This is a genomic window from Phaeobacter porticola, assembly GCF_001888185.1.
Lineage (GTDB): Bacteria > Pseudomonadota > Alphaproteobacteria > Rhodobacterales > Rhodobacteraceae > Phaeobacter > Phaeobacter porticola.
Genome location: NZ_CP016366.1, coordinates 54,284 through 109,736 on the forward strand (window position 1 = coordinate 54,284; position 55,453 = coordinate 109,736).

59 protein-coding genes and 2 pseudogenes (2 of these 61 cut by a window edge) are annotated in these 55,453 nt (G+C 56.9%); 28 read left to right on the forward strand and 33 right to left on the reverse strand.

Annotated elements, in window-relative coordinates; genetic code table 11:
* The 8 genes from PhaeoP97_RS18805 to PhaeoP97_RS18840 all read right to left on the reverse strand — a co-directional run.
* On the reverse strand, nt 1-380 hold the 5' portion of the coding sequence (locus tag PhaeoP97_RS18805) for an NnrS family protein (RefSeq protein WP_072506783.1). Its footprint begins 211 nt before the window's first position; only the first 380 of its 591 coding nucleotides appear in the window; its start codon is at nt 378-380; the stop codon falls past the left edge of the window.
* Entirely contained in the window at nt 380-541 is a 162-nt protein-coding gene (locus tag PhaeoP97_RS20715) for a DUF6522 family protein (RefSeq protein WP_237029056.1), read from the reverse strand. The genes PhaeoP97_RS18805 and PhaeoP97_RS20715 overlap by 1 nt, the downstream gene beginning before the upstream one ends.
* A 105-nt stretch (nt 542-646) precedes the next feature.
* On the reverse strand, nt 647-871 hold the full coding sequence (locus PhaeoP97_RS18815) for an NnrT protein (RefSeq protein WP_072506784.1): 225 nt from the start codon (nt 869-871) through the stop codon (nt 647-649).
* Nucleotides 868-1,050 carry a protein NnrT gene (locus tag PhaeoP97_RS18820; protein ID WP_072506785.1) on the reverse strand — a complete coding sequence of 61 codons (183 nt, stop codon included), beginning with the start codon at nt 1,048-1,050 and terminating at the stop codon, nt 868-870. Before PhaeoP97_RS18820 ends, PhaeoP97_RS18815 begins: the two co-directional genes overlap by 4 nt.
* 1 nt (nt 1,051) lies before the next feature.
* Complete coding sequence (locus tag PhaeoP97_RS18825) at nt 1,052-2,941, reverse strand: nitric oxide reductase activation protein NorD (RefSeq protein WP_083570461.1); 1,890 nt, start codon at nt 2,939-2,941, stop codon at nt 1,052-1,054.
* Nucleotides 2,942-2,946: 5 nt separating this feature from the next.
* Nucleotides 2,947-3,741 (reverse strand): CbbQ/NirQ/NorQ/GpvN family protein, encoded by a 795-nt coding sequence (locus tag PhaeoP97_RS18830; protein WP_072506787.1) that lies wholly within the window; start codon nt 3,739-3,741, stop codon nt 2,947-2,949.
* A 3-nt stretch (nt 3,742-3,744) separates the two neighbouring features.
* The gene (locus PhaeoP97_RS18835) at nt 3,745-5,094 is read right to left on the reverse strand and encodes a cbb3-type cytochrome c oxidase subunit I (RefSeq protein WP_072506788.1); all 1,350 of its coding nucleotides are present in this window, start codon (nt 5,092-5,094) and stop codon (nt 3,745-3,747) included.
* Between the two features lie 20 nt (nt 5,095-5,114).
* Nucleotides 5,115-5,567 carry a c-type cytochrome gene (locus PhaeoP97_RS18840; protein WP_072506789.1) on the reverse strand — a complete coding sequence of 151 codons (453 nt, stop codon included), beginning with the start codon at nt 5,565-5,567 and terminating at the stop codon, nt 5,115-5,117.
* 120 nt (nt 5,568-5,687) lie between these two features.
* On the opposite strand from PhaeoP97_RS18840, the gene PhaeoP97_RS18845 reads away from it, so the two are divergent.
* Complete coding sequence (locus PhaeoP97_RS18845) at nt 5,688-5,897, forward strand: DUF1858 domain-containing protein (RefSeq protein ID WP_072506790.1); 210 nt, start codon at nt 5,688-5,690, stop codon at nt 5,895-5,897.
* A gap of 6 nt (nt 5,898-5,903) precedes the next feature.
* Here the strand turns inward: PhaeoP97_RS18845 and PhaeoP97_RS18850 are convergent, their stop codons facing one another.
* Nucleotides 5,904-6,620 carry a Crp/Fnr family transcriptional regulator gene (locus tag PhaeoP97_RS18850; protein WP_096740489.1) on the reverse strand — a complete coding sequence of 239 codons (717 nt, stop codon included), beginning with the start codon at nt 6,618-6,620 and terminating at the stop codon, nt 5,904-5,906.
* Nucleotides 6,621-6,776: 156 nt separating this feature from the next.
* Between PhaeoP97_RS18850 and PhaeoP97_RS20815 the strand changes: the two genes are divergently transcribed.
* From PhaeoP97_RS20815 to PhaeoP97_RS18905, 11 genes and pseudogenes are all read left to right on the forward strand, one after another.
* Nucleotides 6,777-6,911: a hypothetical protein gene (locus PhaeoP97_RS20815; RefSeq protein WP_257786535.1), complete on the forward strand. Its 135-nt coding sequence runs from the start codon at nt 6,777-6,779 to the stop codon at nt 6,909-6,911.
* A gap of 445 nt (nt 6,912-7,356) precedes the next feature.
* Complete coding sequence (locus PhaeoP97_RS18860; protein ID WP_072506792.1) at nt 7,357-9,558, forward strand: NosR/NirI family protein; 2,202 nt, start codon at nt 7,357-7,359, stop codon at nt 9,556-9,558.
* Nucleotides 9,559-9,569: 11 nt separating this feature from the next.
* Nucleotides 9,570-11,507, forward strand: a complete 1,938-nt coding sequence (gene nosZ, locus PhaeoP97_RS18865; RefSeq protein WP_072506842.1) for a TAT-dependent nitrous-oxide reductase — start codon at nt 9,570-9,572, stop codon at nt 11,505-11,507.
* 3 nt (nt 11,508-11,510) lie between these two features.
* On the forward strand, nt 11,511-12,842 hold the full coding sequence (locus PhaeoP97_RS18870) for a nitrous oxide reductase family maturation protein NosD (RefSeq protein WP_072506793.1): 1,332 nt from the start codon (nt 11,511-11,513) through the stop codon (nt 12,840-12,842).
* Nucleotides 12,808-13,704: an ABC transporter ATP-binding protein gene (locus PhaeoP97_RS18875; protein ID WP_072506794.1), complete on the forward strand. Its 897-nt coding sequence runs from the start codon at nt 12,808-12,810 to the stop codon at nt 13,702-13,704. Before PhaeoP97_RS18870 ends, PhaeoP97_RS18875 begins: the two co-directional genes overlap by 35 nt.
* Nucleotides 13,704-14,525, forward strand: coding sequence for an ABC transporter permease (locus PhaeoP97_RS18880; protein WP_192849724.1), 822 nt, complete (start codon nt 13,704-13,706; stop codon nt 14,523-14,525). The genes PhaeoP97_RS18875 and PhaeoP97_RS18880 overlap by 1 nt, the downstream gene beginning before the upstream one ends.
* Nucleotides 14,522-15,088, forward strand: a complete 567-nt coding sequence (locus tag PhaeoP97_RS18885) for a nitrous oxide reductase accessory protein NosL (RefSeq protein ID WP_072506796.1) — start codon at nt 14,522-14,524, stop codon at nt 15,086-15,088. Before PhaeoP97_RS18880 ends, PhaeoP97_RS18885 begins: the two co-directional genes overlap by 4 nt.
* Before the next feature lie 4 nt (nt 15,089-15,092).
* Entirely contained in the window at nt 15,093-16,001 is a 909-nt protein-coding gene (locus PhaeoP97_RS18890; protein WP_072506797.1) for an FAD:protein FMN transferase, read from the forward strand.
* Nucleotides 16,002-16,253: 252 nt separating this feature from the next.
* A pseudogene (locus PhaeoP97_RS18895) lies at nt 16,254-17,571 on the forward strand (ISNCY family transposase).
* A gap of 15 nt (nt 17,572-17,586) precedes the next feature.
* Nucleotides 17,587-17,859, forward strand: coding sequence for a hypothetical protein (locus PhaeoP97_RS18900; RefSeq protein WP_072504604.1), 273 nt, complete (start codon nt 17,587-17,589; stop codon nt 17,857-17,859).
* 146 nt (nt 17,860-18,005) lie between these two features.
* Nucleotides 18,006-18,692, forward strand: a complete 687-nt coding sequence (locus PhaeoP97_RS18905) for a calcium-binding protein (RefSeq protein ID WP_072506798.1) — start codon at nt 18,006-18,008, stop codon at nt 18,690-18,692.
* A gap of 327 nt (nt 18,693-19,019) precedes the next feature.
* On the opposite strand, the gene PhaeoP97_RS18910 is transcribed toward PhaeoP97_RS18905, so the two are convergent.
* From PhaeoP97_RS18910 to PhaeoP97_RS18930, 5 genes are all read right to left on the reverse strand, one after another.
* Nucleotides 19,020-20,477 (reverse strand): amidase, encoded by a 1,458-nt coding sequence (locus PhaeoP97_RS18910; protein ID WP_237029050.1) that lies wholly within the window; start codon nt 20,475-20,477, stop codon nt 19,020-19,022.
* Between the two features lie 63 nt (nt 20,478-20,540).
* Nucleotides 20,541-21,611 (reverse strand): ABC transporter substrate-binding protein, encoded by a 1,071-nt coding sequence (locus tag PhaeoP97_RS18915; RefSeq protein ID WP_072506799.1) that lies wholly within the window; start codon nt 21,609-21,611, stop codon nt 20,541-20,543.
* Nucleotides 21,612-21,678: 67 nt separating this feature from the next.
* Nucleotides 21,679-23,127: an NAD-dependent succinate-semialdehyde dehydrogenase gene (locus tag PhaeoP97_RS18920; RefSeq protein ID WP_072506800.1), complete on the reverse strand. Its 1,449-nt coding sequence runs from the start codon at nt 23,125-23,127 to the stop codon at nt 21,679-21,681.
* A gap of 5 nt (nt 23,128-23,132) precedes the next feature.
* Complete coding sequence (locus PhaeoP97_RS18925; protein ID WP_072506801.1) at nt 23,133-24,218, reverse strand: ABC transporter ATP-binding protein; 1,086 nt, start codon at nt 24,216-24,218, stop codon at nt 23,133-23,135.
* Between the two features lie 36 nt (nt 24,219-24,254).
* The gene (locus PhaeoP97_RS18930; protein WP_072506844.1) at nt 24,255-25,634 is read right to left on the reverse strand and encodes an aminotransferase; all 1,380 of its coding nucleotides are present in this window, start codon (nt 25,632-25,634) and stop codon (nt 24,255-24,257) included.
* Between the two features lie 100 nt (nt 25,635-25,734).
* Between PhaeoP97_RS18930 and PhaeoP97_RS18935 the strand changes: the two genes are divergently transcribed.
* The 3 genes from PhaeoP97_RS18935 (at nt 25,735) to PhaeoP97_RS18945 (ending at nt 28,452) form a co-directional block, all read left to right on the forward strand.
* A complete protein-coding gene (locus PhaeoP97_RS18935; protein ID WP_072506845.1) occupies nt 25,735-26,619 on the forward strand; it encodes a transketolase in 885 nt (294 codons plus the stop codon).
* On the forward strand, nt 26,616-27,593 hold the full coding sequence (locus tag PhaeoP97_RS18940) for a transketolase family protein (protein WP_072506802.1): 978 nt from the start codon (nt 26,616-26,618) through the stop codon (nt 27,591-27,593). The genes PhaeoP97_RS18935 and PhaeoP97_RS18940 overlap by 4 nt, the downstream gene beginning before the upstream one ends.
* Nucleotides 27,594-27,759: 166 nt before the next feature.
* Nucleotides 27,760-28,452 carry a GntR family transcriptional regulator gene (locus PhaeoP97_RS18945; protein WP_072506803.1) on the forward strand — a complete coding sequence of 231 codons (693 nt, stop codon included), beginning with the start codon at nt 27,760-27,762 and terminating at the stop codon, nt 28,450-28,452.
* Between the two features lie 45 nt (nt 28,453-28,497).
* Here PhaeoP97_RS18945 and PhaeoP97_RS18950 read toward each other — a convergent pair whose 3' ends face one another.
* Genes PhaeoP97_RS18950 through PhaeoP97_RS18970 form a run of 5 tightly spaced genes read right to left on the reverse strand, consistent with a single transcriptional unit; the run spans nt 28,498 to nt 33,715 of the window.
* Nucleotides 28,498-29,235 (reverse strand): SDR family NAD(P)-dependent oxidoreductase, encoded by a 738-nt coding sequence (locus tag PhaeoP97_RS18950; RefSeq protein ID WP_083570458.1) that lies wholly within the window; start codon nt 29,233-29,235, stop codon nt 28,498-28,500.
* Nucleotides 29,232-30,542, reverse strand: coding sequence for an aspartate aminotransferase family protein (locus tag PhaeoP97_RS18955; RefSeq protein ID WP_072506804.1), 1,311 nt, complete (start codon nt 30,540-30,542; stop codon nt 29,232-29,234). Before PhaeoP97_RS18955 ends, PhaeoP97_RS18950 begins: the two co-directional genes overlap by 4 nt.
* A gap of 23 nt (nt 30,543-30,565) precedes the next feature.
* The gene (locus tag PhaeoP97_RS18960; protein ID WP_072506805.1) at nt 30,566-31,351 is read right to left on the reverse strand and encodes an ABC transporter permease; all 786 of its coding nucleotides are present in this window, start codon (nt 31,349-31,351) and stop codon (nt 30,566-30,568) included.
* Nucleotides 31,352-31,362: 11 nt separating this feature from the next.
* Nucleotides 31,363-32,628: an ABC transporter permease gene (locus PhaeoP97_RS18965; RefSeq protein WP_237029051.1), complete on the reverse strand. Its 1,266-nt coding sequence runs from the start codon at nt 32,626-32,628 to the stop codon at nt 31,363-31,365.
* A gap of 58 nt (nt 32,629-32,686) precedes the next feature.
* Nucleotides 32,687-33,715, reverse strand: a complete 1,029-nt coding sequence (locus tag PhaeoP97_RS18970) for an ABC transporter substrate-binding protein (protein WP_072506806.1) — start codon at nt 33,713-33,715, stop codon at nt 32,687-32,689.
* A 244-nt stretch (nt 33,716-33,959) separates the two neighbouring features.
* Between PhaeoP97_RS18970 and PhaeoP97_RS18975 the strand changes: the two genes are divergently transcribed.
* Complete coding sequence (locus PhaeoP97_RS18975; protein WP_072506848.1) at nt 33,960-34,160, forward strand: hypothetical protein; 201 nt, start codon at nt 33,960-33,962, stop codon at nt 34,158-34,160.
* Here PhaeoP97_RS18975 and PhaeoP97_RS18980 read toward each other — a convergent pair.
* Nucleotides 34,154-34,732, reverse strand: coding sequence for a hypothetical protein (locus PhaeoP97_RS18980; RefSeq protein ID WP_072506807.1), 579 nt, complete (start codon nt 34,730-34,732; stop codon nt 34,154-34,156). The two genes, PhaeoP97_RS18975 and PhaeoP97_RS18980, sit on opposite strands and share 7 nt — an antisense overlap.
* Nucleotides 34,733-34,864: 132 nt before the next feature.
* On the opposite strand from PhaeoP97_RS18980, the gene PhaeoP97_RS18985 reads away from it, so the two are divergent.
* The 9 genes and pseudogenes from PhaeoP97_RS18985 to PhaeoP97_RS19020 all read left to right on the forward strand — a co-directional run bounded on the left by PhaeoP97_RS18985 (nt 34,865) and on the right by PhaeoP97_RS19020 (nt 40,064).
* Nucleotides 34,865-35,179, forward strand: a complete 315-nt coding sequence (locus tag PhaeoP97_RS18985) for a hypothetical protein (RefSeq protein ID WP_072506808.1) — start codon at nt 34,865-34,867, stop codon at nt 35,177-35,179.
* Nucleotides 35,151-35,816 (forward strand): lytic transglycosylase domain-containing protein, encoded by a 666-nt coding sequence (locus PhaeoP97_RS18990; protein ID WP_083570459.1) that lies wholly within the window; start codon nt 35,151-35,153, stop codon nt 35,814-35,816. The genes PhaeoP97_RS18985 and PhaeoP97_RS18990 overlap by 29 nt, the downstream gene beginning before the upstream one ends.
* 16 nt (nt 35,817-35,832) lie before the next feature.
* Nucleotides 35,833-36,114 carry a TrbC/VirB2 family protein gene (locus PhaeoP97_RS18995; protein WP_072506810.1) on the forward strand — a complete coding sequence of 94 codons (282 nt, stop codon included), beginning with the start codon at nt 35,833-35,835 and terminating at the stop codon, nt 36,112-36,114.
* Nucleotides 36,115-36,129: 15 nt separating this feature from the next.
* Nucleotides 36,130-36,246, forward strand: a pseudogene (locus tag PhaeoP97_RS20820) (VirB3 family type IV secretion system protein); the annotation flags it as partial.
* 114 nt (nt 36,247-36,360) lie between these two features.
* Nucleotides 36,361-36,804 (forward strand): hypothetical protein, encoded by a 444-nt coding sequence (locus tag PhaeoP97_RS20565; RefSeq protein ID WP_217525901.1) that lies wholly within the window; start codon nt 36,361-36,363, stop codon nt 36,802-36,804.
* Nucleotides 36,805-36,843: 39 nt separating this feature from the next.
* Nucleotides 36,844-37,860, forward strand: coding sequence for a Mu transposase domain-containing protein (locus PhaeoP97_RS19005; RefSeq protein WP_237029020.1), 1,017 nt, complete (start codon nt 36,844-36,846; stop codon nt 37,858-37,860).
* The gene (gene istB / locus PhaeoP97_RS19010) at nt 37,857-38,588 is read left to right on the forward strand and encodes an IS21-like element helper ATPase IstB (protein ID WP_072503358.1); all 732 of its coding nucleotides are present in this window, start codon (nt 37,857-37,859) and stop codon (nt 38,586-38,588) included. Before PhaeoP97_RS19005 ends, istB begins: the two co-directional genes overlap by 4 nt.
* Before the next feature lie 597 nt (nt 38,589-39,185).
* Entirely contained in the window at nt 39,186-39,470 is a 285-nt protein-coding gene (locus tag PhaeoP97_RS19015) for a hypothetical protein (protein WP_072506811.1), read from the forward strand.
* Between the two features lie 174 nt (nt 39,471-39,644).
* Nucleotides 39,645-40,064 carry a hypothetical protein gene (locus tag PhaeoP97_RS19020; protein ID WP_072506812.1) on the forward strand — a complete coding sequence of 140 codons (420 nt, stop codon included), beginning with the start codon at nt 39,645-39,647 and terminating at the stop codon, nt 40,062-40,064.
* Nucleotides 40,065-40,250: 186 nt separating this feature from the next.
* Here PhaeoP97_RS19020 and PhaeoP97_RS19025 read toward each other — a convergent pair whose 3' ends face one another.
* A complete protein-coding gene (locus PhaeoP97_RS19025) occupies nt 40,251-40,601 on the reverse strand; it encodes a hypothetical protein (RefSeq protein ID WP_072506813.1) in 351 nt (116 codons plus the stop codon).
* Nucleotides 40,602-40,771: 170 nt separating this feature from the next.
* The gene (locus tag PhaeoP97_RS19030; protein ID WP_072506814.1) at nt 40,772-41,290 is read right to left on the reverse strand and encodes an SMI1/KNR4 family protein; all 519 of its coding nucleotides are present in this window, start codon (nt 41,288-41,290) and stop codon (nt 40,772-40,774) included.
* Nucleotides 41,291-41,851: 561 nt separating this feature from the next.
* On the opposite strand from PhaeoP97_RS19030, the gene PhaeoP97_RS19035 reads away from it, so the two are divergent.
* Nucleotides 41,852-42,430, forward strand: coding sequence for a hypothetical protein (locus PhaeoP97_RS19035; RefSeq protein WP_072506815.1), 579 nt, complete (start codon nt 41,852-41,854; stop codon nt 42,428-42,430).
* A gap of 605 nt (nt 42,431-43,035) precedes the next feature.
* Here PhaeoP97_RS19035 and PhaeoP97_RS19040 read toward each other — a convergent pair.
* On the reverse strand, nt 43,036-44,727 hold the full coding sequence (locus PhaeoP97_RS19040) for a DUF6892 domain-containing protein (RefSeq protein ID WP_157891278.1): 1,692 nt from the start codon (nt 44,725-44,727) through the stop codon (nt 43,036-43,038).
* A 115-nt stretch (nt 44,728-44,842) separates the two neighbouring features.
* On the opposite strand from PhaeoP97_RS19040, the gene PhaeoP97_RS20125 reads away from it, so the two are divergent.
* A complete protein-coding gene (locus PhaeoP97_RS20125) occupies nt 44,843-45,241 on the forward strand; it encodes a helix-turn-helix domain-containing protein (protein WP_083570460.1) in 399 nt (132 codons plus the stop codon).
* Between the two features lie 153 nt (nt 45,242-45,394).
* On the opposite strand, the gene PhaeoP97_RS19050 is transcribed toward PhaeoP97_RS20125, so the two are convergent.
* The 9 genes from PhaeoP97_RS19050 to PhaeoP97_RS19090 are packed head-to-tail and all read right to left on the reverse strand — an operon-like array spanning nt 45,395 to nt 54,450.
* The gene (locus PhaeoP97_RS19050) at nt 45,395-46,177 is read right to left on the reverse strand and encodes an aldolase/citrate lyase family protein (protein WP_072506817.1); all 783 of its coding nucleotides are present in this window, start codon (nt 46,175-46,177) and stop codon (nt 45,395-45,397) included.
* A gap of 12 nt (nt 46,178-46,189) precedes the next feature.
* Nucleotides 46,190-46,990, reverse strand: a complete 801-nt coding sequence (gene hpaH / locus PhaeoP97_RS19055; RefSeq protein ID WP_072506818.1) for a 2-oxo-hept-4-ene-1,7-dioate hydratase — start codon at nt 46,988-46,990, stop codon at nt 46,190-46,192.
* The gene (locus PhaeoP97_RS19060) at nt 46,987-47,841 is read right to left on the reverse strand and encodes a fumarylacetoacetate hydrolase family protein (RefSeq protein ID WP_072506819.1); all 855 of its coding nucleotides are present in this window, start codon (nt 47,839-47,841) and stop codon (nt 46,987-46,989) included. The genes hpaH and PhaeoP97_RS19060 overlap by 4 nt, the downstream gene beginning before the upstream one ends.
* Entirely contained in the window at nt 47,838-49,235 is a 1,398-nt protein-coding gene (locus PhaeoP97_RS19065; protein ID WP_072506820.1) for a pyridoxal phosphate-dependent decarboxylase family protein, read from the reverse strand. The genes PhaeoP97_RS19060 and PhaeoP97_RS19065 overlap by 4 nt, the downstream gene beginning before the upstream one ends.
* Nucleotides 49,236-49,238: 3 nt before the next feature.
* Nucleotides 49,239-50,705 (reverse strand): NAD-dependent succinate-semialdehyde dehydrogenase, encoded by a 1,467-nt coding sequence (locus PhaeoP97_RS19070; protein ID WP_420849026.1) that lies wholly within the window; start codon nt 50,703-50,705, stop codon nt 49,239-49,241.
* A complete protein-coding gene (gene hpaD, locus PhaeoP97_RS19075) occupies nt 50,705-51,688 on the reverse strand; it encodes a 3,4-dihydroxyphenylacetate 2,3-dioxygenase (protein ID WP_072506821.1) in 984 nt (327 codons plus the stop codon). Before hpaD (PhaeoP97_RS19075) ends, PhaeoP97_RS19070 begins: the two co-directional genes overlap by 1 nt.
* A 10-nt stretch (nt 51,689-51,698) precedes the next feature.
* Entirely contained in the window at nt 51,699-52,553 is an 855-nt protein-coding gene (gene hpaD, locus PhaeoP97_RS19080; RefSeq protein ID WP_072506822.1) for a 3,4-dihydroxyphenylacetate 2,3-dioxygenase, read from the reverse strand.
* Nucleotides 52,553-54,064: a 5-carboxymethyl-2-hydroxymuconate semialdehyde dehydrogenase gene (gene hpaE / locus PhaeoP97_RS19085; RefSeq protein WP_072506823.1), complete on the reverse strand. Its 1,512-nt coding sequence runs from the start codon at nt 54,062-54,064 to the stop codon at nt 52,553-52,555. Before hpaE ends, hpaD (PhaeoP97_RS19080) begins: the two co-directional genes overlap by 1 nt.
* Entirely contained in the window at nt 54,061-54,450 is a 390-nt protein-coding gene (locus tag PhaeoP97_RS19090) for a 5-carboxymethyl-2-hydroxymuconate Delta-isomerase (protein ID WP_072506824.1), read from the reverse strand. Before PhaeoP97_RS19090 ends, hpaE begins: the two co-directional genes overlap by 4 nt.
* Before the next feature lie 107 nt (nt 54,451-54,557).
* On the opposite strand from PhaeoP97_RS19090, the gene hpaR reads away from it, so the two are divergent.
* On the forward strand, nt 54,558-54,995 hold the full coding sequence (gene hpaR / locus PhaeoP97_RS19095; protein WP_072506825.1) for a homoprotocatechuate degradation operon regulator HpaR: 438 nt from the start codon (nt 54,558-54,560) through the stop codon (nt 54,993-54,995).
* Here hpaR and PhaeoP97_RS19100 read toward each other — a convergent pair.
* Nucleotides 54,992-55,453, reverse strand: partial view of a Tm-1-like ATP-binding domain-containing protein gene (locus PhaeoP97_RS19100; protein WP_072506826.1) — the 3' portion only. It continues 771 nt past the right edge of the window; the window shows 462 of its 1,233 coding nt (coding positions 772-1,233); the start codon falls outside the window, past its right edge; the stop codon is at nt 54,992-54,994. The genes hpaR and PhaeoP97_RS19100 overlap by 4 nt on opposite strands.

Consider the following 55,453-nt stretch of genomic DNA (forward strand, 5'->3'; position numbering starts at 1 on the left):
AAGGCGAGGTCGATTGCGGGGGCCAGAAGCGGCGGAAACTGCTGGGAGAACAGGATAGTCGCGCGCCCGACGCACCAAACCGCAAAAAGCCCCACCAACCGCCAGCCGACGATGGGCAAACGCCCGGTCCAGTTGGGCACGGCTGTCAGCAAGAAACCGGCAAGAACCGCGCCAAGATAGCCGAACAGGAATTCATGCGCATGCCATGAGCCGCGGTCGAACCGGGACGGCAGGTCGATCCCGCCCATCAGAACCGCCATCCACAGGCCCATGGCCACGATGACCCAAATCGCCCCGAAAAGGAAGAACGGACGGAAGCCAAAGCTGAAGATCGCAGGCCCTTTCCAGCTACGCATCTGTTCTGCGGATGACTGCGGCATTATGGTCGCGCCGATGTTACGCGGGACGTCGTCAGACCCGTCCCGTCTTTGCCACATGTCAGGCGTACCCAGCGATAGCGGTGAAAAAACGTCAGCCTGACTATGTCAGCGTCTTCGCCTTCACCTGTTTCGAAACATGAGGTGATTTCGCCCGCCCGCATCAGCAGCTGCACCTCTTCCAGGGGGCAGATCGAGCAACTTTCCAAGATCGAGGGCGTCAATTGCGAGCTGGTCGCTGCTCATGTCGATTTTCAATGCGCCGCTTCCTAGTCTGCCACATCCATCAGATGACGAATGTGTTTCGCAAAATACCATGTGGCAGGAATTCCAAGACCCGCGCCCAACAAGATTGATAGGTTGGTGGAGAGGATCGGGCCACCGATCCAGCTAAAGATCAGGGCTGCAAAGAACACGTTGACCGCAGCCGCAGCCGCCCCGAAAGGATAGAGCACCAAAGCGATCTTGCGCGTGGACCATCCCGCCCGTGTCATCTGCGCGCCACCAACCACTGTACGGCTACCATGCTCAGCACCAGCATGATGCAGGCCAATGCGTACCAGAACTCGGCCGTTGCCGACTGTGCCTGAGGAATCGGTCGCTCGAAGCTTTGCGCAAAGAGGCGCGAGCTTGCGATGACGAAGACCCCGGTGAGGGAAAGAAAGAAGCGCATATCAGGTCTCCTGTGTCAGTGTACGGTAGATGTCGGGCAGCGCGCGCAGCAGGCGTTCGGGGTTTGGCAAAAGAGCAAACCCTCCGCGCCCGAAAATGCGGGCGAACCAGTCCTGCCCATCCTCGTCGATCACCACGCCGTGCAGGCGTTGGCCTGCTGCGCGTGCCTCGCGCACCGCCATGTGGCTGTCTTCGATCCCGTGCTGGCCTTCGTAGTGGTCCAGATCGTTGGGTTTACCATCGGTCAGCACGATCAACAGCTTGCGTGCACTGGGTTCCTCTGCCAATTGCGCGCTGACATGGCGGATCGCGGCACCGAGGCGGGTATAATGACCGGGCTTGAGCGCGCCAATATTGGCGGTGATCACGGGTGACATCGGGTCGTCAAAGCCCTTGCAGCGGGTCACGAACACCCTGTCACGGCGGAGCGATGAGAAACCCCAGATACCGCAGCGGTCGCCTGCCGCGTCGATCCCTACGGCCAATGCCGCCATCGTGTCGCGGGCCACGTCGATGACGCAGGTATCGCCGATCGCCGCTTCGGTTGATCGGGAGGTGTCAATCAGGAAGGCAACCGAAACGTCGCGATTCATCTGCTGCGCGGCTTGCCAGATCCGGTCAGAACCGCGCCCGGTGGCGACCATGTCGGCCCGCGCGGTCAGGGCCGCATCAAGGTCCAGTTCTGCCCCGTCGATCTGGCGCGGTTGCAGCACGCGGCGCGGGCGCAGGGTTTCAAACTGGCGGCGGACTTCACGGACATATCGGTCATTTGGTGTATAGGTTTCCCCATCGGTTACGGCTGGCGCATCAAGCACTCGGCAGTGACCTTCCATGTAGCTGCGCGACCGATGGTTCCATTCAAGGTAGGTGTGCTTGCCCGCCAGCGCCTCGTGATCGGCATCGGCTGGCGACAGGTCAAGATGCAGGCGCAGCCGGGTGGCGATCTTGCTGTTCTGTTTCGAAAGGGTGATCCGGTCCTGATCGTCGGCGGCCTTCTGGGCGTTCTGGTCATCATCGTCATCGATGCTGCGATTAATATTCATGGATTCGACCCATGACAGGATCGATTCAAAGCGGTGGATGATGAAACTGTCTTTGCGGTTGTGCTGGTCCTGATCTTTGCGCTCTCCCAGCTTGCGGCTGCTTGGTGCAGCATGGGGCGCCGGTGCGGCTGGATCCGCCTCGTCATCGTTGGCAGCTTGCCGGCCCGAGCCGGGACGTTCAAAGCATAGCCAGATTGGGACAGGGGCGCATGGCATGTAATTGCGCGCGTCTGTATCAGTGGCATCAAGCGCGGATGAACTGCCCTTTAGCTGGTCGCGGACCGCCTGTTCCAGCGCGGCCTCTTGCGCGGGCCGACGCATAACGGGCCGCGCGTCTGCACAAAACGCGGCCATCGCGAGATAGCGGTCACGCAATCCGGGGCAGACCAAATAGGCCCTGTCTGCAGCCGCTGCATTCGCGCGAATCTGTGCGCAGTCCAGTGCGTGGCCGGTGGTGTTCAAATCGAGCCCGTCAACATCGGTTAAGGCGGCAAGTGCCGTCAGCCAGAAAAAGGCCGCGCGGTTGAGAACCTCATCGGGAAAAGCCTCCATGACAGGTGGCAACGCGAGCCGTTCCCCATCGAAGCGCGCGACCCATTCCCGATCACGCTCGGCCCCGAGTTTGCGGCGCATGAGTTGACGGTGCTGCACAAGGCTTGGCGCAGCCTCGGCCAGCTCAACGCCAGGCGCACCGCCGAGCGCGCGGAAGAGAACAGCAAGGCTGGGGCGTACCGAGGCTAGCGCGACGCTTGCTTTGGGGTGCGTGACACCGGCGCCGATCCCGCTGGCCATGTCGTGCCAGAGTTTTCCAACCGTTTCTTCGGGATCCATGAGGTCGCGCAGGTGCATGGCCGTCATCCGTAGATCGTGCTGACCAGATCACGCAGGGCTTGCTGCACGTCTGGCTCATCGCTTAGCGGCTCGACTATCGCCGCCTCAAGTGCCCGGGTCACGCCCATACCGCCAGCCATAAGAGTGGCGGCATAGATCAGCAAACGGGTCGAGACACCTTCCTCAAGGTCCATGCCGCTTAGATTGCGGATATTGCCTGCCAAGCGGACCAGCGGTGCGACACGGCCCGCTTCCAGCCTGCTTTCGGAGGCAACCACAGCAATCTCGGTTTCCGCATCGGGAAAGTCGAAGCTGATCGACAGAAAACGCTGCCGGGTTGACGGTTTCAGCCGCTTGAGAATATTTTGGTAGCCGGGGTTATAAGAGGCCACTAGCATGAACTCCTTGGGTGCCGCCAGCTCTTCGCCGGTGCGGTCGATCATCAGCGTGCGCCGCGTGTCCGTCAGCGGGTGCAGCACCACGGTTACGTCCTTGCGGGCCTCCACCACCTCGTCGAGGTAGCAAATGCCTCCCTCGCGCACGGCGTGGGTCAGGGGGCCATCGACCCAAACGGTTTCCCCGCCCTTGAGCAGATAGCGCCCGATCAAATCCGATGCCGACAGATCGTCATGGCAGGCGACGGTGTACAGTGGCTTGCCCAGACGCGCCGCCATATGCTCGACGAAACGTGTCTTGCCGCAACCGGTCGGCCCCTTCAGAAGAAGGGGCAAACCGTTGTCATGGGCCATCTCGAACAGGTCGCATTCGTGCCCCGTCGGTTGATAGAATGGCAGGGTTAACGTGTTTTGAATGTTCATGGCTTACTCTCCGGGAACTGGATTGGCCGGGCCGGGCGCAATGATCTCATCCCTGCGCACCACCAGCAGGGAATAGATGAACAAGAGCGCACCCGTCACCACACAGGCTCCAGCACCAAAGCGCATCATGTAGAAGATCGACAGGCTTTCCTGCACCTCCATGTAGTAGTCGCCGACCACACGCTGCATATGCGTCTGGATGGTACCCGCGAAGGTCAGCACGAAAGTCATGAAGGCCATGCCGCCCGTCATCAGCCAGAACGAGGCCATGTTGAGCACCTGATTATAAGGGGCACGTTCCCGTAGCATCGGCATCGCATAGCTGAAGATCGCAAGGTTCAGCGCAACATAGGCCCCGTAGAATGCAAGGTGCCCGTGGGCTGCGGTGATCTGCGTGCCGTGACTGTAGAAGTTGACACCGTGCAAGGTGTGCAAGAAACCCCATACACCCGCGCCAAAGAAGGCGACCGTGCTGGACCCAAGCGACCACAGAAGCGCTGCCTTGTTGGGATGGTTCTTGCGGCCCTTCCATACCATCACAAATGCAAAGCTCATCATCAGGAAGAACGGGATCACCTCGAAGGTCGAGAAGATCGAGCCAACCCACTGCCAGTAACCGGGCAAGCCGATCCAGTAGAAGTGATGGCCTGTGCCAAGGATGCCCGAAAAGAGCGCGGTGGCGACGATGACATAGAGCCATTTTTCAACGACTTCACGGTCTACGCCGGTCAGCTTTAAGAGGAGGAAGGCGAGGATCGCGGCCATCACCAACTCCCAGGTCGCCTCGACCCAAAGGTGTACGACGAACCACCAGTACATTTTGTCCAAGCTGAGATTGTCGGGGTTAATGAAGGCAAAAACCCACAACAGTGACAAGAGCCAAAGCCCCATCAGCAGCACGCCGGTGATCGCAGTTTTCCTGCCCGCCAGAACGGTCATCGAGATGTTGAGCAGGAAGATCAGTGCCGCCACAAGGATGCCGAATTTCACCCAGAGCGGTTGCTCCAGAAACTCGCGTCCCCCATGGATGCCGACAAGGTAGCTGCCGACTGCCCCTAAAGTGCCGATTAGCAAGATGATCAGTTGGATATAAGCCAGCTTGGTCGAGTAAATTTCGCGCTCGGATTCTTCGGGAATGAGGAAATAAGCCGCACCAAAGAAGCCCAAAAGCAGCCAGACGATCAGCGCATTTGTATGGATCATGCGGATCACGTTGAACGGCAAAAGTTCCGATAAGAAGTTGGGCGAGACATAAATCCAACCCGCGAGAAGCCCGCCGATCACCTGAATGCAGAACAGCGCCAGGGCCGCAAGGAAGTACCAATAGGCCACTTTTTGTGATTGATATTTCATGGTTTGTCCTTTCTCGCGGGTTACCCGGCCTCGGTAGGAGGCCAGCCCTGTGTGTCAGTCTGATCTGCCCATCGCAGAAACTCGGCCAGGCCGCGAATGTCCTCGTCGGTTAGTTCATAGCGGGGCATTTGACGGCGGCCTTCGGTGCCGCTGGGTTGCGCCTCGATCCAACCTTTGAGCGTCTCGAAAGCGTCTTCAGGGTCTTCCAGAACACCCCAGCGGGTCATCACATTGCCAACCTCGGGGGCGAAATACGCGCCTTCCCCATGCAGGCTGTGGCAATTGATGCAGGAGTTCTCCTCCCAGATATGCTTGCCGTGAACGACCGCCTCGCTCAGCTCCATTCCGGCGGTTGAGGTCTCAACGACGTATTTGTGGGAATGGACGGTCATCGCCACAAAGACCACGACGAAGAATATCGAGCCTCCGTAGAAGATATTCCGCGCCCGCGATTTGGTCAGAAATTCCGCCATTGGCCGGTCTCCTTAAATTCGGGATGACCAATTCCTAACGACAGGCGCTGTATGCAAGTTTGCGCCAGCGCAACGTTTGATTGAATTTCTGGGCTAGTCTCACTAGATCAGGAGAAAGCCATGCGACAGCCAAAATTGGATGACCCTGATCTGCCACTGGCCGATCTGATGACATATTGGCCGGACACGATACCGGTATTCCTGCGCCATAAGATGCTATGCGTCGGTTGTTTGATCAGCCCGTTCCATACCACTGTCGATGCCTGTGCGGAATACAGCCTCGATGAGAGGGAATTCTTGGCCGAGCTTCGGGGTGCGGTGGGTCTTTAACGCCTGCTAGGCTTGACTGATCTCCACCAACGCGTGCGGGTTTGTCACCGTAATACGTTTGCGTTTACTCTGAACCAGACCGCGCTTTTCCCACCCGCTCAGCAGACGACTGATGGTATGCAGTGTTGTCGCAGTCAATTCGGATAGGTCCTGCCGGGTGATAGGAAAGTCAATCTCGATTCCATCGGGTGTTTTCCGACCCGTTTGATTAATCAGGCGCAGCAGCGCATTGGCGACGCGTTGTTCAACCTGCTGGGTCGCCATTTCCACGACACGGTTGTGCATTTCTTCCAGCCGGTTGCCGACAGTCTTGTAGGTTTCCGTCGAAAAGCCTTCGTAGTCGGCAACAAAGCTATCCCAGAGGCGTGTGGGCCAACTGAGCACAATGGACTCAGTCGCAGTCATGGCGGTGGCTGGATAGGTGTCGCGGCCAAAAGCCTTCGCGATCCCCAAGAGTTGCCCCGCTGGGATATGAAGCGCGGTCACTTGTTCGCCAGTAGGCGTGATGCGCACCACCCGGACATACCCGTCAAGCAGCATGAAAAAGCGATCTGCGGGCGCGCCCTCATCAAATATCGCAACGCTTTCGTCGCATCGGCTTGACGTGGCCTGATCGAGGATCGCACGAATGTCGCGCCGTTCCAGTTTAGAAAACGGCGGCAAATACGTGAGCAGGCTTTCGTCTAGCCGTGGCAACGTTTTGCGGGGTGATGTCTCGTTCATACAATTCGTTGTCCACGATGTAGCCGGAAAAGACCATAGATGACCGTTGCTGGTTCATTCGGAAAACCCACAAGCAGTTTGTCCTAGCGCAAAGTTCCACCACGCCATTTCGCTAGGCTTCGGGCCAACACCTAACGCGATCTGAAAGGAAAGACGATGATCCGCACATTGGCAACCGGCCTCGCAATCGCAGTTATGATGGGCAGCGCAGCGTTTGCTGAAACCTATCGCGATCTCTTCGCGATAGATCAAATCACGTCGATCGATTTGGAGCTAGCTACCCTGCCATGAAGAATGTGTTCGCACTTGTTCTCGGCCTTTTGCTGACAGTGTCACTGGCATTGTACGGCTCTACCGGTATGGCAAACGTCGGGCCTAACGTAGTCTTCTCTATGGAAATCTGCGCAGACGGAGTTGCGAAAACGGTGTCGTTCGACGCCAATGGTAACCCTGTTGAGCAAACGCAGACCTGCTCCAAGTGCCTGACATGTTGTCTAGCTCTCGAAGTTCTGCCCCCCGGAATGTGGTCGCTTGTTCCATCGTTGAATCGTTTGGACATGGAGGCGGTGAACCCCGTCGCTCCAAACCCCATCAAAAACAAACGAAACCTCTATCCCGCGCCGCGTGGCCCTCCGGATGAGCAATTTCCCATGCCGAGTCTGATCACATTTGATTGGTCAGCCAGCCGCCGAATGCTGCGCAGCGACGGGCGACCTATTCCTAAGGACGCCGCCGCATGAATATTTTACCATCCTCCCTAAAATTAATGGCGATATGCGCAACGGTACTCTTGTTCGGGCTTCCTGTTGCAGCAGACACAGTCCTGTCCAAGCTGTTGCCGGACCTCGCTGCTGCCGAACTGGTCGAGGGTGCCGACACCTTTGGCGGTATTCATCCCGACATTCCGGTTGTTCAGGTTTTAAAGGCCGGCGAGCGGATCGGTTGGGCCTACATTACGTCGGATTTTGTCTCAACCACTGGCTATTCCGGTAAGCCCATTCACACGATGGTTGCAATTGATGATGCCGCCCAGGTCATTGGCGTGGAACTTGTCAAGCACTCCGAACCGATTGTGCTGATCGGCATTCCAGACGCTAAGGTAAAGGCGTTGGTGGCCAACTACCGAGGTCTTGACTTGGTAGCCGAAGCTGAATCTGGCGGCACTGCACACCAGCTCGATATCATTTCAGGTGCGACTGTGACGATCATGGTGATCGACGATTCAATCGTTCGCGCCGGTCTTAAAGTGGCGCGCCAGCTTGGGCTGGGTGGCCTCGTGGTGGCCGAAGCAAGCGCGGGGCCGCAGTTTGAGATCCACCCTGACGCGGAAGCGGCGTCAGAGTGGATGACGCTGGAAGGTGACGGTACATTACGACGCCTCTCGCTCGACGTGGGTCAGATCAATGTCGCCTTTGCAGCGATGGAAGACGAACGTGCAGGCAAACGCGCCCTGACCGAAGACCCCGAGACAACATTCATTGAGATGCAAGCAGCGCTTGTTTCACACCCTGCGATTGGGCGTGCCATCTTGGGGGATGATGTTGCCGCCAATGTGCAAAACTGGCTGGACGAAGGCGATCATGCGGTCGCGATCGTAGGCCGAGGTCTCTATTCCTTTAAGGGGTCGGGTTATGTGCGTGGTGGCATTTTTGATCGGATTGTACTCATTCAAGATGACGTATCGGTCCGCTTCCGTGACCGGATGCACAAGCGGATCAACACCATCGCCGCCGAGGGCGCGCCAGTTTTTGCCGAAGCAGACCTGTTCAAAATTCCAGCTGACAGTGGCTTTGACCCCACCAAGCCTTTCCGCATCCAGCTTTTGGTGCAGCGCGACGTTGGTGCAATTGAAAAAGTATTCACCACCTTTGATCTTGGCTACCAATTGCCGCCTCAGTACATTCGCGCCATCGCCCCTGCACCCGCCGCGGAAATTCCGGACCGGGTCGCCGCAGTCACATCACAGACTGAGCTGGATGCGCAGCAGGCACTCTGGAAGCGGATATGGCTGGGCAAGCAGATCGAGATTTTTGTCCTGGGAGCCATGTTGGCCGTCTTGACAGGGGTGTTCTTTTTCCAGTTTTTTGCAGTCCGCAATGAGCGTGCTTTCTACTGGTTCCGCATAGGGTTTTTGACGGTAACGCTGATTTACCTGGGTTGGATTTGTAATGCGCAGCTGTCGGTGGTGAACCTGATGGCGCTGTTCAGTTCGCTTGTTTCCGGCTTCAGCTGGCAGGCGTTTTTGTTAGACCCGCTGACCTTTATCCTGTGGTTCTCGGTGGCGGCTGCACTCTTGTTCTGGGGGCGGGGTGCCTATTGTGGTTGGCTGTGCCCTTTTGGTGCGCTTCAGGAATTGCTCAATCAAGTGGCGCGCAAACTGCGCATTCCGCAGTGGACCCTGCCATGGGGCCTGAATGAGCGTCTATGGCCCTTGAAATATATGATTTTTCTCGGTCTGTTTGGTGTCTCTTTGACCAGCATCGAACAGGCCGAACGGTTGGCTGAGGTTGAACCGTTCAAGACGGCGATCATCCTGAACTTTGTCCGCGCATGGCCATTCGTAGCTTATGCAGCCGCCCTGCTGATCGCTGGGCTGTTCGTCGAACGGTTTTTCTGCCGCTACCTATGCCCTTTGGGCGCGGCACTCGCCATTCCCGCACGTTTGCGGATGTTCGACTGGCTCAAGCGATACAAGGAATGTGGCAGCCCGTGTCAGACTTGCGCACATCAATGCCCCGTTCAGGCGATCCATCCAACAGGTGAGATTAACCCAAACGAGTGCATCAACTGCCTGCATTGTCAGGTGCTCTATCAATCAGAAACAACCTGTCCCGTTGTCATCAAGAAAATGAAACGACGGGCCAAAGACAGGGCCGGTCCAGACCTTGAACGGTTTGTCGACCATCCGAACCAAAAAATCAAAACCACAACCACATGAAAGGAAAAGACATGTCAGAGGAAAAGAAGCTACCAATCTCGCGCAGGGCCCTTATAGGCGCGACGGCAGGCGGCGCGGCCCTTGCCGGAACTTGGGGTGGTCGTGCCATGTTGACGGGCGGCGCGGTTGCAGGCGCAACTCTTGCCACAACCACCAGCGCACGTGCAGCCGCAGGTGCAGAAGTGGGACCCGGTCAGCTTGATGAGTTCTACGGGTTTTGGTCTTCGGGTCAGTGCGGCGAGATGCGCATTCTTGGCGTCCCGTCGATGCGTGAGTTGATGCGCGTGCCCGTTTTCAACATCTGTTCGGCCACCGGTTGGGGAATTTCGAATGAATCCAAAAAAATTCTAACCGAAGGGTTGTTGCCCAAGACGAAAGAATACCTTGCCGCCAACGGGCATGAATTCCCACCAAACGGCGACCTGCACCACCCGCATATGTCGTTCACCGAAGGCAAGTATGACGGTCGTTACCTGTTTATGAACGACAAGGCGAACACGCGCGTCGCGCGGGTACGCGGCGATGTGATGAAATGCGACAAGATTATCGAGATCCCTAATGCCAAGGCGATCCACGGCCTGCGTCCACAAAAATGGCCCCGCACAAACTATGTCTTCTGCAATGGCGAAGACGAAGTGCCGATGGTCAATGACGGGAAAATCCTTGATGAGCCCGAGAAGTATGTCAACTTCTACACTGCCATTAACGCTGACGAGATGACAGTCGCATGGCAAGTGATGGTGACCGGCAACCTCGACAACACCGACTGTGACTATGAAGGCAAATACGCGTTTTCGACCTCGTATAACTCGGAGATGGGGATGAACCTCGCCGACATGACCGAGGCAGATATGGACCACGTTGTCGTGTTCAATATTGCTGAGATCGAAAAGGGCATCGTCGCAGGTGATTTCGTCGAGCTGAACGGCGTCAAAGTGTTGGATGGGCGCAAGGGAACAAAGAACAAGTACACACGCTATATCCCAATCCCGAACAACCCACATGGCTGCAACATGGCGCCAGACAAGGTTCACCTCTGCATCGCGGGCAAGCTGTCGCCGACGGTTTCGGTGATTGACGTGCGCAAGCTGGAGGCCGTTTTCAATGACGAAGCCGAACCGCGTAGTGTCGTTGTTGCAGAGCCGGAGCTGGGCCTCGGGCCGCTTCACACATGCTTTGACGGCAAAGGTGGTGCTTACACAACATTGTTCCTCGATAGCCAGGTTGTGAAATGGAGCATTGCCGATGCGATCAAGCTTTATAACGGCGAAGATGTGGACCCGATCATTACCAAGAAAGATGTGCACTATCAGCCGGGTCACAATTCGACTGTGATGGGCGAAACTCTGGATGCGTCAGATAAATACTATCTGACGATGAACAAGTTCTCCAAGGACCGCTTCTTGAACGTGGGTCCACTCAAGCCGGAAAACGAGCAGTTATTCGCGATCAACGGGGATGAAATGACGCTGATCCACGACGGTCCAACTTTTGCCGAGCCACACGATTCCATTATCGTGGCTCCTTCCAAACTGAACCCTCTTTCGGTCTGGGATCGCAACGACCCGATGTGGGCGGATACACGCAAGCAAGCCGAGGTGGATGGCGTTGACCTTGATGACTGGCAGGAAGAGATCATCCGGGATGGCAACAAAGTGCGCGTTTATATGTCCAGCAACGCACCGTCATTTTCGATCGAAAGCTTTACTGTCCAGCAAGGTGATGAAGTCACGGTGATTGTGACAAACCTTGACGATATCGACGACCTGACCCACGGGTTTACAATGGGCAACCACGGGGTCGCGATGGAAATCGGGCCGCAGGCAACGTCGTCCGTCACGTTCAAGGCCACGCAACCCGGTGTATACTGGTACTACTGCCAGTGGTTCTGTCACGCGCTCCACATGGAGATGCGTGGACGGATGTTTGTTGAACCAAAGGCGAGCTGAGCCATGATCCGTGCCCTGACGATTTTACTGTCTACGCTGATCGCGCTGCCACTTTGGGCCGACGAGCGGCATGTGATTGCAGGTCAGGGCACGCTTGCCGCCGCCATCGCCGCGGCCAATCCCGGCGATGTGCTTGTTCTGCAACCGGGTTCGCACGCGGGCCCTGTTGTCATTGACCGCCCACTCACATTGACTGGCAGCCACAACGCCATCATCGATGGGCAGGGGAATGGCACTGTGGTCAGTATCGTCGCCTCGGATGTGACCATTTCGAATCTCACGGTGACGGGTTCGGGCCTGAACAGCCAGGACACGGATGCTGGCATAAAGATCCTCAAAAAGGCTGACCGCGCTGTTGTTGAAAACAACCGGGTGTTGGGCAATTTGCATGGCATCGACGTTCACGGAGGCCACGATGCACAAGTGCGCAATAATACAATCGAAGGCACACAGCAGCAAAGGATGAATGACCGCGGCAACGGAATTTATATCTGGAATTCGCCCGGCACCCTCATCGAGGGCAACTCGGTCCGGTGGGGCCGTGACGGGATATTTTCGAATACATCGCGAAAGGGCGTCTACCGGAACAACCTGTTCCGCGACCTGCGCTTTGCCGTGCATTATATGTATACGAATGATTCCGAGGTGTCGGGCAACGTGTCGATAGGAAATCATCTTGGCTATGCCATCATGTTCTCAAACAAAGTGGTTATTAAAGACAATCTGAGCCTGTCGGATCGCAGCCACGGTGTCATGCTGAACTTTGCCAATAACGCCGATGTTTCAGGCAATTTGGTGCGCGGCGGAGCAGATAGATGTACGTTCATCTACAACGCGCACAAAAACCTGATTTATGGCAACCGCTTTGAAGGCTGCAATATCGGCATCCACTTTACCGCGGGGTCTGAGCGCAATGTGTTCACAGGAAATGCGTTCCTGGGTAATCGGACGCAGGTAAAATATGTAGGTACGCGCGACATCGAGTGGAGCTTTGAGGGTCGGGGTAATTACTGGTCAGATCATGCAAGTTTTGATCTTGGCGGTGACGGCATAGCTGACAGCCCGTTCCGCCCCAACGACTTGATGGATCACATCCTTTGGTCCCAACCGGCGGCCGTCCTTTTGACCGGGGCGCCTGTAGTCCAACTGATCCGGTGGGGACAATCCAATTTTCCCGCCACACTGCCCGGTGGCGTCGTAGATAGTGCGCCGCTTATGACAGCGCCAACTGTGGAAATTCCTCAAAAGTACCTCGCGATGGAGGCCAAAGTGGCCAATCGTTGGAAGGAAAGAGAACCAGATGAATTCGACGTTAACGATCTCTCATCTCACTAAGACGTTTGGCGGGGTTAAGGCCCTTTCTGATGTGTCTTTGAATGTGGCCCCTGGTGAGAGGGTGGCGCTACTTGGTCATAATGGCGCAGGCAAGTCGACTCTGATGAAAATCATTCTGGGCTTGATCTCGGTCGACTGCGGCAAGATTTCAGTGTGCGGCTCAACGCCCGGGGGGGACGAGGCACGTGCTAAGGTCGCGTATCTGCCGGAAAATGCCACCTTTCATTCTGCCCTAACCGGATTGGAACACATCACTTATTACCTGCGCTTGCGCGGTGAGCCTGTTTCAGGGGCGATGGCGCTGCTCGACAAGGTTGGTCTGGTACAGGCCGCCAAGCGGCGGATTGGCACCTATTCCAAGGGCATGCGTCAACGGGTGGGGTTAGCGCAAGCGCTGATCGGACATCCCAGCCTCTTGGTGCTGGATGAGCCAACCAGCGGTCTGGACCCCGTTTCGCGGCGCGACTTTTACGAACTTTTGGATGGGCTGGCCGCTGAGGGTGCCGCGATTTTGTTGTCCAGCCACGCCTTAACTGAGGTCGAGGCGCGCACTGATCGGCTGTTGATATTGTCAGGCGGCAGAATGGTTGCCGAAGGGTCGCTGCACGATCTGCGCCGTGAGGCCGCCTTGCCTGTTTCGATGCACATCACAGCGGTAAATGGCTACGATACCGACATCCTTGCGGCCTTGCCAAATGCCATTCGTGTGGGTGGTGACCTTCATGTCACCTGCGCTCAGGACCAAAAGCTCCAAACGCTCGCCGATGTTGCTGCGCTGAAAGGCAAGGTCGCTGACATCGAAGTTATCCCACCCAGCCTTGAGGATATCTATAGCCATTTCAGTCGGAGGGACGGCCAGTGATTGCCAGAATTATTGCCACAGCCATCCACGAGGCCCATATCGCGCGACGCAACCGCTGGGTGCTGATCGCGGTGGTTTTGATGGTGGTCTTCTCGTTGGTCTTGTCGGCGGTGGGATCGGCCCCAAGCGGGGGACTTGGCGCGGATCGCCTTTCCATTACGGTGGCGTCGCTTACCTCGCTCTCGGTCTATTTGGTGCCACTGGTGGCACTGCTTATGTCTTTTGATGCAGTTGCAGGCGAAGTTGAACGCGGCACATTGCCTTTGCTGCTTACTTATCCCGTGGCGCGGTGGGAAATCCTTGGAGGTAAGCTGATTGCCCACACGAGCATTTTGGTGATCGCCCTTCTGGCTGGTTACGGTGTGGCGGCATTGATCGCGGTGGCGAACGATCCTGCCGCCGTTGCAGGGGTTGGTTCGCTCTGGCGTCTGACGTGGACTTCGACGCTACTGGGAGCCACATTTTTGGGGATCGGCTATGCGCTGTCATCATTGTCGCGGCGCGCGTCTGGTGCAGCCGGGCTGGCAATCGGGCTTTGGCTGGGGCTGGTTGTGCTCTATGATCTGGCGCTTTTAGCCGCTGTGGTAGCGGACGGCGGCGGCATCTTTACAAAGCAAATTTTCCCAACCGCATTGCTTGTCAATCCGGCTGATGCCTTCCGCCTGTTCAACCTGACCGCCTCGCAGGCCACGTCGACGGCATCAGGAGTTGGGGGGGCTGCGGCGTCTATCGCACTATGGCAATCGCTTTTGTCGATACTGCTCTGGCCAATCTTGGCCCTTGGTCTTGCCACGCGCGCCTTCAGAAAGGTCGATCCATGATCCGGTTGTTGAGTACCCTCACCCTGTTAACATTGAGTGCCTGCAAAGAAGAATTGGCTCAGGATACGACGCCTCTGCCGCTTACTGTCGACGCTGTGGGTCATTTTTGTCAGATGAATGTTCTTGAGCATGATGGCCCCAAGGCGCAAGCACACTTGGGCGGGCTGCCTCAAATGCCGCTGTTTTTCAGTCAGGTGCGTGACGTCGTGGCCTACATTCGGCTGCCCGAACAGACCCATGAGATTCTGACAATTTGGGTCAATGACATGGGCGCGCAAGGTGCCACATGGACGGATCCAGGCACGACAAACTGGATCGCTGCGGATGCCGCGTATTTTGTTGTGGGGAGCCGGGTCTTAGGCGGGATGGGCACCCCTGAAATTGTGCCCTTTGCTGATGTCACAAAAGCCAATTCATTCGCGGTGAAGAATGGTGGGCAGGTGATGAGATTAACGCAGATACCTGACGCTGCGGTGCTGACTCCCGTTGTTATCGACGGCGACAGCGATGACGCGGATTTCGAACAACGTTTGCGCAAACTGGCGCGCACATCAGGAGATTGATCCCATGACTACCCGTCGTCGTTTTCTCACCATCAGCGCTGCTGCCCTTGCATTTCCCTATCAGAGTGTGGCTACGCCTGTTTATACATGGCAGGGTATCGCTTTGGGTGCGCGCGCAACGTTACGATTGGCTCACCCTGACGCAAAAGCTATCTGCGCAAGAGTTGCGACCGAAATAGCGCGGCTTGAGGACATCTTTAGCCTGTACCGCCCCAATAGCAGGCTAATGCAATTGAACCGCACAGGCCGGTTGGATTTTCCGCCGTTTGAACTGCTTGAATGTCTTTCAATTGCAGGGACTGTACATCGTGCCAGTGAGGGAAGATTTGATCCGACGATCCAGCCGCTTTGGGCCTGCTACGCCGAAGCGTCCGCGCATGGGATGCTACCGGAGAAAGATGCGATCACCCGAGCCGGTTTGAAGATTGGTTGGGAACGTGCGCGCATTGATTCATCTGCTATTGTGCTTGAGCAGGAAATGGCGCTCACCCTCAATGGGATCGCACAGGGCTATATCGCGGATCGCGTGGCGGAAATGCTGGTGGATGAAGGCCTCAGAAATGTTCTGATTGATACAGGCGAGTTTCGCGCGCTTGGGACCCATCCCGAGGGGCGTGCCTGGCCCGTCACCTTAGCCGCAGGCGGCGAAGTACCCCTTGATGCGCGGGCACTTGCCACTTCCGCGCCTCTTGGCACAACCTTTGATGAACACGCGCGGGTGGGGCATATCCTCGATCCCCGAACGGGTCAGCCAACGCAAAGCAATTGGCAAGAGATATCTGTATCCGCTGCATCAGCAGCCGTTGCGGATGCGATTTCGACCGCAGCATGTCTGCTCGAAACCAAAGACGAAATCGATACATTCGTGGCTCAGTTTCGTGGCGCCCAAGTAGAAGATGCAACTGCCGATTGAATTTTGTGTCTTCAGGTGGATCAGCACCTTGCCTGCAAATGCATAAACCCGTCCGGGGTAAGGGGAAGCCTTCATATCATCCCGTTTGTGCAACAAAGCTGGGGATTACCGAAGCACCTTTAAGGTCGAGTTAGTTAATTTTACATAATCATCATTATCATATTTAGCGCTGTACGCGCAAAGCGATAATGTCACCCATGAGCAAAGCAGAAGTGTCACTCTCCTCGTAAAACGATGTGAGGATGAGCGGACATGGGATGGGTGGTGATGAGCGAGCGCGAGTTGAACCGCGTGGAAGTTTTGGCGCAGGTCGATGATGGCCGGCTGAGCGTCGACAATGCGGCGAACATGCTGGACCTGACACGTCGTCAGGTTTTCCGGCTGCTCAAGCGATACCGTCAGGATGGCGCAGCCGCGATCCGGCACAAATCGCGCGGCAAAATTCCAAACAATCAGATCCACAAAGCCAAACGCGACTATGCGTTGGGCCTGATCAAGGAACAGTATCCGGATTTCGGGCCGACCCTGGCGGCCGAGATGCTGGCCGAACATCATGGCTTCAAAGTCTCTCGCGAGACGCTTCGGAAGTGGATGGTTGAAGATGGCATCTGGCTTTCGCGCAAGCAGCGCCGCCAGTTCCACCAGCCGCGTCTACGCCGAGAATGTTTCGGCGAGCTGATCCAGATCGATGGGTCAGACCATCGTTGGTTTGAAGATCGCGCAGGTCCCTGCACCCTGCTCGTCTTCATTGATGATGCCACCAGTACCTTGATGGAGCTTCGGTTTCGAAGCACTGGAAAGCTATTTGCTCGAACACGGACGCCCCGTTGCATTCTACAGCGACAAACACACAGTGTTCCGCGTGGCCAAGGAAGACGCCAAGGCTGGCGCGGGTATGACCCAGTTTGGACGTGCTTTGAATCAGTTGAACGTCGAGATCTTGTGCGCCAATTCAAGTCAGGCCAAGGGGCGCGTTGAGCGCGCCAACCGGACCTTGCAAGATCGGCTCGTGAAAGAACTGCGGCTGGCTGATATTTCGGATTTGGAAGCTGGAAACGCCTATCTGCAAGGCTTCAAGGGCCGTTACAACACCCAGTTCGCCAAATCGCCGGCCAAGCCTGACAACCTGCACCGCGCGCTCAACGTCGAGCCGGACCGGCTGGATGAAGTGCTGTGTTGGCGCGAGAACAGGTACGTCGGTAAGCAGTTGACGTTTTCTTATGACCGCAAGCGGATCATGCTGGAAGAAAGTGATGTGACGCGCGGCCTTGTGGGCAAATACGTAGACACCTACGCCTTTGTCGACGGCCGGTTTGAGGTGCGCTCAAAAGGCCGATCCCTGCCCTACAAGATCTTCGACATGGACCAACGGGTCACTCATGCCGCCATCACCGACAACAAGCGCTTGGGTGCCGTGCTCGAGCACATCAAAGACATGCAAGATAAGGCCCCGCCAAAATATCCAGTCAGAACAAATTCTGAGAAGATGGGGTATAAGCCAAATGGCAAACGTCCCGGCAGACCTTCCAGCGCACGTGCCAAAAAGACGATTGTACAGGCGGCGGAATAGGCCCAGGTTTGCGGCATGGATACTGACGACGACCCAGAGATCATCTTCTCCGATTACACGCAATCCGTTGTCATCGACGGGCATCATTTCGATGTCGAGATATATAAGACCAGCATCCATCCCGGCTGGATCCTGTCCGTAGAGAACCAGTTCGGAACGTTGACCGTGTCGGACAATCCACCCTTTTTCGGCGACGTCCTCGCCTGGCGCGCCTTTGAGGAACTCGTCCGCGAGGAAGGTATCAAAGCCTTCTACAACAAGAAAGAGCGTCGCAAGCTTGGTCTATGACCAACCACCGCAAGGCTTATCAACCCTACGATATATGACGTCTCCGGGCTGCTAAGCCTTGCTACCGGCAGCGCATTTGGTGACACTTCTGCTTTGCGCAACCAGTGACATTTCTGAATGGTGTTTACAAGATTTTGTAGGTGGCAATGACCGACAGCGTTCACATCAGCCAGGCCTTCAACATGGTCAAGTCGATGTTCATACACGAAACTATCGAATCGGATGTGCAGATCGGCGATGACGGCAGCGATTTCCATTTCGGCGGCCGCGGCGAAGACCTCGTGCTGGGCCGGGGTGGCAATGACTTTGCCTGGCTCGGCGGTGGCGACGATGTGGCCCTGGGCGGATTGGGCAATGATGTGGTGATCGGCAATCGCGGGGACGATCTGATCTCTGGCGGCTCCGGCAACGACACGCTGCTGGGTGGGCATGGCGACGACCTGCTGGCTGATGGGGCCGGTAACGACAAGTCACGCGGCGGTAATGGCAACGATGTCCTTGTGGATGGCACCGGTTCGGACGTTTTGCATGGGGGCGCTGGTTCGGATGTCTTCCTGTTCACTCAGGCAGAGCTTTATGGCGGTGAAACAGGGGCGGACAACAACCGTTTCATCGGTGGCGGAGGCCACGACACGCTGGTGCTGCGGCTTGAGGAAGACGCGGACATACCGGATATCGAATTTGGCCGCGGCGGCAAGATCACCATTGATGATCTGGGCATCACGGCGCGTGGCATCGAAAAGATTGAGATCGTGCATGGTCTCGATCTGGCCGGCACAGAGTTGGAGAATCACACGCTGGCAGAGGAAGCAATGCTCTGGGGCTTCATCTAATAACAGAATCTGAACAAAACCCGCTATATTCTGATTAAATGCGGGGCAGGAAGTTGCCTGCCCCGAAACCCTGTAAGGCTTTGCCATCGGCTTCGGTTCGCACGTTTTGTCTTGGCATAGCTTCCGGGCTTGTCAGTTGCGCCCTCAACGGCAACACGCCCCTGGCTGAAACTGCGATTGCGTGCCGGGGCGAAATACCATATATACCAGCCTCATAGGCACCTGTAGTGCAGCCAGATTGAGTGCCGTCCTCCGAAGCCAAAGGTCGCAGGTTTGAATCCTGCCGGGTGTAAAGTTTTCACACTAAATTCAGTAGATTGTCTGACGTCAGCGCCTATGGGGGGTTCCCCCTTGTGATAGCATCTCTGGCCTTTTGTGTTTCCAGTCATTTGCCTGTTCGATTTTTCGGCTGATGGCCAGCAACGCGCCTTCTTGCCCGAATCCTGCTGTCAATTGCACCCCGACCGGCAGGCCTGCGCCATTCCAGAACGTGGGCAGGCTGACGGCGGGTTGGCCAGTCAGGTTTGCAATCAGGGTGAACCCGAGGAAAGTAAAGAACCGGTTCATCACAGTCTCGCCAGACATTTGTGCCCCATCAAAATGGCCCAGCGTCGGCGGTGGCGTGCCCAAGGTGGGGGAAAGAACCATGTCAAACTTTGCATCATGGGCACAGATCCGGCGCGATTGGGCGTGAAACCATGCGTGATCCTGCAAATATTGTGCCGCAGAAACCTGTGTTCCGCGCGCGTACAGGAATTGGTTAAACGGCTCGCATTCTGCAGCAACCGCATCGGCAGGGCGTCCGGTGGCGGCAGAGGCTGCCAAAATCCCACGCGTTCCAGCCAGTGACCAAAGCCGGGCATAACGGGTGCGGAACTCTTCCACAGGCAGGTCAATCTGTGTCTCGATCACCTCGTGCCCCAGATCTTGCAACAGCGCGGCCGCATCGTCCACCGCCGCCCGACAATCGGCATGGATCCGGGTGTCAAGACCGGTGTCGTAGCGCAATCCAATGCGCAACCGGCCGGGCACGCGCGCACTGGCGGCCAGAAAACTCTCGTCCGGGGGAGGTGCCGTATAAGGATCCCCAAGCGAGGGCCCAGCGGTGGCATCCAATAAGGCCGCGCTGTCACGCACCGACAGGCTCAGCACATGTTCGGCGACAATCCCCGACAGGCCTTCGCCCAGATCGGGGCCCAGCGAGTTGCGCCCGCGCGTGGGTTTCAAGCCAAACACCCCGCAACAGGACGCGGGAATTCGGATGGAGCCGGCACCGTCGCCGCCATGCGCCGCAGGGAGTATGCGGGCTGCGACCAAAGCACCGGCCCCGCCGCTGGACCCACCGGAAGAGTGATCAAGGGACCAGGGGTTGCGCGTTGGGCCGTGCAGGACAGGTTCGCAGGTGCCCAATGTGCCAAATTCGCAGGTGTTGCTGCGCCCGAGAATGCGCAAACCGGCACGGCGATAGCGCCGGATGATTTCTGAATCGTGATCCACCACATTGTTGGCAAGGGCCTGACAGGCACCGGTCGTGATCTGCCCCTCCACATGGGCGTAAAGATCCTTGATGAAAAAGGGAACGCCCGCAAAGGGCCCCTCACCCGGCGCCGCCGGCGGTGGCACATCATAGGTGGCAACAATCGCATTGATGGACGGGTTCACCCGGTCAATCCGCGCCAACACCTGATCTTGCAGCTCTTGTTCGGTGATCTGCTTGTCACGGATCAGCCGCGCCAGATCGGTCATATCGCACGCTTGGTATTCTTCATCGGTCAAAATCATCATTCGGGCCTTCCTGATCGTAAAAAGGATGCGCCCCCCGACGAGACAGAAGGGCGCATCAAGGTCTCAGCTGGCGGAGAGCCAGGTCTCAAACCGTTTCGACAATGTCTCCTGATTGTCGATCCAGAACTCCGAGCTGAGGGGGAGAGCCGATTGAAGATTGTCAGCGGCGGTGGGCAGTTGTCTCAGCATCTCGCCGGGCAAACTTTCCAATGCTGTTTTATTGGTGATCCCATAGAGGATTTTTTCCGGGAAACGCGCCTGTTGCTCTGGCTTGATCGCATGGGCGATGAATTGTTTTGCCAGATCCAGATGGGGGGTGCCTTTCACGATGGCCCAGAAATCCATCCCGTAAATCTGCCCGGCCCATTCCAAGGCAAAATCTTTGCCTTCCTGGTTGGCATTGCTGACACGGCCGTTAAATGCCGCGGAATAGGCCACATCCCCGGCGGCCAGCCGTTCAATAGGCTGCGCGCCTGTGGTCCACCAAACGATATGATCCTTGATCTCATCCAGTTTGGCAAAAGCGCGGTCCTGCCCGTCCGGTGTCGACAGCACCTGATACACCTGATCCGGGGCAACCCCATCGGCCATCAAGGCCAGCTCCAGCGTCATTTTTGGCGTCTTGCGCAGCCCCCGGCGGCCCGGCCAGGTGTCCACATCCCAAAACTCAGCCCAGGTTTCCGGGCCGTTTTCGATCTTGCTACGATCATAGGTGAAAACCATCGACCACACGAAATAGCCCACGCCGCATTCTGCCTGCGTTGCGGTTTCGACAAAATCACTCGGGTTGCCCAGTTCAGCCCAATCAAGGGGTTCGAACAGCCCTTCGTCACAGCCGGTCACCACATCATCCTGTTCCACCTGCATCACGTCAAACGACACGGTGTTGGTGCGCACCATGGCCTCCACCTTGGCCATGGCCCCGGAGTAGCTTTCTTCGTTCACAGTAACGCCAAACTCTTCGGCAAAGGGGGTGTAATACGCGTATCTCTGCGCGGTTTGCAGGCTGCCGCCCGCCCCGACCACATTCAGAGTTTTGTCTTGTGCCACTGCCGGTGTGGCCGCCAGCACTGCGGCCAGCAGAATGCCGATGGATGCACCGCAGGCGCGGTTTAAAGGTGTTTTTAAGGTCATGGTCTTCCTCCAGATTGGTGTATTATATATTATGATTTCTTCTATGATCTGCCTCGCGTATGTCCTGTCAGATCGACAGGCACAGGTATTTCAGTTCCAGGTAATCTTCGATGCCGTATTTGGATCCCTCCCGACCCAATCCCGACTGCTTGACCCCGCCAAACGGGGCCACCTCGGTCGAGATCAATCCGGTGTTGATGCCCACCATCCCGTATTCCAGCGCCTCAGACACCCGCCAGATCCGCGACATGTCGCGGCTGTACAGATAGGACGCCAAGCCGAATTCCGTGTCATTGGCATCGGCAATGACGTCGGCCTCGTCGGTGAAGCGAAAGACCGGGGCCACCGGACCAAAGGTTTCATCCCGCGCCACCGCCATATCCGCGGTCATGCCGGACATTACGGTGGGCTGGAAATAGGTGCCGCCCATCGCATGACGCGCGCCGCCTGTGACAAGGCTGGCCCCTTTGCTGATGGCATCCGCGATATGCGCCTCGACCTTGGTCACGGCAGCCGCGTTGATCAGCGGGCCAATGGCCACATCCGGATCCGTGCCCGGACCGACCTGAAACTCAGCCACCCGGTCCGCCAGTCGCGCAACAAAGGCGTCGTGGATACCAGACTGGGCATAGATACGGTTGGTGCAGACACAGGTCTGGCCGCCATTTCGGTATTTCGAGACCAAAGCCCCCTCAACCGCGGCTTCAAGATCGGCATCATCAAACACGATAAACGGGGCATTGCCGCCCAATTCCAGCGACAGCTTTTTGATCTGCCCGGCACATTGACGCATCAACACCTGCCCCACCCCAGTCGAGCCGGTAAAGGACAATTTGCGCATCTTGTCATTGTCACAAAATTCGCGCCCTGCCATGCGGCTGTCGGATGTGGGGACGATGTTCAATACCCCACGCGGCACCCCGGCCCGTGTGGCGAGCTCTGCAAGGGCCAGCGCGGACAGCGGTGTTTCCTTGGCAGGCTTCACCACCATCGTGCACCCCGCCGCCAAAGCAGGTGCTGCTTTGCGGGTGATCATCGCGTTTGGAAAGTTCCACGGCGTGATCGCCCCCACCACACCGACCGGCTGTTTCAACACCAAGAGCCGCTTGTCAGGGTGGTGTCCGGGGATCACATCACCATAGACTCGGCGGGCCTCTTCGGAAAACCAGCGAATGAAACTGGCCCCATACAGGATCTCGCCCTTCGCCTCGACCAGAGGTTTGCCCATTTCAGCCGTCAAAAGCGCGGCCAGATCATCGGCATGACGGATCACCAGATTATACCAACAAAGCAGGATATCGGCCCGCTCGGCGGCGGTACGTGCAGCCCAGTCTGACTGTGCGCGATCTGCCGCCTCAATCGCGGTGCGGATCATCGCAAGGTCACAATCGGTAACCTGCGCAAGGGCATCCCCCGTGGCCGGATCGTGCACCGCAAATTGTGTCTCACCTGCGCGCCACGCGCCATCAATCAGGGCATGTTGGCGCATCAGTTCAGGATCGGAAAGTACCAGCATATTGGTTATCCCGCTTCTGCAATCGGAAAGGCGCGCGCATAGCGGTCTGAAAACCGCACCCGCAGCTTATCACTGGTCACGTCATCAATGGCGCTGGCGGGCAGGCGCGCAGTGATTTCTTCACCCGATTGGGTGCGACAAATCACCGAAGCATGCGCGCCGTGATAAATGGTTTCAATCCGGTCGGCGGTGATGCCCACATCCCCCGTTTCCAACACGATCCTTTCAGGGCGCACCGACACCTGCGTCTGTTGGCCCGAGATCAGGCCACCGGCATTGTCGACCATGACCATGGTGCCGTCTGTCAACGCCACCTTTGCCATGCCGCCCGACACAGTCGATACGGTTCCGCGCAGCATATTGGTGTCGCCAAGAAAAGAGGCGACAAAGGCATTTTCCGGTGCTTCATACAGGGTGGTTGGGTCTGCGATCTGCTGGATTTGCCCATCATTATAGACCGCAATACGATCCGACATGGTCAGCGCCTCATCCTGATCATGGGTCACGAAAACAAAGGTCACACCCAGATTTTCATGCAGATGTTTCAGCTCGATCTGCATCTCTTCGCGCAGTTTTTTATCCAGCGCGCCAAGTGGTTCATCCATCAGCACAATTGCCGGGTTAAAAACCAGCGCACGAGCCAGCGCGACCCGCTGTTGTTGCCCCCCTGACAGTTGCGAAGGGCGACGGTCCGCAAAATGCGACAAATGCACCATGTCCAATGCAGCACGGGCCTGATCTGCGGCCTCGGATTTACCGGCCCCCCGCATGGCCAGGGGAAAGGCGACGTTTTCCAGAATGCTCATATGCGGAAACAGCGCGTAGTTCTGGAACACCATGCCAAAGTTACGCTTATGTGCCGGAATCGACGCAAGCTCGCGCTCTTCGTACAATATCTTGCCGGCGGTGGGGCACTCAAACCCCGCGAGCATCATCAATGTGGTGCTTTTCCCCGAGCCGGACGGGCCCAGCAGAGTGATAAACTCGCCTTTTTCAATCGACAGGTTCATATCGCGCACGGCGAAAACCTCTCCGTCATAGGTCTTGTCGATGTTGCGAAACTCGACAAAAGCGCCGGTATCTGTGGTCATATTTTCCTCCCGGTAAATCGGTATTTTTCGCGCGCTTCAGGCGGCGGTATGAAGGTCGGCACGCGTCGTCATAAGGGCGGCGCGCAAGCGAGTGATCATGAGGTCGAATTCGTCATCGCTTATGATGTACGGCGGACAAATTGCGATCGTGTCGCCCATGTTGCGAACAATCAGCCCCTCGCGCAGCGCGTTGTTTTCGAACCGACGACCTACGGCGAGTTCCGGCGCAAAGAAGGTGCGGCTGGCCTTGTCTGCGACCAGTTCAATCCCGGCAATAAAGCCTTCGACACGGACCTCGCCGATCATGTCGTCTGTCGCCAGCGCCTCCAGCGCGCGGGTCAGATCCTGCCCGCGCCGGGCGGTCAGTGCCGGGGCCTTCATCTCGTGGTATTGTTCCAGCGCAGCCAAAGCCACAGCCGAAGCTGTCGGGTGGCCGGAATAGGTAAACCCATGGCCAAACACGCCCAGCTGGTCGCTTTGGGCGGCGATTGCGTCATAAACAGCGCCAGACAGTGCAACCGCCCCCATCGGGATGTAGCCAGCGGTCAGCCCCTTGGCCATCGCGATCATATCCGGCTGGGCCCCAAAGGTTTGCGACCCGAACCAGTTGCCTGTTCGTCCAAACCCACAGATCACCTCGTCCATCAACAGAAGGATCCCATGGGATTGCAACAGGGCGCTCAACCGGCTGAAATAGCCTTTCGGCGGGGTCAGAACGCCCCCTGCCCCGATGATCGGCTCCGCAATCATTGCGGCAATTGACTCTGCCCCATGCGCGGCGATCACATCTTCGATCTCGGCGATCAAACGGTCGCAATAGGCCGCTTCGGTTTCGCCCTTTTCTGCCTCGCGGAAATGACTGGGGCGCGACACCCGCACAACGCCATCTGTGGCGGGAAGGTTGAACCCGTCTTTCATATGCGACAACCCGCCGACAACGGCCCCAAAGATCGTTGATCCATGAAACGCCCCCTCGCGAGAAATGATCTTGCGCCGGTTGGGCTGGCCTTTGGCCATGTGATAATACCAGGCCATTTTGACCATGCTATCAATCGCTTCGGACCCGGAGTTGACATAGAATATCCGGGCATCATCAAGCGGAACGATCTGCGCCAGCTGTTCAGACAGTTGTGCGCACACATCATTCGAGCGGTGGTTGAAGGTGTGATAGGCAGGCAATTTTTGCAGTTGTGCGTGCGCCGCCTCGGTCAGGCGCTGATTGCTGAACCCGAGGTTGGCGTACCACAGGCCGGACATCGATTCGAGATAGTCACGACCCTGAATGTCAGAGACAAAAACCCCGCGCCCACCCGTTAACATCAATGCACCCCGAGACTGGTGCGCAACGGCGTTGGTTTGCGAATGTAAGTGATAGCGGGCGTCAAGCGCATTAAGATGTGTGGCGTAATTGGTCACGAGAACAAGTTCCTTTTGATCCCTGCTGCATTCTGCGTTTGACATGATAATGTATAATATATTATATGATGTCAACGTTAATCCCAACCCGGAGGTTCAGATGACATCCACACAGCCAGCCGCGCGCATACCAAAGACCGGCGCGCTCTCCCCAGATCACTTAAAATACCTGAAAGAACGTGCCCTGTTTTGCCGCCTTGAAACCGTGCGTTTGATTCAAATTGCCAAAGTCGGGCATTACACCTCGGTCTTTTCCTGTGCCGAGATTTTTGCTGCCCTTTATTATGACACGATGCGCCTGAAACCCGGCGTGCCAGATTGGGAAGACCGCGACCGCTTTACCATGGGCAAAGGTCATGCTGCGGTGGGTCTGTACCCGATTCTTGCCGACCTTGGTTTTTTTGATCCTGCGCTGCTGGACGGATACACCAAGCTGGGCAACCCGCTGGGCGATCACCCGGATATGCGCAAGGTGCCGGGGGTGGATTTCAGCTCTGGCTCGATCGGCCACGCCATTTCCGGCGCGCTTGGCATGGTGCTCGCGGGGCGCGCCCAAGGGCGTGATTTTCATGCCTTTGCCTTGGTCGGAGATGGCGAAATGCAGGAAGGCCAGGTGTGGGAAGCCGCCTTGAGTGCCGCCCACCACGAAGCGGCCAACCTGACGGTGATCGTCGATCGCAACGGGTATCAGCTTGATGGCAATGTCGATGATGTGATCGGTGTCGAAGACCTGACGGCCAAATGGCAGGCATTCGGCTGGGACGTGCACCGCGTGGATGGCCACGACATGACTGCCCTTGCGACGCTTTTGCGACAAGTACGTGCCGACACGAATCGCACCCGCCCCTGCTGCATTATTGCCGACACGGTAAAAGGCAAAGGGGTCAGCTATATGGAAACCGAACCGGGGTGGCACCTTGGGTATCTCGCCCCCGAGGATGAGGCCCGTGCCATTGCCGAAATCAAACAAGGAGCTGGACTATGACCGCCCCCCTGCACAAAGACAGCTGGCAATATCGTCAGCTCAACGCCCTGAACCCCGGCCTGCAAACCCTGTCCGATGGTCTGACGGATCTGGTCGAAGAGGGGCATCCGGTTTTGGCCTGCACGGCCGATCTGCAATATTCCAATGGTCTGTCCAAGTTTGCGGAAGCGCATCCTGACCGGTTTCTGCAATTTGGGATCTCAGAACAAAACATGGTGTCTGCGGCGGCTGGCATGGCCGCTGCGGGGTCCATGCCGTTTGTGGCCACATTCGCGTCCTTCCTTGCGCTTTTGTGCTGTGAACAAATCCGAACGGATGTGGCCTATTCTGCGCTTCCGGTTCGGTTGGTTGGCCACCACACCGGGATCTCTTTGGGGTTTTATGGCACCTCGCATCATGCGACCGAAGACATCGCGATCATGCGGTCGATTGCCGATCTGACGGTGGTAGCGCCTGCTGACAATGCCCAGTTGCGCGCCGCCATTCGAGCCTCAGCCAACCATGCCCAGCCGATTTATTTTCGCATCGGGCGTGGGCGCGACCCGGATGTCTATGACGAAGATGCGCCGTTTGAATTTGGCAAAGCGATTTCACACGGCAATGGCGAGGACCTGACCATTATTGCGACAGGGTCGATGGTGCATCCCGCACTGGAAGCCGCGCAATCCCTACGGGCCGAAGGTCGTTCGGTCGGGTTTCTTGATATGCACACGATCAAGCCCCTTGATCGCGATGCAATCCTCAAAGCTGCTGGATACAGCCGCGCCATCATGACGGTTGAAGAACACACCGTTCTGGGGGGCCTTGGCGGGGCGGTGGCCGAGGTGTTGGCCGATGAAGGGGCAGGATGCCGCCTGATCCGACACGGGATCGAGGATGAATACAGCCTGATTGCGCCTCCCACGCATCTCTATGCGCATTATCGATTAGATGCCGATGGGATCGCGGCCCGCGCCCGCGAAGCGCTTGGCTAACCACGCGACACAGTAAACTTGCACCACGGGTCACTGTTCAACGCCCGTGGTGCATTCCCAGCCAACACGCACCTGAATAAATCTACGCGCGAGTGGTCGCCAAATCTCCTCCCCTTCGGTATATGATGTTTTATAAAATCAAATCCGGAACGAGCGCCCGCAAGCCATGCCAAAGTTAAGCCCCTCAAAGCCCGTAAAACTCTCCACCCGAATTCATAAGGAATTTCAGGATCTTCTGATTGCAGGGGAGTTTAAACCCGGCGAGAAGCTGCGGGTTGCTGATCTTGTGGAACAGACCGGCACCTCAATCACACCGGTGCGCGAGGCCTTGATTCAACTGGTCAGCGAGAATGCGGTGGAAATGTATTCGCCCCGCGCCTTTGCCATCCCGGCCCTGTCGCTGGATCGCTATCAGGAAATCCGCGCCATGCGCATCGCTCTGGAAGGCATCGCCACCGAGGCCGCCACACCGCGCCTGCGCCCGGATGAAATCGAACGGCTGCAACAGTTGCACGAGGCCTTTGTCGCCGCCGAAGAAAGCCGGGACGGCAAATCCACCCTGCGCAACAACCGCGAGTTTCACTTTTTGATCTACCGCGCCGCCAATATGCCACTTTTGCTGGCCACAATTGAACGGCTCTGGGCGATGATGGGCCCCATTCTGAACGTCTTTTATGAAAAGATGGAGACGGACTATACGGGCGCAGAAGAGCATTTGAACATTCTGGCGGCCCTGCGGGCGGGAGAGGCGACCAAAGCGGGGCTGGCCATGCAGAATGACCTGCGTCGTGGCGGGGCCAGCATGGAGGCTTATATCGCACAGAAAACGGAACTGGCCGACGAGGCCCGCGACAAATAAAATAAGGGCGCGCGTAACGGATGCGCACGCCTTTGTTATTGTGGATTAATCAAAGATTCCGGCGGTCTCGCCGCCATCCACGGGAATAATCGCACCGTTCACAAAGCTTGATGCGTCTGAAATCAACCATGCGACAACATCGGCCACCTCGCGCGGTTCCGCCAGGCGGGCGGCCGGGATGGTGGCCACAGTGGCGGCCAGCCGCTCTGGGTCATCCATGATTTTTTGCATCATCCGGGTGCCGATCTGTCCGGGTGCAATGGCGTTGAAGCGCACCTCGGACCCGTATTCCAGCGCCAGCGCCTGTGTCAGCCCGATCAACGTGGCTTTCGATGCGGTGTAGAGCGCCAGACCACGCTGCCCGACCAGACCTGCCACGGATGAAGTGGTGACAACGCTGCCTTTGGCCGCCCGAAGGCCCGGCAAGGCCAGCCGCGTCATCAGGTAAACGCTGCGGGCATTCACTGTCATGATCCTGTCCCAGTCTTCGGTCCGGGTCTCTTCAAACGGGGCTCGCAGCGACATGCCCGCATTGTTGACCAATCCGGCAATCCGCCCCTGTCCAAGGTCCATCGCACGGGTCACCGCCGCGTGACATTGGTCTTCATCTGCGACGTCACACTGTTGAAAAATCGCACCACATTTCTTTTCCAGCATTTGACCCGCCGCCTCGTCGCGCCCGGTGAACACCACCCGCTGCCCCTGCCCGGCCAAGGTTTCAACACAGGCTTGCCCAATCCCATGTGTGCCGCCCGTGACGATGATTATAGAGCTTTCGTTCATGCTTTGCTTTTCCCATTTGTCAGTGTTGATGCCACACGGTCCATCTTTTCCAAAGTCTCATCCATTTCGGCAGGGCCGTGCGCTGTGCCGATCATCAGATTGCCCCGCCCAAAGATCCAGATCCCCTCGGCCAGAAGTGCCTGATGCAGCCGCGCAAGCAATGCCGCGTCATGGGTCAGCGTATCACGATACCGTTCCGGCGGGGTTGCTGCCGCAAAAATCGACAGGACCGGCCCCAGCCCATCGGCGCAAAGGGGCAGGTTGTGGCGGCGAAAGATTTCGTTGAACCCGTCGGTTAAGCTGCGGCCATATTTGGTGATCCGGGCAAACGCCGCACCGTCGTCTTTTGCAAGCGTATCAATCGTTGCAAGGGCCGCGACCGCCGAAATGGCGTTCGAATTATACGTGCCCAGATGGCTGACCTGATTGCCCTCAAGAAGCGCCATCAGATCCCGCTTTCCGGCAAAGCCCGCAATGGGCATCCCACCGGCCATCGCCTTACCGAATGTACACAGATCAGGGGTGACCCCGTAATGCCCCTGTGCGCCGGACAGACCCAGCCGGAACCCGCTGACCACCTCGTCAAAGATCAACACGATCCCATTACGGTCACACAGGGAGCGCAGCGCCTGAAGATAAGCCGCACCACTGTCCATACAGCCATTATTGGTGGGATAGGGTTCCAAAATCAACGCGGCGATGTCACGACCATGATCCGACAGGATCGCCTCAAGCGCAGGCAAGTCATTCCACGGGGCGACAACCACATCAGACAACACAGTTTCCGGCTGTCCAGGCGTCATGCGCAAGGCATGGGGGCGGGCGTTCAGCCCACTATGGACCGAGGCTTTGACGCTGACATAAATGTTGTCGCCCCAGCCATGGAAATGCCCTTCGAACTTCAGCACCTTGTCGCGCCCGGTCGCGGCCCGCGCCAGCCGCAAAGCCGCCTGCACCGCCTCAGTACCCGAGCTGGTGAAACGGCACATATCCGCACAGGGCCAGCACGCGACCACCCGTTCGGCCAGCTCCAGTTCCGCCGGACAGGCCGCCCCGAACATGGTTCCCTGCCCCAGCGCGGCCTGAACCGCATCGACCACGGGCGCCGAGCGGTGACCAAGGATCAGTGCGCCAAACCCCATCATATAGTCGATATAGCCGTGGCCATCTGCATCGGTGACCCGGGCCCCTGTACCTTCGGTCAGAAACAGCCCGCGATGGTCAATGCGCCCCCCGCTGCCAATGCCTCCGGCCAGAACTTTCGACAGCCGCCGGGTTGCGGCCTGCGACATTTGTTGATCCCGCATCGTGGATCCTCCTTCTTTGAAACTCACAATGTTTTGCGCGCCAGCCAGGCCGTGGCCGCCAGCATCAGGATTGAAATCACCACCAGAAGCGATGACATCGCCAGAATGGACGGCTCGATATTGTCGCGGATTCCATCAAACATCTGCCGCGGCAGTGTTTTCTGCGCCGGGCCCGCGATGAACAAGGCCACCACCACCTCGTCAAACGATGTGGCAAAGGCAAACAGAGCCCCCGAAATCACCCCCGGCGCGATATTGGGTAAGGTCACGCGAAAAAATGCCGTCACAGGGGTCGCCCCCAGAGAGTTGGCCGCGCGCACCAGATTGGTATCGAACCCGCGCAATGTGGCCATCACCGGGATCACCACAAATGGCACGGCCAGCACAGTATGGGCCAGGATCAGCCCGGCAAAGGTGGCGACCAACCCCAGTTTGGCCAGAAAGAAATACATCGCCACACCAGACACGACCAACGGGATGATCATGGGCGAGATTACCACGCCCATCAGGAATTGCTGCGCCACCAGATTGCCGCGCGCAAATCCCAAGGCGGCCAATGTGCCAAGGATTGTTGCCAATGTGGCCGAGGCCAGCCCGATGATCAGGGAATTGACCAGCGCGCTCATCCAAGGGTCATACTGGAACACCTTTTCATACCATTGAAGGGAAAACCCCGGCAGCGGATAGCTGAGAAAACTGCCGGAGCTGAACGAGATCGGGATAACCGCAAGGATCGGCCCGACCATGAAAATCGCGACCAGCATGCTGAGCACCAGTTGGCCATTTCGCATTGAGAATAATGTTGTCATTTTGTCCGTCCTCACTTGTCAATTCCCACCAGTCGGCCAATGCCCACATAGCGACCCAGACCGATGTAAAGTGCCAGAATGCAGCTCAGCAGAATGAAACTCAGCGCCGAAGCCATGCCCCAATTCAGTCGGGTATCGGTGAAAAAGGCGATGAAGTAGCCGATCATCTGATCCTGAGCCCCCCCCACCAATGCCGGGGTGATGTAATAGCCAACCGCAAGAATGAAGGTCAGAAGACACCCTGCCCCGATCCCCGGCAGGGTCATCGGCAGATACACCCGCCAAAACGCCTGCACAGGACGCGCGCCCAATGATGCCGCCGCGCGCATGTAACTGGGGGGGATCCCCTGCATCACGGAATAAAGCGGCAACACCATGAACGGCAGCAGGATGTGAACCATCGCGACGTAAACGCCGAAGCGGTTGAAAATCAGCTCTAACGGATCGCTGACCAGTGACAGGCCGGTCAGAATGTCATTGATCAAGCCTTCGCGTTGCAGCACCACAATCCAGGCGGACGTGCGCACCAGAAGCGAAGTCCAGAACGGCAACAGGATGGACAACAGCACAACCACGCGCATCCGCGGCCCGGCCACCACCATAAAATTGGCCACCGGGAAGGCGATCAGCAGACAGACCGTTGTGACCACCACACTCACCCAAAGCGAGCGTAACAGAATATCAACAAAGATCCGCTGTTCAGGCTCGGTGCGCACCACGGACCCGCTGTCATCCACTTTCAGATCAAGCGCGGCAAGCAGATAGTACGCGGTGACAGGCGACGCCGCACGGCGCAGGGCGTGCCAGTACGGCATCTCGCCCCAGCGCGGATCCAGCCCGATCAAGGTGGCTTTGGGGTCAGCGGCAATCTCGTCCTGCATCCGGCCGATTTTGCGTGCGGATCCCATGATCAGTGTGCGATAGCCAGGCACTTCGTAATTCAACCGGCGCGCGGCCGCAGCACGTTCAGGGCGTAGGTCCGCGTTGCTCAGATCATTTGCCAAGGCACGGAATATCTTTGCATCCGGCAGCGCCTCACCTGGCCAATCCTCAAGGCTCTGCGCCAAAACCGGCAATCCGGCCCGCAGTTCGGGGTTTTCGACCGAGCGCGACAACATCACCAAAATCGGGCCAATAAACAGGACCGCGATAAACAGCAAAAGTGGCACAACCAATAGATGCGAGACGAGACGCTTGCGTCTGACATCCCGTCGAAATTCCTGCTTTTGGCCAGTTGAAATTGCGGACCAGGCCGGGTGTTCGCTTGTCACCGTCATCATATATTCCTTGGTTGCGGCAAAGCGCATGATCCACACGCGCTTTGCCTGCTTCAGATCAGTTGGCAAGCCATTGTGTGAAACGGGTCTGCAACTCTTCCTCGTGATCCACCCAGAATGCGGTGCTCAGCGCGACGGCCCCCTCAAGGTTATCGGGGTCGGTCGGCAATTGCGGTGCAATCTCCGGGTCAATCAAAGCGTTGGCCTCGGTATTGGTGACGCCATAAGGAATTTGATCGGTAAACACTTTCTGATTCGGAGCATCCATCGCAAAGCTGATAAACTTTCTCGATGTTTCCAGATCACCGCCTTTAACAACGGTCCAGAAATCCATAGCATAAAGTTGATTGGTCCAGGAAATGCCGAACTCACGGCCTTCTTTGTTGGCGTTGGCAATCCGTCCGTTATACGCCGCCGTCAGAGCCACATCGCCCGAAGCTAGCCATTCTGGAGCTTGCGCCCCGCTTTCCCACCAGACGATGTGATCCTTGATCTCGTCAAGCTTGGCAAAGGCACGATCGGCCCCTTCCGGCGTCGCCAAAACGTCATAGACATCTTCAGCTGGCACCCCGTCCGCAACCAACGCAATTTCCAGCGTCATCCGCGCCTGTTTGCGGAGGCCGCGCCCACCGGGCCAAGTCTCCAGATCCCACATATCGGCCCAACTGGTCGGTATCTTGTCCTGACGTGCGCCATCAAATCCAAGGACCAGCGACCAAACAAAAAAGCCAACACCGCAATCGGTGTCTTTGGCCTGATCCAAAAGCGATGTACCCAGCCCCAGATCAGCCGCTGAAACAGTTTCCAGCAACCCTTCATCACACGCCAAGATCATTTCGTTTTCGTCCATCTGCACGACGTCCCAGACCACGCTTCCGGTGTCGACCATGGCTTTAATCTTTGAGATGCCCCCCCCATAGGTGTCTTCGTTTACTTTGATGCCAGTAGCGGTTTCAAACGGCTCAATATAGGCAGCTCGCTGGGCATCCTGAAGTGATCCACCAAAACCCGTGACGGTAAGATCCTGTGCGCTGGCACTGGTGGCTGCGATCAAGGCATATGCCGTTGTAAGAAAAATTGGTTTCATGATTGTCCTCCCTCGTGACTTGTATAATATATTATATATCATACATCTTGACAAGCTAGTTATGTTGGCTTTGGTACTAATACCTTAGGAGTTGCAGGTTCCAATCCCGCGATTTACGGTTGTTTATCCAGGACACCGTTGAAAATCACACCCCTTCAGTCAATCGAAGGGGAGTTTGGATCTCATCGACAATCAAGGAAGCAATTGAGAACAAACGTCCCAGGCAGAATGAACAGGTGTTTTGGTGTTCAAAAAACAATCAGGCTGGCCCTTCCAAGAAGGCTACCTTGTGGCAGGTCAAACAGAGGTCCACATCTTTACCGATTACCGCTGGAACGATGGATCGGTGAGCCGCCGTTGGCATGTCGATCCTGATGGCTTTGATACTTGCCTTGCTGAGCTTCGCCCGTTTTCCCTGACGCCAAGTGACAGCTCAGATCAGTAGGAAAACCACTCTGAGTGACCCATGTTGCCATTGTAGTCACCGTATTCAACCATGATGCTGCGGGAATCGAAGTGCCAAGAGCCTCCTCCGGTCGGAAAGGCGATTTCTTGACCGCTTTCTGAGACGAATGTCGCGGGCCAGGGCATATGGGACCCGTAGACACGCTGGATGTAGCGGCAGGTTTGGTTCTCGCGATCGCAGGAGCGGATCGACCAGTCCCACTGCCGAGGCATATCCCGCTCCTTGTAAGACCGTCCCCAAAACCAGATCACATGGGTCCGGTTCAGCCACTCGTATTCGGGGAGGCTGGTGTCGAGTTCACCCTCCCCGCCGAGGTCACCCAGTTCGACCGGCACATGGGCGAAGGTGCAAACTCCGAAGGGTGGCAAGCTGGGCCAGGGCGTGATGCGGCGGATCATGGTGCGATAGGCCCGCACACAGACTGCGCTCGGGGGGAAGCCGCCAGCCATGCAGAGCATGATGGCGCAGTCGATGTCATAGGCCCGCGCCTTCTCCGGGGCTCCGAACACCGCCATCACCCCCATCGCCGCTGCCATCGCCTGTCGCTTCATGCCGCTCTCCCGCAAAAGTTGCGCGGACTATCGCGCAATATGTATTTTTATGCAATATGTCGTATTGACTCCATATGACTTTATGGCCTTAGTGTCGTGAAGTAGAAGGGCTCTCGTGGGGAGAGTCCGAATATGCCGATAGCGCGCAACCAGATCCTGATCACCATCGATGGTGTCAAAGACTTGTCCGAAAAGGGCATCGCGTTCCGCTGCCGGTATGAACTCGTGGGGTTCACGGACGATGGCAAGCCGCGCTACCAGTGCATCTACCTGCGCGAGGGCGAGCCGGAAGCCATTCTGGTCTCGACCCGGATCACCCCGCATGGGCCGGAGCCGCGGTATTTCAACATATGGCCGGGGCTCTTCAAACATCATTTCGAGTTCGGTGACGGGCGCGATCTGCGCTTTGGTCCTGACTATGAGCTCACCCTCGAGGAGCGCGGCTGACGTTATCGCCTTCGGCCGCGACGGCGCGGCCAGGACTTCCGGCTGGACCTTCCACGGCGCGAGGCCCGCATGGGCTGGTCTGGATGATAGCGCTGAGGCGGAAGTCACTCTGGCCTCGTTGAACGCTACGCCGCCATCCGGTCGCGGCGACATCCTCGCTCTGATCCAGACAACTGCCGTCCGCCACCAGGGGAACCGTGCCCTGCGCCAGGCTGGTCTGGGTGCCGACGACTGGCAGGTTCTGTTCCGGGCCCTGGTCGAGACCGAAAGCAGCTATAACCCGACTGCAGTGAGCCCGAAGGGCGCTTATGGATTGGGCCAATTGATGCCAGACACCGCCCGTGCCCTCGGCGTCGATCCGCACGACCCGTCCCAGAACCTCGACGGCGCGGCGCGCTATCTTCTGGAGCAACTCGCCACGTTCAAGGATATCGACCTGGCGCTGGCAGCCTACAACGCCGGGCCGCACCGCGTGGTCGAGTATTCCGGCATTCCGCCTTTCACCGAGACCCGCGACTACATCGCGCGCATCCACCGGAGCCGGTCCCAGTTGGCGGGCACATCCTTTTCCGCGCCGAACATCCGCGTCGCAGACCGCACCCCAAGTCGGACGCCGGTCCTCATCGATCTTCAGTAAAACAAGGGAACTTCGCATGCTTCGACATCGCTTCAGCCGCCTCTTGCCTGTCGCCACAACCCTGGCGGCTTTCGCAACGCCTGCCTTCGCGCAGGACTTGTCGCCGATCCAGACCATGCTGGAAACCGTCGAGGCCGCGCTCACCGGTCCCATCGGAATCGCGGTCGCCACGCTCGCGGTCATCGGCACCGGTTTCATGTGCATGATGGGACGGCTCAACTGGGGCTGGTTCGCCTCCGTCATCATCGGGATCGTGCTGATCTTCTCGGCCGGTACCATCGTCGACGGTTTCTCCTAAGGCTGGAGAATAGAGTTGGCAGAACGATCCCCCCTCTTTTTGGGCCTCGCCCGACCGCCCAAGTATCTGGGCTTGCCCGTAGGATACCTGGTGGTGCTGGCGACCGGGGTCGTTCTGCCGTTCATCTGGACTGTGAATCGGCATGCGAAATTGACCCACTTAGGTGGGTTATGAGCGAGTAAAATTGACCCACCTGTTTCGTTAACATCCGCGCTTCAAGTGCGGAGGAAAGAGCAGGTGTTATTGATGGAAAGTGTATCGAAGATCCGTCTGTGGGTGCTGGTTGAAGGGCGCAGTATCCGGTCTGTTGCGCGGGCGACGGGATTATCGCGCAACACGATCAAGAAGTATTTGAAGGATGAGAGCCCGCCGAGCTACCAGCGCCAGGCTCCACCGGTTCGGCACAAACTGTGCAACGGGTTTGATCTCCGGCTTCAGGAACTGTTCGATCAGGACCAGAAGCGACCACGTCGGGAGCGGCGAACGGCCCAGAAGCTTTATGAGCAGCTCGTGGTGGAAGGCTACACCGGGTCCTATTCTCCAGTTCAGCGATTTGTCCGCGATCTGAAGCGGGCTGGCGCCGGTTCTGGCGATGCTTTTATCCCCCTGCATTTTGCTGCTGGTGACGCCCTTCAGTTTGACTGGAGCGAAGAACGGGTTGTCCTGGGCGGCGTTGAACAAAAGATCTAGGTTGCCCATTTCCGCCTGTGCCACAGCCGCAAGCCTTTGGTGATCGCCTATCCCGGCGAAGCCCAGGAGATGGTTCTGGATGCTTTTGTGCAGGCACTGTCTTTCTATGGCGGGGTTCCACGACGGGTGATCATTGATAACCCCAAGACCATGGTGACCTATGTGTCCCGCTCGAAGGACCGGATATTCCATCCCCGGTTCCTGGCTCTGATGAACCACTATGTGATGGAACCTGTTGCCTGCACGCCCGCAGCGGGTTGGGAGAAGGGGCAGGTCGAGAACCAGGTCCAGTTTTTGCGCGGCCGGTTGTTTGTGCCCAAGCCTGCCTTTGAAGATCTTGATGCGCTGAACAACTGGTTGCGCCTGCGCTGTGAAGAACTGGCCAATCGTCCCCATCCCGAACAGCAGGATCGCACGATTGCCGAGGTGTTCGAAGACGAACGCGCCGAGCTGCGCCCCTTGGGTCGGCCTTTTGACGGCTATGTTGAGAAGACGGTTCGTGTCCGATCCACTTGCCTGGTTCAATATGCCAGCAACCGCTACAGCGTCCCGTCCCACTTTGCCGGTCAACATGTGTCGCTGCGCGCTTATGCGGGCCGGATTATGCTGGTGTCGGGCCAGGATATCATCGCCGAGCATAAGCGCCGCTTCACCCGCAACGTCAGCTACTTTGAACCCTGGCACTATGTTCCTCTGCTGGATCGCAAGCCCGGCGCCCTACGCAATGGCGCACCCTTCGTGGACTGGCAACTGCCTGAGGCCATGCACCAGATCAGGGAACATTACATGGCAGACAAGGGCGGGGATCGGGAGTTCGTTGATCTGCTTCTGCTCGTCCAGGATCACGGGATCGAGGTTGTCGAGATGGCTTGTGAACTGGCCGTGGCACAAAACACCCTCCGCCTGCCCGCCATCATCAACCTGATTAACCAGTTGGTGGAGCCGGTCATCACGCCGCTCAGCGAAGCCTATGCCTATCCGCAACTGACCCTGCGACCCGAGGCCGACTGCAAGCGCTATGAGATCCTGTGCTCGACTGAGGAGGTTGCCGCATGAACGCCCTGATCGACCAACTGACCGCCCTGAGGTTGCACGGAATGGCAGCTTGCGCACATGATTTGCTGTCCGCGCGCAAGCCACCAAGTCTGACCACAGCGATAAAGCAACTGATCGACGCGGAGACTGTAGAGCGGCGGGCGCGCTCTATCCAGTATCAAATGAGGATCGCGAAGTTCCCCCATCATAAGGACTTCGCCACCTTCGATTATGGTGCTGCCGCCATCACCCAGACCCAGATCGAACCGTTCTGCACAGGGCAGTTCACCCAAGAGGCGCACAACCTCATCCTGGTGGGCGGAACCGGCACCGGCAAAACCCATATCGCCATCGCTTTGGGCACCACCCTGATCACCAACGGCAAGAAGGCACGCTTCTTCAACGCCGTCGATCTGATCAACGCCCTGATCAAGGAACAGGCCGAGGGCAATGCCGGGAAGATCATCCGGCAACTCTCGGCTCTGGATTGCGTCATCATCGACGAGCTGGGCTACATCCCGTTCCCCAAGTCTGGCGGAGCATTGCTGTTCCATCTGATCAGCAAGCTCTACGAGAAAACCAGCGTCATCATCACCACCAACCTGGAGTTCGGAGAGTGGGTCTCGGTCTTTGGCGATGCCAAGATGACCACCGCGCTGCTGGATCGCGTCACCCACCATTGCGCAATCATCGAAACCGGCAACACGTCCTATCGCTTTGCTCAGAGCAAAAGCCGCAGAGAAAAGTAACCGTCCCGAAAGCAAAGCCCCCAGACGGACTCGCTATATGAGGGCGGCCCGCCTGGGGGCTTTGCGCCACATGGGGTGGGTCAATTTTAAATGCTGAAACCGGGTCAACTTTGAACGCTCATTGACATTCGCTTGCAACCAAGACAGGAACTGGCCTGCATAAAGACAATAATTGCGCACGACAGTCGGACTGTAGCGCTGTTCTTGCAAAGCCTCGCGAAGTTTCAGAAGTGCTTTGGGGGGTGATGATAACATCGGGTTCTCCTTGGGTTGGTTAACCCAACCAAGAAGCCCCTAGCTAAAGTTCGAAAGCAAATTGCCCTCGACTGATCCTGCAAACAACCGCCGTTCGCGCAAAGCGCAGCAAATCCAACGAAAGAGCCCTCAGCCGCCATCCCCCAGCAGGTGGGATGCTGCAGGCGCACGAGGTCGGTCACAGCCCAAAGCAGACCGTGCGGTAGCCAAGGAATTGAAGATACAAAGGCTTATCTGATTTTCCACCTCAGTTTACCATGCTATGTACTTTGAGCGTTTTGTTGCGCAGCTTAGGAGGCAGATAGATGGCACTTAAGCTACCAGATCAGAGATGGACTTCCCTTGATCGAAAGCCAAATCGCTGCGGCAAAAGATGGTTCACATTTTGGCATTGATTCCAGCAACTTAAAGGTTCTGTTGCAGGGCGAAATTTACCAAGGGATGGCCATCATAGAGATCAATAGTAAAATTGACACAGGAGCATTTGCGAGAGTTCAACATGCGGTTCGGGCCAAGACACTAGACTTCATAGGTGTTTTGCCCAATACTCAGTTGCGTTCCCCTATTGTTCTCCAAGACGCCCAAATATGCACGTTCGGTCCAGTTGGGCCAACAAAGCAGTTCTAGCGCCAAAAAATCATGAGCTAGCAGCCGCTGAATGGATAGCGCCCTGAATGTTGAGCAGGAGGCGACCAGTTGCATCTAACGTGTTTGACCACCACGCGATAAAGGATCATTATGCTATTTATCCGAGCAAAAATCTTATTAGCACCATTTTGCTCTTAACAGGAGTCGCCCTCCATGAAGGCAGTTGTTACGGTTATTGCTTTTTTACTGGCTTGCCTAGCCGTTGCAACATTGTGGTCAATTGTCGCGGCGCTTGGGTCGCCGCGGGACATAGGCTTTACCGCGTTTATGGTGCAGACTGGCACGATTTTTGGGCTTGTAACCACCGCTAGCGCCGTTCCGGTCTTGGCAGTTTACGCTGTTGCGACCCACCATAACATGGTCAGTTACCACTTGGCGGCTATGGTGGGATTTTTTCTGGGTGCCGGATTGTTCGTCGTATTTTTCTCGACTTGGTTCTCCGGGTCACGCGTGCTCGAGTACATTAAGCTGATCAGCGCTGGTGGCGGATTAGGGCTATTCGGCGGGATGACCTTCTTATTTTGTAAGTTTCGCTTAGGCCAAATGGTGAGCAATCGAAAATTTGCTCGTTAAGGCTGGCGCTGATGACATCGAAAGTAGTAGCTTCTTAGATGCATTCAAAAATACGGAGAGGCTGAAATGCTCCACCGTCTGCGCCAACCAAAGGTACCCAGTCACATCAAGTTTGCGCGGGTAGTGAGATCGATTTGGGCTGAGGCCATGATATTCGGTTTAGCCCTCTCAGTAAGGCCTGTCTTATCAGCGTTGCAGCCAAAGCTGAAATGCCAAAACCGCAGTCATAATCAAAAAGAAACAGCAAAGACCCAGCCCAGCGGATCGCGCGGTGGACTTGAGTCCGGGCCGCATAATGGTTTGCGCCATACGGGATTTGGTCCCGCTGCGCTGAATGGCGTTCTGTACCGCCTGAATAAACCAGCCCCAGATGGCCGGTTGAGCAAAAGCAAAGGCAATTCCACCCAGCAAAACAAAACTAACTTTTGAGACTCGCGCTGCCAACTCTCTGTCGCCACCATAGAATGGAAGAATAGTCTCTCCCACAACGCCAAGCGCGATAAGAAGAACAAAAAAAATAGCGGACAGTTTCAACATATTAGGGTTTTAAGCAGCGCCATCACCGACGGCAAGTCTCGTGCTGCCCAAGAACTTCATATCATCATGGCCAAGCGCAGTAAGCTCTGCGAGTGAGGGTAAACTCGACCAGCATGTCAGGCCAGGCATCGCGATACGTCGCGTGCCATTTTTCGAGAGTTGAAACACCGCTACAGGTTGTCCCAGTCATCAAGGTTGTAGAGAAACCCGAACAACGTATCCGCGCAGCGGGCCAGACCCTGAGTGTTGTTGCCTGTCCCCCAAGGGTCACTGGCCGTTTCCCAAAGATATACGGCATTGTCCGTTGGGTCGGTGCCATTGGCCAAAAGGTTGGTGTGGCCTGCGTCTGCTGTGCCGATAAACACCATATCATGGGGAAAGCGGTCGGGAAATTCACGGCCTTTTCGAAATATCTCGAAGTTGTCGATGACAGATTGCAACGGTTGGAACGGCACCTGTAGTTCATGTTTGGTCTGTGCGCCGTCTGGCCAAGTCGCCAGAAAGTAATAGCCAAACCCATGTTCAAATTCGCCAGCCGTTTCCAACAGTTCTTTGTACTGGGTGGGCAGACGACAACCCGTCTTTTCTAACAGCTTTTCGAAATGCGCCTTGTTCCAAAACAGGGTGGCAGGCGCATAATCGGGGTCCTTTTTGAAGCGGGACAAAGCCATATCGAGCGTGATTTCCATGTGATCGCCTTAATTTAGTGGCCTTCGGGCTATACTTGCACCACCAAAGTGCGGAACGCCACCGTTGCGAACGCGGGCCGACTGACGGGCTTGTTGGCAATCGCCATCCCAATGGGAAGACCAGAACCAGATGGCGCCCATGTCCGCAAGGTCAATGGACAAAACAAGGTGTCACCACCTAAAATCGCCGTTGTCATATCAATCAGACAAGTCGCCGTATCTTGTCACGGCGGGCCTGTTCTGCGAGACCAAAGTCACCGGTTTCAGCGTTGGTAGAGCGGTCCCCGCGCATCGGTAGTTCGACGCAACCTTTCGCTGCGTTGGAAACTGGTCAGTTTGAAGCGGTCAATAACAAGACAACCGAAACCCTTGACAACTCAGCTGCCAATAAGGTCGCATTCAACTTTTTCAGTCCGGATCGTTTTTTGGGTCATAAATACGCTGACTTTGATCGCTACAACACATTGGGGAAACTAGATGCAGCAACGGCGCCTTTGGCAGATGGCCCTATCACTCTTCCTCTTGGTACCCAGTACGATACATGCGCAAAACCCCAGCTCCTTGGAAAAATCCACCATCGAACGTCTTGAAATCGCTACAGATTGGCTGGTGCGCAACGGTGCGTTTGTCCTGGATATGCGCGGCAAGGAATTCCTGAAATCCAAGCTGACTGAACAGGGGCCGGTTCTTTTGTGGGTTACCCCGCAGGTGGATACCAAAGACACAATTGCCCAGTTCCGTATCAAAGCAGGCGGATATAACTACGATATCGAAGCCATCTACCGCGAAACCCTGAACGATCAAAAAATTGTCTATTGGGTCACCCATATCACCGCACAAGACTGGGTAACCCCGCTGCGCGGTTGCCGTTTCCATATCAGCACACCGCAAGATGATGGCAAACAGATTGTACTGCTGTCATCAGAACGGTTTATTCCGTCATATAAAACCGCCAAAGGGGTGGTCTTTGCCTTGCCGCAGGATGATCTGGACATCCTCTATAAACTGCAGGCATGGCGCTTTCCAATGTGTTTTTCCGGAACAGATTTATCTAAGAACGAAGTCACCCATGATGCACAAGGCAGGCTGACGACTGCTCCAGCGACATCCTTTGAAGGGGGCTGTTGCACTAACCATTGAGAAGTACCTCACACCTTTACATGGCACAATATATGCATTTAGGGCGTCCAAATGTTGTCGATATCAAGATGACCGGGGACCGTAACCTTGATGAAGCCCTTGCTAATGGAGCATCCTTTCGAGCGAACACGCCTCAAGGCTATAGTTGGCGCCGCGGCAATGATGGGACAAGCATGTTGAAGCTGGTTGTGAGTGTTGCACTGAGGCGGTGGGTGACGCTAGTGATCAACCTTCGCCTGCCAGTTCGGACTTGATGCCGGTTGGGTTCACCTTGGCCCGGGTCGCTCGCAGCCCAATCACGACAGTCAGGCAGGGCGCAGCGCAAGCGCCGCTGCGAGCGCGAAAGCCTCCCGAAAGCGGACCTTCAAGCCTGTAAAATTGATCCAGGCGATACTGCGATCAGTGTAGACGTCAGCGACGCGGAGATAGCAACCTTTGCAAAGTAGTGGAATCTGCCAGCCAGGCGGCGGTCCCATGCTACACGAGCAACGGATGGAGCAGACCTTCGCCGCAAGTGCAGCCACTAACCATCATCGAACGGACGGGATGCGGACAAAGCGCCATTTCGCTGCGGTTGCTCCAATGGCTGCTTACGGGGATCAGTCTTAATCCTTGCCCCAGATGGCAAGACTTTCAGGGATTGTGTTGATCCCTCGCTTTTCCAATTCTTGCAGCAACTTTCGGGGTTTCGGTTCATTAACCTCATGTTCTAGCCCGACGATGCATGTGAGATTTGGCAATAGGTCTAGGTCGACCGCAGCCTTGTTTGTAACTGGAACTGGGCCATCACCGCCCCCTGGATCCCAGAAGGGCACCATCTGCTCGATCACGCCACCTCCCCCCCCATCAAGGCCCGATTTTTGGGTCAACACCTCGACATGGGAGAGCAACTCACCTGGAATCGCGAGGTTTTTGAAGTAGGTCATGGCTTCAGGGATAACGTCGTAGCCATCATCCTCAATGGAGAATTCGCGTTTCGTCCATTCTTCTGCAAATTGCCGGATGTCAAAGAGCGGGAGCAGGCGCTTTTGGACATACATCAATTCGTCAATCACCATGAGCTTCAAGCCAATATCTTTGAAGCGGTTGTCAGACGCCTTGGGCATTGGAAAGGCAACCGGTTGCGTCTTGATGGCGTCAGCCTTCGCCAAAGCCTCCTTAAGGGGCGCGGCAAGGTCCACGGGCAAGGCCCTTTCGATTATCTCTACCGTTTTACGCGCGCCGTTGGCTTTGGCGAGGTGCTTGGCAGCGGCGGTGAATTGCTCCGCTCGGACCGAGTCAAATCCGGTTTCAATCTGTTTGAGCCGCGCCTTCGCCGCTTTAAGTCTTTCGCGGCTGAATTGCTCTGCCTGCTGAGGGGAGATCGAATTGTCCGGCCCGTCAAAGCCCTCGGCAATTCTGGCCTCTTCACGTGCGATGCCGTCCAGCGCCTTTTGAGCCTCTTCTTCTGCCGTGCCGATTGTCAGGTCCAAAGGATCAAAGGCAAAAACCCGTGCTAGGTTGGAAAGGTTTTCACGCGGCCAGACTGCCGCGTCCGCCAACACATGCGCCATAATCTTTGGACCGTACTTCTGAAACGGATCTTCGCGCCACGCGTAAAAACCTGTCATGTTTTGCCCGATCCAACCATAGGGACCGCGTTCGGGATCGTGGCCGGGATCTCGGAAAATATCTTGGATCAAACTCCCGGCCTCATCGACGAGACTGGGATGATCCCCTAGGATCGAGACGATCAAGTTGGAGTCGAGGTAAGCAAAGCGCCTCAACAGCTTCGGAACTAGGTGTGCGGCCTCCGCGCTCAGGCGTCTGCCCTGGGGGCCAAAATCCGTATGATGGAAGTAGCTGAGCAGCGCGGCTTCAGCCACCTCGCCAAGGGTGCCTTTAGCGCCCGGCAAGGGCGTGTTTGTCATGACCCGGTCGGGCACATCCAACAGGGCGCGGATCAACTTCAGGTGTTCAGCGTGGATCAGGTTAAGCTGCTGTTGCGTCGCTTGCCGTGCACCGTGGCCAGTCAGGTACTTGCCAGAGGCGAAGCAGATCGCAAAGCGGTAGACCGACACGTCGGTGCTGTTTCCGTCAACGTTGGAGCTACCGAAAAGCCTGTTGAAAAGACCCCTTGGCTTGGGCGCAGGCTCAGACCCCAGAACAGCACGCAGGTTGACTAAGTGATCTTGGAACATCCCTTCATAATCTGAAACATCGCGACCGATGCATTTGGCCCAGTCAGCATGAATGAGTTGTACGGTTGCACTATTGAAGTCGGAATCGACGAGATGTTTTGACGTAAGAAGGACCACAATATTATCCTTATCGGTTTCCCCAATCATTTAACCCAGCGCTGATGATTGCAAAAGTAGACTTTCATGCAAAGCGCAGCATCCGGTAAAATGGGCTCGTTTCTGGCTTGCGGCGATGCACCAGCAGAGTTGCAGCGTGCGCGCACATGTTCCCGGTCCTCAGAGGACGCCAGCCCAAAGTGACCGATGCGAAGCAAGGTTGGCTCTCGTTGCCGCACATGCACAAATCGCGCCTCGACTTCCCGGAACCGGACATTCAAGCTGTCAAACGCGGCTTTTTGCCTTCAATGTCGGCAGTGATCTTCGAGTCCGGGGAAGCTCTCTCGCAAAGATCGCCCGCGAATTGGGCGTGACTGACTCTGCTGTCACCTTGGTGGGCAAGAGAATGTGCCGGTCTGCAAAGATCGAGCAGGCTTTGGCCGAGGCTTTACAAACTACGCCAGAGCAGCTTTTCCCAGATCTTTGCGAAAGAGGACAAAGAGCCCAGACTTCTGGGTTGCTGGATCGCAGCTAGAGTCCGCTTTTGGGAAGTGAGAATTTCTGAACCGGTGAACACCGCCAATACTGGACTTTTACCAATTGGCAGTTGTCTGCCGTGCGGATTTCCTAAAGCGGACGTTGCTCAACGACGTTGAGGCGATCTTTTGGCTAAACGGTTGAGTGCTTTTCATTCACTTTGCAGATTTTGGCGTGCATCGTTTGACGCCTTGCGCATATTTCGCGCGAACAACGTGACATCGATTTCTGTCGCGATGAAGGTCGCGCCAATTTCGCGGCATTCTTGTTGCAAACCCTGATCCAGCGTCAAAATGCCAGCGGCCTTGCCTGAGGCGACGATCTTTTCCATCGCTCCCAGTACGGCTGCTTTAACCTCAGCTGCGCCCGCCTGACCAATGAAGCCCATATCTGCCGCCAAGTCGGAGGGGCCAATAAAGACGCCATCGAGTCCATCGACTTTCAGGATGTCATCAAGGGCCGCCATGCCTTTTTGGTTTTCGACTTGTGCCAGCAAACAGATTTCATCGCGCGCGGTGGTCAGATAGTCACCAATTGCGGCAAAATCAGACGCCCGTGCGAGGGCCGATCCAACGCCGCGCGCACCGTGGGGGGGATATGTGACAGCATCGACGAGCTCTTGGGCTTGCTCAGCACTTTCGACCATCGGGATCAAAAGTGTCTGCGCACCCGCATCAAGCAGCTGTTTGATGATCCAGCTTTCCCCAATCGGGGGGCGCACAACCGCATGACTGTCGCGCGCCGCAAGGACCTGTAGTTGTGCCACAATAGAGCGCAGATCGTTGGGGGCATGTTCGCCGTCAATCAACAGCCAATCGAACCCCACGCCAGCGCTTATTTCAGCGATATAGGGGTCGGCAAGGCCAAGCCAACAGCCGAGTTGCACTTCACCTTTTGTGATGGCGTGTTTGAATGGATTATGGGGGGCGGGCATGATGTTGGTCCTTTAGGCGAATGAGATATCAACGTGGCCGAATGGGCCAAAGTCGGCGGTGATCTGGGCGCCAGGCGGGCATTCAACGGGGCGAATGAAACTACCCGAAAGGATGATCTGACCGGGTTCGATGCTTTGGCCATACTGCGCCATGCGGCGAGCAAGCCAAACCACGCTTTCAACCGGATCATTCAGCACCCCTGCCCCAAGGCCGGTTTCTTCCACCTCGCCGTTTCGCGACGTGATGGCCCCGACCCAGCGCAGATCAAAGGCATCGATGGCGTGTTTCTGTGGGCCCAGCACAACACCCGCATTCGCGGCATTATCGCTGATGGTGTCAAAAACCTTACGCGTTTCCCCAGTCTGCGGGTCTGCGCGCAATATCCGCGTGTCGAGGATTTCAATAGAGGGCGCAACATAATCCGTCGCCGCAATCACATCGTCACGGGTGACGTTGGCACCCCCCAAGGGGGACTTCAGCACAAACGCAATTTCGGCCTCGATCCGTGGTTGGATAAACCGACCCGCCGGCACAGTCGCGCCATGATCAAACGCCATGTCGTCAAACAAGATGCCACTGTCAGGGATATCGATGTTCAGCGCATATTGCATTGCCTTGGACGTCAGCCCGATTTTCCAGCCAATGACGCTGCGCCCCTCGGCCAGCTTTGCGCGGTAGATCGCGTTTTGGACGGCATAGGCATCGTCCATCCCCATTTCGGGATGGGTCTTGGTCAACAGCCCGATTTGTTCGCCCGAACTTTCGGCGTCCAACAGATCAGCGGCGGCCTGAGCATGATCTTGCGGAGTCATAGGCGTTCGTCCTCGACGGAATTACGCAGGGTGCCGATGCCGTTCACCTCAACCTCAACCACGTCACCGGGCTTGAGGTATTGCGGTGGGTCAAGACGCGCGCCGGACCCCGTAGGTGTGCCTGTGACGATGATATCGCCGGGTTGAAGCGTCATGAACGTCGAGATGTACTCGATTTCACGGCGGATCGGATGCATCATACGGGACAGCACATCGTCTTGGCGAACCTCGCCGTTCACCCGTGTGATGATACGCGCATCATCAAGCTGGCTGGCATCGGTGAACGGAACCAGCCACGGGCCAATCGCGCCCGATTTGTCCCAGTTCTTGCCCTGCGTGACGTTGAATTTCGCGTGACGCACCCAGTCGCGGATCGTGCCTTCGTTGCAGAGCGTCAGCGCGGCGATGTGGTCGTAAGCATCGTCTTGGCTGATGCGGCGGCCCGTCTTGCCGATAACAATCGCGACCTCGCCTTCGTAATCCAGTGTTTCGTTTTCAGGTGGGCGGATCAACGGGCGATTATGGCCGGTGAACCCGCTGGCAAAGCGTGGGAACAGGGACATGTATTTCGGCTGCTCGGACCCGTCTTTGTATTCGGCGTTGCGATCGGGGAAGTTCACGCCGACGCACAGGATACGCGGAGCATTGGGCAGCACCATTTCATATTCGAACTCCGAGTGCGTGGCAGGCTTGCCTTGGGCAGCCTTTTCCAACGCGTCGAACCCACTCGCCTGAATCACATCCAGCAGGGTCGGCCACTGCGGAAAATCACCGTTTAGGGCAATCATGCCACCGTCAGTCACGGCCCCGTAAAAGGTTTCTCCATTTACGGTGTACGTCGCGTATTTCATTGAATTTGCTCCCAAACTTCTTGAATGACGGCATGGGCCATCATCACATCATCACGTGTTGTATCGAATTGGCCCACTTGGAACCGGATGATTTTGCGGCCCTGAAACGCACCTTGCGTTAGGTAAATACGCCCGTCATCGTTCAGCGCATCCACCAGCCGTTGTTGCGTCGCATCATCACCGGGGCAGCGGAACGAAAACAAGCTCAGGATCGGGTCGGTTGTGATCTCAAACTCGTCCAATTCGCGGATCGCCTCGCATAATTCTTGCGCCCAAGCGACGTGATTTCTGATGCGACTGCGCAACCCTTCAAGCCCGTAGGAGCGCAGCAGGAACCAGATTTTCAACGCACGGAACCGACGCCCAAGCGGGATCGTCCACTCAGAATAATTGGTCACAATGTCCCCCGTGGTCTTCAGATACTCGGGTTCGATTTTCAGTGTGTTCAACTGCGGCGTCGCATCGCGCAGGAACTGGATCGAACAGTCAAACTGCGCGCCAAGCCATTTGTGCGGGTTGAACACGATGCTGTCGAACCCGTCGACGTCATCCCAGAACTCGGCCCTGAATTCAGGGCAGATCATCGCAGAGCCGGCCCAAGCTGCATCAAGGTGTGTGTAAAGATCGTGCGCCTTTGCTACCGCCAAAATCGGGCCCAGATCGTCAGACCCACCGATGCCCGTCCCGCCTGTGATGGCAATGATCCCGGCGGGCGTATGGCCTGCGGCAATATCCGCCACGATAGCGGCGTCCAATGCGCCCGCGTCCATCCCAAAGCGCGCACCCTCACCGGGGATTTTCACCAGATTGGCCTGCCCGATCCCGGAAACCCAGCACGCGCGGTCAATCGATGAATGAACCTGATCGGAACAGTAAATACGCAGATGCCCCTTGCCGGATAGCCCGTCCATGTTGCCTGTGTATCCCGTCGCGCGTTCGCGCATTGTCAGCACCGCAGACAGGGTCGCCGACGACGCGCTGTCTTGGATAACGCCGGTGAACCCGTCCGCCAGCCCAAGGGCTTGGCGCAACCAATCCACCATCACGCCTTCGACCTCGGTCGCGGCGGGGGATGTTTGCCACAACATGCATTGCGCGGCGACTGAGTTGACCAGTTGTTCAGCCAGCATTGAGGGAGGTGCCGCGTTGGCCGGGAAATACGCAAAGAACCGCGGGTGCTGCCAGTGGGTCATGCCGGGCATCACGATGGATTCAAAATCTTCCAAAATCGCAGACATATCCTCGCCTGCCTCAGGCGGGGTCACCTGCAACTGCGCGCCAATACCCCCAACAGCGGTTCGGGCACGCACGGGGCGATCACGCAGCGTTTTGTGATACTGCGCGCTCCAATCCGAAATGTGTTTACCCCAATGGGCGAATTCGTCCCAATCCATGCCTTACTCCTCCGCCTCAATCCCACCCATGCAGATGTATTTGATTTCCATGAAATCATCGAGCCCGTGACGCGACCCTTCTCTGCCAAGGCCGGAGGCTTTGACCCCGCCAAATGGCGCCTCGGCTGTGGAAATCAGGCCTGTGTTCACACCAACCATGCCGTAGTCCAAGCCCTCGGACACGCGCCAAACTCGCGCGTGATTTGTGCTGTAGAAATACGATGCAAGGCCGAATTCCGTGTCGTTGGCGGCGTTTACGACCTCTGCCTCGGTTTCGAATTTGAACAACGGCGCAACGGGCCCGAAGGTTTCTTCGGTCGCGACGGCCATGTCCTCGCTCACCCCTGTAAGGATGGTTGGTTCAAAGAATGTGCCACCCATCTCGTGCGTCTTGCCGCCCAGCGTGACAGTCGCGCCCTTGGCTGTCGCATCCGCGATATGATCGCTGACTTTGGCGATCGCTGCGGTGTTGATCATAGGGCCGAATACGATCCCTTCGTCAAAACCGTTTCCGGTGGGCAGGGTCGCGACTTTCGTGGCGAGCTTTTGCGCAAAGGCATCATAGACGCCAGCCTGCACGTAAATACGATTGGCGCAGACGCAAGTCTGCCCATTGTTGCGAAATTTTGCGATCACGGCGCCCTCGACAGCGGCATCAAGATCGGCGTCATCGAACACGATAAACGGCGCGTTGCCGCCCAGTTCCAAACCCAGTTTCTTGATCGTCGGCGCGCATTGCGCATAGAGCTTTGCGCCAACGCCCGTCGACCCCGTGAAGGTCAGCTTACGTACGCTTGGGCTGTCGGTCATGACTTTGCCGATGGTTGCAGCGTCGCCTGTGATAACAGAGAATAAGCCGCTCGGCAGGCCTGCTTCTTCGGCCAAAATGGCCATTGCGATGGCCGAGAATGGCGTCAATTCGGATGGCTTCAGAACCATCGCGCATCCGGCCGCAAATGCGGGTGCCGCTTTGCGGGCGATCATGGCATTGGGGAAATTCCATGGCGTGATCGCCGCGACCACGCCAATGGGTTGTTTGACGGACAGAATGCGTTTGTCAGGTGCATGGCCCGGTGTGATCTCGCCATAGGCGCGGCGGGCCTCCTCGGCGAACCATTCGATGAAGGATGCGCCATAGGTCACCTCGCCCTTGGCTTCTGCCAGCGGTTTGCCCTGCTCTGCGGTCAGGATGCGGCCAAGATCGTCTTGATTGGCCATCATCAGGTCAAACCAACGGCGCAACACAGTGCTGCGGTCTTTCGCGGTGCGTGCGGCCCACGCTTTTTGGGCCACCTGTGCCGCGTCTATCGCTTGGGTCGTTTCCGCCGCGCCGAGATTTGGCACAAATCCGAGCGCCTCGCCGGTGGCCGGATTTGTCACTTCAATCCCGCCGCCATCCGCTTCGATCCAACGGCCCCCAACGGGGGCCGCCTGACGCAACAGATCACGGTTCTTCAAACCCAAATCCATCATGGTGCGATGATCGGGCTGGCTTTGATCTCGGAGACCTTCTGATCAACACCAACAAACGGCGTGCCATGTTTGAACCAGCTTTCCGGTGCCGCAGCCCCCCAAAGAGTCTGACGCTGCGGGTCCTGCAAGTCCCATTTGATCGGCTCAAGATCAGGGTCAACCGTCTGATAATCCGAGCAATAAATCTCAATCCGGTGACCATCCGGGTCGAGGACATAGAGGAAGAACGCGTTGGAAATGCCGTGGCGGCCGGGCCCGCGTTCGATGTTGTCGACGTAGCCTGTTGTGGCCATCAGATCGAGCAGGTCGATGATGTTAAGCGGTGTCGGCACCCAGAAGGCAACGTGGTGCATCCGCGGCCCCGTGCCGTTGGTGAACGCCATATCATGCACGCCACCCTTGCGGTGCATCCATGCGGCCCACAGCTTCTTGCTGTCGTCATCCTCGGTGTATTCCGTCACGCGGAACCCGAAATCGCTGTAGAAATCAACGGAGGCATCCACGTCGTGGCTAAAGCAGTTGAAGTGATCGATCCGCAGCGGCTTTACACCGCGGTACAGCGCATATTTCTGATGGATCGGCGCGAGGCGATCCATCTTGTGATAGAATTCCAGCGGAATGCCCATGTTGTCTGACGTCAGCAAGGTGCGGCCTTGAAAGGGGCGTTCGACCCAGGATGTCGGGCGGCCTTTACCCTTGAAATAGGCCTCTGCGCGGTCCAGGTCAGCCTCATCAAAGGTTTTGAAACCCATGACCTCAACCGTGCCCGGCTGGTCGGATTTTTGCAAAATGATGCAGTGGTGGCCGCGTTCTTCCATCGCCCGCAGATAGACGTGGCTTTCGGATTCGTCCGTGATCTGAAGGCCGATGATCTCAGTGTAAAACGTGCGCGACGCGGCAAGGTCTTTCACGTTCAAACACACATGGCTGAGGCGGATCGTGTTGAAATCGGGGTATAGATTTGGTGCGGGAACTGGCATTTCAAGTCTCCTATTGAACGGGGAAGATGACATTCGTCTGGCCAGTGCCAGAGGACGGGAAGTATTCGGTCACGACTTCGCATTTTGCATCGTAGCTATCCCAACCGAGCGCGCCATAGAGCATCGCGGTGTCATGCATCGAGCCTTCGCCACAGCAGAATTCGGCGTATTCCCCCAGCATCTTGAGGAAGGTCGCATGATCGCCGCGCTGCCACATGTCCAGCACGTGCAGATCCATCTGGCGGTTAAACTCCGAACTGATCGTGAACGTGCCGTTGTTGGCGGCGTAGTCCTTGTTCGGCCAGATTTTGTGGCTGAGAGAGCCGGACGCAACGAGAAGCACCTTACAGTCTGACGCTTCAACGGCGGCGCGGATCGCTTCGCCGACAATGCGGCTTTCGTCATGGCCGTGCACCGTGCACCACGCAGCGACCGACACGACCTTCATGTCGTGGGCGCGCGACATAAACCGCATCGGAACAAGCGTGCCGTATTCCAGCTCAAGACTGTCCAGCTTGTGGGACAATGTGTAGGCGCCGCGCTCTGACGCCTCTTTGGCAATCGCGTCCCCTAGATCCGGGTTACCTTCATAGGCATAGGGCATGTTCTGGATGAACTGCGGGAATTCGTTGGATGTAAACAGCCCTTCGAACCGGTTGTTGGCGTTGATGTGAAAGCCGGCATTGATGACCCAGTGGGTATCAAGGATCACAATCGTGTCGGCCCCTAGCTCTTTGGCACGGCGTGCGATTTCAAAGTGACCGTCAATGGCGCTCTGGCGCTTGCCCTTAACCGGGCCGTCCTGTTCGGACATCAGCATTGTCGGCACATGGGTGCACTTGGCGGCAAGAACGATCTCTCCCATCAGAGGGCTCCTAACTTGGTGATTTTATGTTGTCCGGTGGCAAAGCCGATGTGTTTTTGTTCCATGTAGAACTCAAACGACCAGTCACCGCCGTCGCGCCCGATGCCACTGGCTTTGACGCCGCCAAACGGCGTGGGCAGGTGGCGGACGTTTTCGGAGTTGACCCAGATCATGCCAGCCTCAAGGGCTTCGGTGAAGCGTAACGCGCGGGTCAGATCGTTGGTCCAGACATAGCCGGTGAGGCCGTAATCAATGTCGTTGGCCATTTCCAAGGCTTCTTCTTCCGTGGAAAACGGGATGGACGTCAGCACTGGGCCAAAGATCTCCTCTTGGGCGATACGCATCTGGTTGTTGGCGCCCGTAAACAGCGTCGGGCGGATGAAATACCCCTCGTCCCCGACCGTTACACCGCCTGCGGCCACTGTCGCGCCGTCTTCTTTGGCGATGTCAAAATAGCTGGTGACTTTGTTGAAGTGTTCCTCAGTCACCAAAGGCCCGATTTCCGTCGCTGGGTCTAGCGGGTGGCCAACTTTGATATTGTTGACGCGGGCGACCAGTTTTGCCTCGAATTCCTCGCGGATCGTATCTTGGATCAGCAGGCGCGACGATGATGTGCAGCGCTCGCCATTGATCGAATAGATCATGAAGATCACAGCATCCAAAGCGCGGTCCAGATCGGCATCTTCAAACACAATGACGGGGTTCTTGCCACCGAGTTCAAGGTGGTTCCGCTTAAGTGTATCCGCCCCCTGCTTGGTGATCAGCGAACCTGTACGGCTTTCCCCGACAAAGGCAATCGCCTTAATCTTGGGATGTTCGCAAAGTGCCTTACCTGCCCCTTCGCCAAACCCGTTGACGGTATTGAGGACGCCAGGCGGCAGGCCTGCCTCTTCGGCGATCTCAACCAACAACCGTGCGGTCAGCGGCGACGCTTCGGCAGGTTTGTGAACAACAGTGCAGCCCGCTGCGAGCGCCGGTGCAATCTTCCACGTGGACAGCATAAACGGTGTGTTCCACGGTGTGATAACACCAACTGGCCCGATTGGTTTACGCGTTGTGACATTCATAAGCGTCGCCGATTGCAACTGCTGACCGTCGCGGGCCTGAACGACCTGATCTGCGAAGTAGCGGAAGTTTTCGGCGCCACGCAGTGCTGCTTTGGACATAAACTTGTACGTCTGGCCCGTATCCCAACATTCACACAGTGCGATTTCTTCAGCGCGGGCCTCAATGCCATCGGCCACTCGGATCAAGATTTTCTTACGCTCAAGCGCGGGCATATCGCGCCACGCGGCAAAGGCATCATGGGCCGCATTGGCCGCAACATCGATGTCCGCTGCGGTACCGTGCGCGACGTCACAAATGACGGATTTATCGACGGGTGAGGTGTTCTGAAACACGCCATCTGCGCCAGCCACGTCCTGCCCCGCAATCCGGTTCAGGATGCCGGTCTTGCGGGGCCTTTCCAAAAAACCGTCCAGCTTGGCAATGTTGTCATTGAGTGCAGTCATGAGGGATCCTCCAGGTGATCGCGAACGGTGCCGAATTTCGGCGACAGATCGGCATTGATGTCGCGCATCTCGGCAGAGAGCGCGATTGAACGGGTGGCCAGCGTCGGGGCCATGAAATCTTTGAGTGCCGCAAAGACACGCGTGATGGCATCGCGCTTCACATCGTCCGCGCGGCCTTCGCGCAGGCGCACTGATAGGTCGATGAAGCCATGTTTCGGGTCGCCGTCCGCCATTGCAAAGTGATCAACGCGGGTCGCCCGCACCCGGATGCCAGCCATGGGAAACGTGTCGATCGCCGCCGCTTCAGCGCGGATCGCCTCGCACAATGCAGCCATATCTACGACGTCCTCAAGGTTGGCTGAGTATTCGATATGGAAGTGAGGCACGGCATTTCCTTAACATGTTAATTGTTGCCAAGTTAAATAATGCTATCATGCGTTGTCAACACCCTTCTTGCAGTGCATTTGAAGGGGATAGAAGATTTGAGGCCAACATGACCAAACAACTCCCGTCGACGGCACGATCCCTGCCCATTGCGCTTATCCGGGCGCGCGAGGGCGTGATGTCCCCGATCCGCGATATGTTGTCGACGACCGGAATTACCGAACAGCAATGGCGCGTTTTGCGGGTGCTGACAGAGTTCGGTCGGATGGACACGAAAACGCTCGCTGACCGCTCAAGCCTTCTGTTCCCAAGCCTGACCCGCATCGCTGCCACATTGCGCGACAAGGGATTGGTGACACAGACCCGTGACGACAAAGACCGCCGACGCCAGTTCATCGAGATCACCGCCGATGGACAAAGGATCATCGACGACCGTAGCCCCCAAGCCGCCCAGATCGTGGCAGGGTTCAAAGAGGCCTTGGGCGAGGACGACTACGAGAGGCTGCTTGATCTTTTGGCGCGCCTTGATCCCGGTGCCAACTCTTAGGTCTTCACCGTGCCATCGGCACACCACCCATCGAAAATATCGAGCGCTTTGTCGGCAAATGCCGCGTCATTGATATGGCACGAAATCCGATGCGCCGTGACGTTGGCCGGCAATGTCGCCTCAATCTCGGCCAAGAACTCCGCAAGACCTTCAGCGTTGTGGAGATCAGCGCCTTCGCGATCCCATTCACCCAAGCCATCTTCTGGCAAAATCAACTCGACAGGGCCCTTCGCCTCAGCCAACCGTTCGCAGTGGGCGCGGGCGACCATTTTGCGTTCGTCCGCCTCCAAAACGATCGATGTCAAAAGGCGGTTGTGTTCATGCTTGAGGTGATTATCCCACTTTGCCGCCATCGGTTGCCAGCCAACGACATCCACGAGGTCATAACATCCGGGGGCTACGATCTGTGGCGTGCCGCTCTTGCCCGCGTTGGTCAATCGGTCTTCGCCCGCAGAAAT

Coding starts and splice junctions, on each gene's coding strand:
- PhaeoP97_RS20715 (WP_237029056.1), bottom strand. CDS start 541: ATGCGGGCGGGCGAAATCACCTCATGTTTCGAAACAGGTGAAGGCGAA.
- PhaeoP97_RS18815 (WP_072506784.1), bottom strand. CDS start 871: ATGACACGGGCGGGATGGTCCACGCGCAAGATCGCTTTGGTGCTCTAT.
- PhaeoP97_RS18820 (WP_072506785.1), bottom strand. CDS start 1,050: ATGCGCTTCTTTCTTTCCCTCACCGGGGTCTTCGTCATCGCAAGCTCG.
- PhaeoP97_RS18825 (WP_083570461.1), bottom strand. CDS start 2,941: ATGCACCTGCGCGACCTCATGGATCCCGAAGAAACGGTTGGAAAACTC.
- PhaeoP97_RS18830 (WP_072506787.1), bottom strand. CDS start 3,741: ATGAACATTCAAAACACGTTAACCCTGCCATTCTATCAACCGACGGGG.
- PhaeoP97_RS18835 (WP_072506788.1), bottom strand. CDS start 5,094: ATGAAATATCAATCACAAAAAGTGGCCTATTGGTACTTCCTTGCGGCC.
- PhaeoP97_RS18840 (WP_072506789.1), bottom strand. CDS start 5,567: ATGGCGGAATTTCTGACCAAATCGCGGGCGCGGAATATCTTCTACGGA.
- PhaeoP97_RS18845 (WP_072506790.1), top strand. CDS start 5,688: ATGCGACAGCCAAAATTGGATGACCCTGATCTGCCACTGGCCGATCTG.
- PhaeoP97_RS18850 (WP_096740489.1), bottom strand. CDS start 6,620: ATGAACGAGACATCACCCCGCAAAACGTTGCCACGGCTAGACGAAAGC.
- PhaeoP97_RS20815 (WP_257786535.1), top strand. CDS start 6,777: ATGATCCGCACATTGGCAACCGGCCTCGCAATCGCAGTTATGATGGGC.
- PhaeoP97_RS18860 (WP_072506792.1), top strand. CDS start 7,357: ATGAATATTTTACCATCCTCCCTAAAATTAATGGCGATATGCGCAACG.
- nosZ (WP_072506842.1), top strand. CDS start 9,570: ATGTCAGAGGAAAAGAAGCTACCAATCTCGCGCAGGGCCCTTATAGGC.
- PhaeoP97_RS18870 (WP_072506793.1), top strand. CDS start 11,511: ATGATCCGTGCCCTGACGATTTTACTGTCTACGCTGATCGCGCTGCCA.
- PhaeoP97_RS18875 (WP_072506794.1), top strand. CDS start 12,808: ATGAATTCGACGTTAACGATCTCTCATCTCACTAAGACGTTTGGCGGG.
- PhaeoP97_RS18885 (WP_072506796.1), top strand. CDS start 14,522: ATGATCCGGTTGTTGAGTACCCTCACCCTGTTAACATTGAGTGCCTGC.
- PhaeoP97_RS18890 (WP_072506797.1), top strand. CDS start 15,093: ATGACTACCCGTCGTCGTTTTCTCACCATCAGCGCTGCTGCCCTTGCA.
- PhaeoP97_RS18900 (WP_072504604.1), top strand. CDS start 17,587: ATGGATACTGACGACGACCCAGAGATCATCTTCTCCGATTACACGCAA.
- PhaeoP97_RS18905 (WP_072506798.1), top strand. CDS start 18,006: ATGACCGACAGCGTTCACATCAGCCAGGCCTTCAACATGGTCAAGTCG.
- PhaeoP97_RS18910 (WP_237029050.1), bottom strand. CDS start 20,477: ATGATGATTTTGACCGATGAAGAATACCAAGCGTGCGATATGACCGAT.
- PhaeoP97_RS18915 (WP_072506799.1), bottom strand. CDS start 21,611: ATGACCTTAAAAACACCTTTAAACCGCGCCTGCGGTGCATCCATCGGC.
- PhaeoP97_RS18920 (WP_072506800.1), bottom strand. CDS start 23,127: ATGCTGGTACTTTCCGATCCTGAACTGATGCGCCAACATGCCCTGATT.
- PhaeoP97_RS18925 (WP_072506801.1), bottom strand. CDS start 24,218: ATGACCACAGATACCGGCGCTTTTGTCGAGTTTCGCAACATCGACAAG.
- PhaeoP97_RS18935 (WP_072506845.1), top strand. CDS start 25,735: ATGACATCCACACAGCCAGCCGCGCGCATACCAAAGACCGGCGCGCTC.
- PhaeoP97_RS18940 (WP_072506802.1), top strand. CDS start 26,616: ATGACCGCCCCCCTGCACAAAGACAGCTGGCAATATCGTCAGCTCAAC.
- PhaeoP97_RS18945 (WP_072506803.1), top strand. CDS start 27,760: ATGCCAAAGTTAAGCCCCTCAAAGCCCGTAAAACTCTCCACCCGAATT.
- PhaeoP97_RS18950 (WP_083570458.1), bottom strand. CDS start 29,235: ATGAACGAAAGCTCTATAATCATCGTCACGGGCGGCACACATGGGATT.
- PhaeoP97_RS18955 (WP_072506804.1), bottom strand. CDS start 30,542: ATGCGGGATCAACAAATGTCGCAGGCCGCAACCCGGCGGCTGTCGAAA.
- PhaeoP97_RS18960 (WP_072506805.1), bottom strand. CDS start 31,351: ATGACAACATTATTCTCAATGCGAAATGGCCAACTGGTGCTCAGCATG.
- PhaeoP97_RS18965 (WP_237029051.1), bottom strand. CDS start 32,628: ATGACGGTGACAAGCGAACACCCGGCCTGGTCCGCAATTTCAACTGGC.
- PhaeoP97_RS18970 (WP_072506806.1), bottom strand. CDS start 33,715: ATGAAACCAATTTTTCTTACAACGGCATATGCCTTGATCGCAGCCACC.
- PhaeoP97_RS18980 (WP_072506807.1), bottom strand. CDS start 34,732: ATGAAGCGACAGGCGATGGCAGCGGCGATGGGGGTGATGGCGGTGTTC.
- PhaeoP97_RS18985 (WP_072506808.1), top strand. CDS start 34,865: ATGCCGATAGCGCGCAACCAGATCCTGATCACCATCGATGGTGTCAAA.
- PhaeoP97_RS18990 (WP_083570459.1), top strand. CDS start 35,151: ATGAGCTCACCCTCGAGGAGCGCGGCTGACGTTATCGCCTTCGGCCGC.
- PhaeoP97_RS18995 (WP_072506810.1), top strand. CDS start 35,833: ATGCTTCGACATCGCTTCAGCCGCCTCTTGCCTGTCGCCACAACCCTG.
- PhaeoP97_RS20565 (WP_217525901.1), top strand. CDS start 36,361: ATGGAAAGTGTATCGAAGATCCGTCTGTGGGTGCTGGTTGAAGGGCGC.
- istB (WP_072503358.1), top strand. CDS start 37,857: ATGAACGCCCTGATCGACCAACTGACCGCCCTGAGGTTGCACGGAATG.
- PhaeoP97_RS19020 (WP_072506812.1), top strand. CDS start 39,645: ATGAAGGCAGTTGTTACGGTTATTGCTTTTTTACTGGCTTGCCTAGCC.
- PhaeoP97_RS19025 (WP_072506813.1), bottom strand. CDS start 40,601: ATGTTGAAACTGTCCGCTATTTTTTTTGTTCTTCTTATCGCGCTTGGC.
- PhaeoP97_RS19030 (WP_072506814.1), bottom strand. CDS start 41,290: ATGGAAATCACGCTCGATATGGCTTTGTCCCGCTTCAAAAAGGACCCC.
- PhaeoP97_RS20125 (WP_083570460.1), top strand. CDS start 44,843: ATGCACCAGCAGAGTTGCAGCGTGCGCGCACATGTTCCCGGTCCTCAG.
- PhaeoP97_RS19050 (WP_072506817.1), bottom strand. CDS start 46,177: ATGCCCGCCCCCCATAATCCATTCAAACACGCCATCACAAAAGGTGAA.
- hpaH (WP_072506818.1), bottom strand. CDS start 46,990: ATGACTCCGCAAGATCATGCTCAGGCCGCCGCTGATCTGTTGGACGCC.
- PhaeoP97_RS19060 (WP_072506819.1), bottom strand. CDS start 47,841: ATGAAATACGCGACGTACACCGTAAATGGAGAAACCTTTTACGGGGCC.
- PhaeoP97_RS19065 (WP_072506820.1), bottom strand. CDS start 49,235: ATGGATTGGGACGAATTCGCCCATTGGGGTAAACACATTTCGGATTGG.
- PhaeoP97_RS19070 (WP_420849026.1), bottom strand. CDS start 50,705: ATGGATTTGGGTTTGAAGAACCGTGATCTGTTGCGTCAGGCGGCCCCC.
- hpaD (WP_072506821.1), bottom strand. CDS start 51,688: ATGCCAGTTCCCGCACCAAATCTATACCCCGATTTCAACACGATCCGC.
- hpaD (WP_072506822.1), bottom strand. CDS start 52,553: ATGGGAGAGATCGTTCTTGCCGCCAAGTGCACCCATGTGCCGACAATG.
- hpaE (WP_072506823.1), bottom strand. CDS start 54,064: ATGACTGCACTCAATGACAACATTGCCAAGCTGGACGGTTTTTTGGAA.
- hpaR (WP_072506825.1), top strand. CDS start 54,558: ATGACCAAACAACTCCCGTCGACGGCACGATCCCTGCCCATTGCGCTT.